52 protein-coding genes, 5 tRNA genes and 1 other annotated feature are annotated in these 43494 nt (G+C 29.5%); of the genes, 5 read left to right on the top strand and 52 right to left on the bottom strand.

The genetic code is table 11. The features are described from left to right. From RDK80_RS15255 to asnA, 8 genes are all read right to left on the bottom strand, one after another. Positions 1-629: hypothetical protein (locus tag RDK80_RS15255; RefSeq protein WP_308524764.1), on the bottom strand; the 629-nt coding region annotated here is incomplete at its 3' end. 173 nt (positions 630-802) lie between these two features. Continuing rightward, a complete protein-coding gene (locus RDK80_RS15260) occupies positions 803-1294 on the bottom strand; it encodes a hypothetical protein (protein WP_308524765.1) in 492 nt (163 codons plus the stop codon). A 26-nt stretch (positions 1295-1320) separates the two neighbouring features. Beyond that, positions 1321-2418, bottom strand: a complete 1098-nt coding sequence (locus tag RDK80_RS15265; protein WP_308524766.1) for a transglutaminase domain-containing protein — start codon at positions 2416-2418, stop codon at positions 1321-1323. A gap of 138 nt (positions 2419-2556) precedes the next feature. After that, complete coding sequence (locus RDK80_RS15270) at positions 2557-3201, bottom strand: zinc dependent phospholipase C family protein (RefSeq protein ID WP_094904002.1); 645 nt, start codon at positions 3199-3201, stop codon at positions 2557-2559. 69 nt (positions 3202-3270) lie between these two features. Then, a complete protein-coding gene (locus RDK80_RS15275) occupies positions 3271-3807 on the bottom strand; it encodes an O-acetyl-ADP-ribose deacetylase (RefSeq protein WP_308524767.1) in 537 nt (178 codons plus the stop codon). A 49-nt stretch (positions 3808-3856) separates the two neighbouring features. After that, complete coding sequence (locus RDK80_RS15280; RefSeq protein WP_308524768.1) at positions 3857-5518, bottom strand: glycosyl hydrolase family 18 protein; 1662 nt, start codon at positions 5516-5518, stop codon at positions 3857-3859. A gap of 192 nt (positions 5519-5710) precedes the next feature. After that, positions 5711-6163 carry a GNAT family N-acetyltransferase gene (locus RDK80_RS15285; protein WP_308524769.1) on the bottom strand — a complete coding sequence of 151 codons (453 nt, stop codon included), beginning with the start codon at positions 6161-6163 and terminating at the stop codon, positions 5711-5713. 133 nt (positions 6164-6296) lie between these two features. After that, on the bottom strand, positions 6297-7277 hold the full coding sequence (asnA, locus tag RDK80_RS15290) for an aspartate--ammonia ligase (RefSeq protein WP_308524770.1): 981 nt from the start codon (positions 7275-7277) through the stop codon (positions 6297-6299). Positions 7278-7467: 190 nt separating this feature from the next. Further along, positions 7468-7713: a binding site (T-box leader), on the bottom strand. 358 nt (positions 7714-8071) lie between these two features. On the opposite strand from asnA, the gene RDK80_RS15295 reads away from it, so the two are divergent. Further along, positions 8072-8866, top strand: coding sequence for an MBL fold metallo-hydrolase (locus RDK80_RS15295; protein WP_308524771.1), 795 nt, complete (start codon positions 8072-8074; stop codon positions 8864-8866). Between the two features lie 227 nt (positions 8867-9093). Here the strand turns inward: RDK80_RS15295 and RDK80_RS15300 are convergent, their stop codons facing one another. From RDK80_RS15300 to RDK80_RS20135, 4 genes are all read right to left on the bottom strand, one after another. Beyond that, positions 9094-9285 carry a hypothetical protein gene (locus RDK80_RS15300; protein ID WP_308524772.1) on the bottom strand — a complete coding sequence of 64 codons (192 nt, stop codon included), beginning with the start codon at positions 9283-9285 and terminating at the stop codon, positions 9094-9096. After that, positions 9282-9584 carry a flavodoxin family protein gene (locus tag RDK80_RS20130; RefSeq protein WP_374041676.1) on the bottom strand — a complete coding sequence of 101 codons (303 nt, stop codon included), beginning with the start codon at positions 9582-9584 and terminating at the stop codon, positions 9282-9284. Before RDK80_RS20130 ends, RDK80_RS15300 begins: the two co-directional genes overlap by 4 nt. Before the next feature lie 241 nt (positions 9585-9825). Beyond that, positions 9826-10509 (bottom strand): N-acetylmuramoyl-L-alanine amidase, encoded by a 684-nt coding sequence (locus RDK80_RS15305; protein ID WP_308524773.1) that lies wholly within the window; start codon positions 10507-10509, stop codon positions 9826-9828. 64 nt (positions 10510-10573) lie between these two features. Beyond that, entirely contained in the window at positions 10574-10717 is a 144-nt protein-coding gene (locus RDK80_RS20135; protein ID WP_374041677.1) for a phage holin family protein, read from the bottom strand. A 1766-nt stretch (positions 10718-12483) separates the two neighbouring features. On the opposite strand from RDK80_RS20135, the gene RDK80_RS15310 reads away from it, so the two are divergent. Beyond that, on the top strand, positions 12484-13350 hold the full coding sequence (locus RDK80_RS15310; RefSeq protein WP_308524774.1) for a hypothetical protein: 867 nt from the start codon (positions 12484-12486) through the stop codon (positions 13348-13350). A 68-nt stretch (positions 13351-13418) separates the two neighbouring features. Next, positions 13419-14183, top strand: coding sequence for a hypothetical protein (locus tag RDK80_RS15315; protein WP_308524775.1), 765 nt, complete (start codon positions 13419-13421; stop codon positions 14181-14183). A gap of 179 nt (positions 14184-14362) precedes the next feature. Here RDK80_RS15315 and RDK80_RS15320 read toward each other — a convergent pair whose 3' ends face one another. The 35 genes from RDK80_RS15320 to RDK80_RS15475 all read right to left on the bottom strand — a co-directional run bounded on the left by RDK80_RS15320 (position 14363) and on the right by RDK80_RS15475 (position 40484). Then, positions 14363-14545 carry a hypothetical protein gene (locus RDK80_RS15320; protein ID WP_308524776.1) on the bottom strand — a complete coding sequence of 61 codons (183 nt, stop codon included), beginning with the start codon at positions 14543-14545 and terminating at the stop codon, positions 14363-14365. A gap of 187 nt (positions 14546-14732) precedes the next feature. Beyond that, positions 14733-14879 carry a hypothetical protein gene (locus RDK80_RS15325; protein WP_308524777.1) on the bottom strand — a complete coding sequence of 49 codons (147 nt, stop codon included), beginning with the start codon at positions 14877-14879 and terminating at the stop codon, positions 14733-14735. A gap of 146 nt (positions 14880-15025) precedes the next feature. Next, on the bottom strand, positions 15026-15193 hold the full coding sequence (locus tag RDK80_RS20140) for a hypothetical protein (RefSeq protein ID WP_374041678.1): 168 nt from the start codon (positions 15191-15193) through the stop codon (positions 15026-15028). Between the two features lie 10 nt (positions 15194-15203). Continuing rightward, complete coding sequence (locus RDK80_RS15330) at positions 15204-15458, bottom strand: hypothetical protein (RefSeq protein WP_308524778.1); 255 nt, start codon at positions 15456-15458, stop codon at positions 15204-15206. A 1-nt stretch (position 15459) separates the two neighbouring features. Then, on the bottom strand, positions 15460-15705 hold the full coding sequence (locus RDK80_RS15335) for a hypothetical protein (RefSeq protein WP_308524779.1): 246 nt from the start codon (positions 15703-15705) through the stop codon (positions 15460-15462). 212 nt (positions 15706-15917) lie between these two features. Beyond that, positions 15918-16133, bottom strand: coding sequence for a helix-turn-helix domain-containing protein (locus tag RDK80_RS20145; RefSeq protein ID WP_374041679.1), 216 nt, complete (start codon positions 16131-16133; stop codon positions 15918-15920). A gap of 116 nt (positions 16134-16249) precedes the next feature. Further along, positions 16250-16444, bottom strand: a complete 195-nt coding sequence (locus tag RDK80_RS20150) for an antA/AntB antirepressor family protein (protein ID WP_374041680.1) — start codon at positions 16442-16444, stop codon at positions 16250-16252. Between the two features lie 64 nt (positions 16445-16508). Continuing rightward, positions 16509-16715 (bottom strand): helix-turn-helix transcriptional regulator, encoded by a 207-nt coding sequence (locus RDK80_RS15340; protein WP_308524780.1) that lies wholly within the window; start codon positions 16713-16715, stop codon positions 16509-16511. A 201-nt stretch (positions 16716-16916) separates the two neighbouring features. Then, positions 16917-17333 (bottom strand): hypothetical protein, encoded by a 417-nt coding sequence (locus RDK80_RS15345; protein WP_308524781.1) that lies wholly within the window; start codon positions 17331-17333, stop codon positions 16917-16919. A 167-nt stretch (positions 17334-17500) separates the two neighbouring features. Next, positions 17501-18292, bottom strand: a complete 792-nt coding sequence (locus RDK80_RS15350) for a hypothetical protein (RefSeq protein ID WP_308524782.1) — start codon at positions 18290-18292, stop codon at positions 17501-17503. Between the two features lie 180 nt (positions 18293-18472). Next, positions 18473-19354, bottom strand: coding sequence for an AbiJ-NTD4 domain-containing protein (locus RDK80_RS15355; RefSeq protein ID WP_308524783.1), 882 nt, complete (start codon positions 19352-19354; stop codon positions 18473-18475). A gap of 13 nt (positions 19355-19367) precedes the next feature. Then, positions 19368-19748: a hypothetical protein gene (locus tag RDK80_RS15360; RefSeq protein ID WP_308524784.1), complete on the bottom strand. Its 381-nt coding sequence runs from the start codon at positions 19746-19748 to the stop codon at positions 19368-19370. Between the two features lie 44 nt (positions 19749-19792). Beyond that, a complete protein-coding gene (locus RDK80_RS15365) occupies positions 19793-20614 on the bottom strand; it encodes a hypothetical protein (protein ID WP_308524785.1) in 822 nt (273 codons plus the stop codon). Between the two features lie 122 nt (positions 20615-20736). After that, on the bottom strand, positions 20737-20961 hold the full coding sequence (locus RDK80_RS15370) for a hypothetical protein (RefSeq protein WP_308524786.1): 225 nt from the start codon (positions 20959-20961) through the stop codon (positions 20737-20739). 48 nt (positions 20962-21009) lie between these two features. Beyond that, positions 21010-21462, bottom strand: a complete 453-nt coding sequence (locus RDK80_RS15375) for a hypothetical protein (protein ID WP_308524787.1) — start codon at positions 21460-21462, stop codon at positions 21010-21012. Positions 21463-21544: 82 nt separating this feature from the next. Then, complete coding sequence (locus RDK80_RS15380; RefSeq protein ID WP_308524788.1) at positions 21545-23077, bottom strand: FRG domain-containing protein; 1533 nt, start codon at positions 23075-23077, stop codon at positions 21545-21547. A 31-nt stretch (positions 23078-23108) separates the two neighbouring features. Next, positions 23109-24035: a hypothetical protein gene (locus RDK80_RS15385; RefSeq protein WP_308524789.1), complete on the bottom strand. Its 927-nt coding sequence runs from the start codon at positions 24033-24035 to the stop codon at positions 23109-23111. Positions 24036-24046: 11 nt separating this feature from the next. Continuing rightward, entirely contained in the window at positions 24047-24874 is an 828-nt protein-coding gene (locus tag RDK80_RS15390; RefSeq protein ID WP_308524790.1) for a hypothetical protein, read from the bottom strand. 141 nt (positions 24875-25015) lie between these two features. After that, positions 25016-25855, bottom strand: a complete 840-nt coding sequence (locus RDK80_RS15395) for a hypothetical protein (RefSeq protein WP_308524791.1) — start codon at positions 25853-25855, stop codon at positions 25016-25018. A gap of 53 nt (positions 25856-25908) precedes the next feature. Then, positions 25909-27069, bottom strand: a complete 1161-nt coding sequence (locus tag RDK80_RS15400) for an SH3 domain-containing protein (protein WP_308524792.1) — start codon at positions 27067-27069, stop codon at positions 25909-25911. A 191-nt stretch (positions 27070-27260) separates the two neighbouring features. After that, positions 27261-27878, bottom strand: coding sequence for a hypothetical protein (locus tag RDK80_RS15405; protein WP_308524793.1), 618 nt, complete (start codon positions 27876-27878; stop codon positions 27261-27263). 218 nt (positions 27879-28096) lie between these two features. Next, a complete protein-coding gene (locus tag RDK80_RS15410; RefSeq protein ID WP_308524794.1) occupies positions 28097-32359 on the bottom strand; it encodes a phage tail tape measure protein in 4263 nt (1420 codons plus the stop codon). A gap of 71 nt (positions 32360-32430) precedes the next feature. Continuing rightward, positions 32431-32682, bottom strand: a complete 252-nt coding sequence (locus RDK80_RS15415) for a hypothetical protein (protein WP_308524795.1) — start codon at positions 32680-32682, stop codon at positions 32431-32433. Between the two features lie 13 nt (positions 32683-32695). After that, the gene (locus RDK80_RS15420; RefSeq protein WP_308524796.1) at positions 32696-34618 is read right to left on the bottom strand and encodes a phage tail protein; all 1923 of its coding nucleotides are present in this window, start codon (positions 34616-34618) and stop codon (positions 32696-32698) included. Positions 34619-34658: 40 nt separating this feature from the next. After that, positions 34659-34949: a hypothetical protein gene (locus RDK80_RS15425; RefSeq protein WP_308524797.1), complete on the bottom strand. Its 291-nt coding sequence runs from the start codon at positions 34947-34949 to the stop codon at positions 34659-34661. Between the two features lie 10 nt (positions 34950-34959). Further along, a complete protein-coding gene (locus RDK80_RS15430) occupies positions 34960-35496 on the bottom strand; it encodes a hypothetical protein (protein ID WP_308524798.1) in 537 nt (178 codons plus the stop codon). A gap of 87 nt (positions 35497-35583) precedes the next feature. Next, a complete protein-coding gene (locus RDK80_RS15435) occupies positions 35584-36135 on the bottom strand; it encodes a hypothetical protein (protein ID WP_308524799.1) in 552 nt (183 codons plus the stop codon). 108 nt (positions 36136-36243) lie between these two features. After that, complete coding sequence (locus RDK80_RS15440; RefSeq protein WP_308524800.1) at positions 36244-36378, bottom strand: hypothetical protein; 135 nt, start codon at positions 36376-36378, stop codon at positions 36244-36246. Then, a complete protein-coding gene (locus RDK80_RS15445) occupies positions 36356-36610 on the bottom strand; it encodes a hypothetical protein (protein WP_308524801.1) in 255 nt (84 codons plus the stop codon). Before RDK80_RS15445 ends, RDK80_RS15440 begins: the two co-directional genes overlap by 23 nt. Positions 36611-36905: 295 nt before the next feature. Further along, entirely contained in the window at positions 36906-37097 is a 192-nt protein-coding gene (locus RDK80_RS15450) for a hypothetical protein (protein ID WP_308524802.1), read from the bottom strand. A gap of 13 nt (positions 37098-37110) precedes the next feature. Then, a complete protein-coding gene (locus tag RDK80_RS15455; RefSeq protein ID WP_308524809.1) occupies positions 37111-38994 on the bottom strand; it encodes a DnaB-like helicase C-terminal domain-containing protein in 1884 nt (627 codons plus the stop codon). Further along, positions 38994-39854, bottom strand: coding sequence for a replication protein (locus RDK80_RS15460; protein ID WP_308524803.1), 861 nt, complete (start codon positions 39852-39854; stop codon positions 38994-38996). The genes RDK80_RS15455 and RDK80_RS15460 overlap by 1 nt, the downstream gene beginning before the upstream one ends. A gap of 1 nt (position 39855) precedes the next feature. Further along, on the bottom strand, positions 39856-40071 hold the full coding sequence (locus tag RDK80_RS15465) for a hypothetical protein (protein WP_308524804.1): 216 nt from the start codon (positions 40069-40071) through the stop codon (positions 39856-39858). A 12-nt stretch (positions 40072-40083) separates the two neighbouring features. Continuing rightward, positions 40084-40287 carry an excisionase gene (locus RDK80_RS15470; protein ID WP_308524805.1) on the bottom strand — a complete coding sequence of 68 codons (204 nt, stop codon included), beginning with the start codon at positions 40285-40287 and terminating at the stop codon, positions 40084-40086. 2 nt (positions 40288-40289) lie between these two features. Beyond that, on the bottom strand, positions 40290-40484 hold the full coding sequence (locus RDK80_RS15475; RefSeq protein WP_308524806.1) for a hypothetical protein: 195 nt from the start codon (positions 40482-40484) through the stop codon (positions 40290-40292). 149 nt (positions 40485-40633) lie between these two features. Here RDK80_RS15475 and RDK80_RS15480 point away from each other — a divergent pair, with 149 nt between their 5' ends. Together RDK80_RS15480 and RDK80_RS15485 are read left to right on the top strand one after the other, a co-directional pair. Next, positions 40634-41467, top strand: a complete 834-nt coding sequence (locus RDK80_RS15480; protein WP_308524807.1) for a hypothetical protein — start codon at positions 40634-40636, stop codon at positions 41465-41467. 24 nt (positions 41468-41491) lie between these two features. Beyond that, positions 41492-42664, top strand: coding sequence for a tyrosine-type recombinase/integrase (locus RDK80_RS15485; protein WP_308524808.1), 1173 nt, complete (start codon positions 41492-41494; stop codon positions 42662-42664). Positions 42665-42800: 136 nt separating this feature from the next. On the opposite strand, the gene RDK80_RS15490 is transcribed toward RDK80_RS15485, so the two are convergent. The 5 genes from RDK80_RS15490 to RDK80_RS15510 form a co-directional block, all read right to left on the bottom strand. Next, positions 42801-42877: transfer RNA gene (locus tag RDK80_RS15490), tRNA-Arg, on the bottom strand. 3 nt (positions 42878-42880) lie between these two features. Further along, positions 42881-42954 (bottom strand) — tRNA-Gly (locus RDK80_RS15495). A gap of 67 nt (positions 42955-43021) precedes the next feature. Beyond that, positions 43022-43096, bottom strand: a tRNA-Gly gene (locus tag RDK80_RS15500). A 22-nt stretch (positions 43097-43118) separates the two neighbouring features. Then, positions 43119-43203: transfer RNA gene (locus RDK80_RS15505), tRNA-Tyr, on the bottom strand. A 40-nt stretch (positions 43204-43243) separates the two neighbouring features. Next, positions 43244-43319 (bottom strand) — tRNA-Thr (locus RDK80_RS15510). Between the last annotated feature and the right edge of the window lie 175 nt (positions 43320-43494).

The raw sequence follows: 43494 nt of genomic DNA on the forward strand, positions 1-43494 counted from the left end.
TTATTTAATTCCTCCAAAGTTAATATACCGTCATCTTCCTTAATTCTATACATTCTTGAATTATATTCTATCGTTAACTGTTTATCTAAATGTCTATTTAAATTAAAAACTTTTCCTTTTAACAGCTTATTACAATAGTCCTTAATAATATTATATAGATGTTTATTTAGCCTTTCACTTTCCTGAATCTCTTCACCAATCATAGCTTTAATATCTAACACTTGCTTTGTTGTATTATCAAAATGATACAAATATTTACTTTTATATAATTTATCTAGAGGTATATTGTTTACTGTTGTCTTTTCTAAAATATTTACCCAAGAATTATTAAAATAACCATGTTTGTACCCTTCAAGATAAATAAATAATTCTAACCGATTAATATCTTCATGAATTAGTTGTCCAAGATTTAAAGATATAAAATGATTACCCTTCCTTTGCTTTAAAAATTTGCTAATATGTTTTTTAAGATGATGTATAGATACGTATTTGGGGCAGATATTTGTAATGTTTTCTTCTAAATCGTATAGATTAAGGAGGATATGTATGCAGTTAATATCATTTTTATAAAGAAATTTATATATTAGTCCATCATAGATACTACATATATCATTATTTGCTATTGCCACATCAATACCTCCTTTTTATCAATTGTTGACAATCCTTAGATGTATTAAACATTGTAACTACAAATTTTTAAAGGACAGTAAAGACTATTATACTACATAATTCTTCATAATTGATTAAAAATATATAATAGTTTTTTTACAAAAACTTAATATCTTAGATAAATGTTATATAGCTAATTGGGCCTTTTAGTTAGAATTTCTATTATTTCATCATAGGAACTATTTAATTCAATTTTATATCTCCCAGTAACAATTTTTTTATCTAATTTTTTATCTTTGACAAATAAAATAAATTCATCTATATTATCTATCAAGTTTGCATTGTAAAGTTGCTTTGAAACCCTAGTTAGACTAGAACCGCTCTCCACAACAATTTCTCTCTCTCCTACCTCTACCTTTATTTCTTCTATATCTTTTGGTACTTCCTTCATTTCATCATTTGCTGATTCCATAGTATTTTCTTCATCTGCTAACTCTTCCATATTTATTACATCTATGCTCTCTTTTAAACCAACCATCCCTAGACCTCTTGCTCTTTCCATTATTATATCGTCGGTCAAATCTATATATTCAATCTTAGGATAAAATAAATACAAAGTACTAGCAATAATAATACCTATACCTACTCCTAAAAATAAATATGTAATCTTAATTTTTTTGTCCATAAATCAACTCTCCTTACATATCTTATCTAATAATAAAACTCAAAACTTACTATACCATATTCTTCGTCAACAGAGTATGAATAACTCTTCAAGCTTATTAATTTATAATTTTCATACACAGTATTTTCAATAATTTCATTTAATAATATGTTTTCATTATTGAAATTATTTATCTTTATTAATAAATGTGACTTTCTTTTTAAAAGAATATTTTTTATTTGATCTTTTAATTCATCTTTTCCATTTACAATAAGGTCATTATATTTAAAATAATTATATTTTTCTCCATTTGCAGATGGATAGTCTTCCTTATTCCAAGTATGTGATTTAGATATTTCATCATCATTTAAATTAAAAAAATTATATCTTATTATATCAGAGCCATCACTTGTCACCGGGTCATCCCAAGTAGCATCTATATGGTAATACTCATCTTCTATTTTCACTAGATTCCACGCATGATTTTCTCCCTTGGATTCTCCGATTACTATCACGGATTCAATTCCTATACCATCTAATAAGTATTTCATAGATTTCGCATATCCTTCACATACACCACGCCCCAATGCTAATATTCCATAACTAGAATAGGATTCAGGGGGTACTACTCCACTTGTAAATAGTTTATCATCATACTTACTGTTATTAATAATATAATCATGTATGGTTAATATTTTTTCATAATCAGACATCTCTGGTAATATATAATTTGATATAAACGTCTCTCTTATCTTTCGTATTTCCTTTTGATGATTATTTATATCTTTCTTGGATTTTGAATAAAAAAGACTTAAATTCCCAAACTGATATTCAGCTGCTTTATAATACATTATCTCAGGATTCTCATTAGATATTTCTTCTAAAACATTAAATATCTCTTTAGGGTCTTTGAATAAAGCCATGCTTTTAATATCTATTCGTTCCTTACCCTCCAGCAATCCTTTTTCAAGCTCTAAATAGAGCTTAGATCGTTTATTAACTTCTACTGGATTTTCGTCTGTATTTACTCTTAAACTACCTTGTAAAGAAGTATCGTACATATTATATCTTGAAAAAAAATATACAAAAGCAATTATAATTATAATAATCTCTACTAAAAATATTTTTATTAACTTTTTTCTCATAATTTCACTCCTCAATATCTTCACTAATAGTATATAATAAAAGTTATAATACTCCAACTAGAAAGATGGTCCTAAAATAAAAAACAAACCTTTTAAATTTTTATTTAAAAGGTTTGTTTATAGCAATATATCTAAAAATTAAAATTCTAACGCAAAATGACTATCTATTTCATCTGAATATGCTGTAATAGTATCTAATATGAAGTAGGATATTTTTAGGTTTAGAGAGAGTGCAAAATTCAAATCATTCTTAAAACCTATTTTTAATGAATATTCTTCTACAACTTTATCAATATATTCTTTTATAGTATTTCTTAACTTTGTTGTAGGAATATCATATATATCCAAATCATCAATATTAATTACATTCTTTTTAAAATCATGATTTATCGCAAAATCATTTAATTGCGATTCATATTTTATATGTTTTATCATACTATCCATAAATGTCCATCTATTCGCATGGGGAAGACACACATAATCACTTAAATAATGAGAGATTATTCCTATTTTTTTACTCAATATTTTTATTGCTAATGGATCTAGTATTTTATTGAATTCTAGATATCTACTAATAAATATGACCTTCATGATTTCCTTAGCAATATAATTTAAGCTTTCATCTTTATAATGTCTAATAAATTTATATTGAGGCAGCATATCAGGACATACTGATCCCCACAATAATTTTTCTTTATCTAATTTTAAACCATATATATCAAATACATTATCATATATTTTCGATGCAATAATTTTATGAGAGTCTGAGAATATTTTAAACACCCCTTTGCAAAAACTTACGTCCCACTTATAGTATAATAATTAGAAAATAAAGTCAACATAAAATATATATCAAAATTGTAATAATTTCTCATTTAGATAATTATTATACAGTAAAAAATCATCATTATTGAAAAGAACAAAGGTAATATCTAAATCAGTCTCTTCTTTATCAATGAAATCTATAACTGATTTTATTGCAATTTTCATAGCCTTTTCAATGGGATAACCATATGCCCCGGTCGATATAGATGGAAAGGCAATTGTTTTGATATTATATTCCTTAGCAAGATTTAGAGAACTATAGTAAGCATTATATAATAATTTTTCCTCTCCTGATATTCCATCTTTATATATTGGACCTACTGTATGTATTACATATTTACTTGGAAGATCTCCAGCTGTAGTTATTCTAGCTTCTCCAGTAGGGCACCCCCCAATCTTTTTACATTGCTCTAAGATTCTTTTTCCTCCAACTCTGTGAATAGCACCATCAACACCTCCACCTCCTAATAAAGTGTTGTTAGCAGCATTTACTATAGCATCCGCCTCTATTTTTGTTATATCTCCTAACATAGTCTTGATTTGTGCCTCTTTATATTTAAACATAAAATCACTCCTATAAATTAAATATTAAATCTATTTCTTATTTTACATATTAATTTAGCGCTCTATCCAAGCTATCCCAGACATTAGCAGTTTCAAAACCTTTTCTCCAAGAGGCTATGCCAGCCAATTCATACTTATGGATTAATGAAGCTTTCTTATCTAAGGATTTTGCATCTTCTAACCATATTTTATATATAATATTATCTTTTTCTATTTCCCCATAGTATTGTAAAGAATTATTATCCCAAATTAAATTAATATTATTTTCTAATATAAACTTATTAGCCGTTTCCATTGACAATGCTTGAGAAGATAATTTTCCATCTTTTTCTATCCATAACCTTGTATAAAAAGGTACTCCTAAGATTAGCTTATCGTTGGGAATATATTCCAATACACCTAGTATACTTTTCTCAACCCATGGATATTCTGCCACTGATCCAGCAATAGGACTACTAGCCCAGTGTTGATCATATGCCATTAGAATCATATAATCAACAGCTTCCGAAAGCCTTTTCCTATCAAAACATAAAGACCAATTTTCAGATGTGGACATACCTGTCACATCCATAGATACGCTCATTCCAGCCTCTTTAAATACCGGATATAACTCTCTTAAAAATTGAGTAAGAAAGTCCTTAGTCTTTAGATGCACATTCTCAAAATCAATATTAATCCCTTGAAATCCATATTCTCCATAAAGATTTAATATATCTACTATCAATTTTTCCCTTATGCTGCTTTTAGATAAAAGTTCATGAGTTAAATCTGGATCAAAATTATTATTAATTAATGGCCAAATTTCATAGCCCAACTCATTATATTTTTTCACATACTCTATATTTCCTTTATCTAATATATTTCCATTATTATCTATAATAGAGAACCATGTTGGTGATATTATGTTAATGCCAGGAATTTCATCTATTCCTTCTGCATTTTGTATCTTTCTATAGGTATAATCCCAAGTTAAATTTATAATTTCTCTACCTATATCTTGAGTGTCTTCCTCAATAGATTTTTCTACTTTAAACAAATCTTTAGTATAATTTATTTTTAAATATTTTTTTTCAATAAATCCTGGTATTCCGTCTATGGTCCTTACTTTATACCAAGATTCATATTCTGCATATACATTTAAAATAGTTCCTGCATTGATATCTTTTGCTACAATAGGCGATTTTATATCCAAATTACTTCTTATTACAGCATCTTCTCCAATAATTTCACCCTTTAAATAAAGTATGTCACCGTAATCAAGTACAACAGCATTTGTTTCTTCAAAATAACTAATATCTATACTGTAATTCTTTAAGATTATATCTATAGGAATATATATTTTTTCATTAAATTTTTTTATTACATTTGTAATAAAAAATTCTTTGTTATTAATACTTGCAGTCGTATCATCTAATTTATATCTAAGAACTTTTTCTTTATCAGTAATTATTAATGTTTCTTCTGAATCATCATAAAATATATCATTATCTACAAAATATTCAATAGTTGGAAATGAAAGATACAATATATCCTCATAAAATAGCACTGCATCTTCACTATCTACCTCCTGATCTTCAACAATTAAATATAAATCGTCAGAATATGCAATTACTTTTTGACTAGGACTTATATATTGTTCATAATAAATAAATCCACTAATAGTCCCACCTAAAATTAATATTAAAAGCAGAATTAATACATTTCTTTTCAATTTACTCCCCCCTTGTCTGAGCAAAATAATATTTTATCCTACTTACATAGTATAATGTAAAGTATACGTTTATACAAATGCAATTAATATTAATTTAGTTATAGTATCATATGAACTAAAACAGGTAGTCAAGTTTAAACCTAAATCTAGACTACCTATTAATATATGAAGTAAAAAGATTATGAAGAACTATTATTTTAAAATCCATTCATATACACATTTTTGCCTCTCTCCATCTTGATACATTTCATTATAAGGTGGCAAATCTATTATTTCTTTAAGTTTAAGACCTACTTTCTCACAAGTTGCTCGAGATGGAAAATTATCTGGATTACAGGTTATTATCAATCTATCCATTCCATGAGCAATTGCTACTTGTTTAATAATTTTACAAGCCTTTGTCGCATAATTATTGCCTCTATAAGCTTGTTCAATACTATAGCCAATATTACCACCATAATAAATATTCTCATTATATCCAATACGAATATCAATATTACCTATGCTATCATTTGAATTATGCATGGTAATCCTATATTTATATGCTGGCACATATCCTTTTTCTTCATTAGAAGGTGTTTTATCTTCTATTCTTAAATCTATTTCACCATCTGTTAGAAAATCAAAATCTTTGAACTCAAACATCAGTATCCCCATCCTTTATTTAATCATAAATACTTCTTTCTAAGTATAAACTCCTATAATTTTAACTCTTCAAAAGAACTTGACTCTCAATGGATTTCAAAACAACTTTCTATAATGATTCAATAATATATTTCTATAATAGAAATATATTATTCTCCCTACATTCCTGTAGTATTTCTTCTGTCCAAACTGATGCCTGAACCTCTCCGATATGTTTTTTCTCTAAAAAAAACATACAGATTCTAGACTGACCAATTCCACCTCCAACTGTAGCTGGTAATTCCCCATCTAACAATTGCTTATGATATTCTAAGGATTTTCTTTCTTCAGCATTAGCTATTTTTAATTGTTCTTTTAATGCTTCCTCGTCAACTCTTATTCCCATACTGGACAATTCTAAAGCAGAATTTGTTGTAGGATTCCAAAATATAATATCTCCATTTAAGTTCCAATCATCGTAATCAGGAGATCTTGTTCCATGAGGTTTACCTGAATTCAATTTTCGTCCAATCTTTGATAGAAATACTGCTCCATATTTTTCTGTTATAAGGTGTTCTCTTTTCTCTGGAGTTTCATTAGGATATAGATCCTCCAACTCTTGAGTAGTAATAAACTTTATATCCTCTGGTAATTTGTGGGTAAAAATTTTCGGATATAAATTATCTATATATCTTTCAGTTTCTTTAAAAACATCATATATATCTTTTACTATCTTAATTAAATAGTCTGTCGTTCTATCACTTTTTCCTATTACCTTCTCCCAATCCCATTGGTCAACATAAATAGAGTGTATATTATCTAAAATTTCATCTGGACGTATAGCGTTCATATCTGCATAAAGCCCTTCACCAATATGGAATCCATACCACTTTAATGCTAATCTCTTCCATTTTGCTAGAGACTGTACTATTTCAATCTTCTCATTATATTTTCTCATTTCAAAAGACACTGCTTTTTCTACTCCTGTAAGATTATCATTTAATCCACTCTTTGGTGTTACAAATAATGGAGCTGATACTCTAATTAAATTTAATTTTTCTGATAATTTTCTCTCAAAATAATCTTTTATTTCTTTTATTGCTATTTGAGTTTCTCTTGGGTTTAACTGTCTCATCTTTTTTCCTCCTAATTTAAAATTCATAATAACAAACGAAAAGAACTGTTCCATTTGTTTGCCTTCTTCAGATTATTTTACGCAGTTTCACAACTCAAACCTATTCAATTGCTACTTAGGATATAATTCAGTGGTGTCCGTTATGACCTAACGTTCGTTGTGTTAGGTCATAAAAAAACCTTTCATCCAAATAAAGGACGAAAGGTTAAATTCCGTGGTACCACCTTAGTTAGCAATAAGCTCTCTTAAATAAGTACGGACTTTACAGTCGATACTCTATAGTCGATATCAGGCTATTCCCGTCTAGGCCTACTCTTCTACAATTTCGGTTAGATGCTCAAGAATGTTCTTCGCTTATTGATTTGTATCGGATTTCCACCATCACCGATTCTCTATAACATCTTCAATAAACTACTCTTTCTATCAAAGCGTTATTTTTAAATTATAATTAGTATAGCGTGGTATTTAACTAAAGTCAAGAGAAAATAAAAATATTTTTAAAATTTATTTATGTAAACTAGTTTCTAGATGAAAGTTGTAATCAAATAATTGAATTATTAAATCAGGGAAGATTGTCTATTTTTTCATACTATATAAAGATTATAATCAAATCTACCACTATACATAGTTAACCTATCTCTGGAAGGCTTCTTAGCTCCCCTATCAATGTCACAAATTCGATCTTGAAGCATTCACTTTATTATGGTAAACTTTTCATATATATTACCAAGTAATTTTTTTAAACGGTATACGCTTATAAAGCGAACTTATATAATCTTGCATGGAGGAACAGTATGAAAATTACGGCATTGGTTGAGAATCAAACTAAATGTGAATTAAAAGCTAAACATGGTTTATCATTATACATAGAAACACAAAATCATAAAATTCTATTTGACTTAGGTCCTGACAATACTATTTTTGATAATGCTAAAACAAGAGGTATTGATCTTTCTAAGGTTGACACAGTTATTATCTCACATGGGCATATGGATCACGGTGGAGCTTTAAGTTGCTTTTTGCAAATCAACGCAACTGCTAAAATTTATGTGCAAAAGAAAGCATTTGAGCCACATTATAGCAAGTTCATTTTTCTGAAAATGAATATTGGTATTGACGATAGACTTGAAAACCATCCGCAGGTTGTCTTAGTCGAAGGTGACTACGAAATTGATGATGAGTTAAGCCTGTTTACTGTAAGCCACACAGATAAATGTTATTCTAAAGCGAATGATGCTCTATTTGCAAAAGGTCAAAAAGATGATTTTTTGCACGAACACAACTTAATCATTAAAGAAAACCAAACAGCACTTATAATGGGATGTGGTCATACAGGTATTGTGAATATTATGGAAAAAGCCAAATCATATCATCCACAACTATGTATTGGCGGCTATCATTTATTTAATCCATTGACTAAAAAAACTGTATCTACAGCCTTATTAAATGATATTGCACAAGAGTTGAAAAAGTACCTCCAAACCCAATTCTATACATGTCATTGCACAGGAACAGAAGCATTTCAGTTTCTATCACAACAAATATCCAATCTGTTTTATCTGTCATGTGGAGAAACAATTGAATCCTAATTTATAAAATTATGAGTATTCACTTGATATGAGTGATTTTAGATCCATTAAAGCTAATTCCAATTACATTGCAATAAGGTTGAGGTTGCCTTTCGCTTATCCACAAAGAGGACAACCGAGTTATGACCGTCTGCCTGTCCTTTTTATTGATAATGTTATTTGAAAAACGTTTTAATGCACTATGCGAATCATCTTCCTTAAAATAGGTTGCTGCTTATAATAAAATATTACTCATTAAAATATCTTAAAATACTTTTCACTCCTAATAACGCTGTTTCATCCTCCTTAGCAGGTTTATTATTTGTGTTATGACTAAATACTACTGGTAAAATATCATAGACATTCATATGACGAAGTAAGCAACAAGCAGTATCATAAGCCTTATTAATATTACCATCTCCACCGCCTACAACAATCACTGCACCTTTTTTGCTTTTTTAATCGGTTTTTCTTTTCTAAAGAATCTGGCACAGAAATATGTTTGTAAGCGACTACCTATATTTAACAAAGCTCCTGTTAATTCTGAAAAATAGATTGGTGAAGCAATTAAAATATTATCACACTCTTCTATATATTTATATGTCTCCTGCATTCCATCATTTATGCAACAGCCTTCATTTTCCCAGCAATATCTACAATCAATACATGGATTAATATCATTATCATATACATTGATAATTTTATACTCACCTTTTAAATTTTCTAAGACTATATTTATAGGAGAATCTAACTCTCAGCCTTTTAAGCTAATCGTAACTTATTTACAAAATTAACTTTTATCCTATACATTAGATATTTGTTTCACATAATTTAGTTAAATTAATATAATAATATTAGGCATTATACATGCCTTATCAAAAGTTCGTTATCTTAATTCACCCAAATAGATAAAACACCCCCATATATATAAAGAGACCTTTAAATAGGTCTCTTCTCTATTTAAAACAAAATATCCTAGATTATTCTAGAGTCTTATTATATCTATGGAGAACTGTTATAAATCTTTCTAATGTGATAGGTTCCTTAGGACTTGTTCCATCAGTTAGACCTAATTTTATTGCCCATTCCATAGCTTCCTTTGCCCAAACACTATAGCTTTCTACATCTATAGTTTCTTTGATTCCCAGATTATTTAAAACTCCTTTAGATATTGCTAAAGCTAATTCATCTTGTTTACCTCTTAGAATTTTACAATCTTCTATATTAGTAATAAATCCTAATTCTATTAATGCACTTGGCATAATACTTTGTCTTAATACTGCAAAGTTAGCTATTTTTATTCCTCTGTCTAATGTATATACTTTATTTTGTAGTATGCTGTCTTGAATATATTTTGCTAGTGTAGTACCTTTACTGCTGCTAGGATAACTGTATGTTTCCACACCTTTAGCATTTACACTTTCATCTGCATTACAATGTATAGATATAAATATATCTGCATTAGCTTTATTAGCCATAGTCGCTCTTTCTGAAAGTTCTATAAATATATCTGTAGTCCTTGAATATAGCACATCTATATTGTATCTTTTTAAAATTTCACCTACTTTTAAAGCTACAGATAAATTTATGTCTTTTTCTCGTAAACTATTGCCTAATGCTCCTGGATCTTTACCTCCATGCCCTGCATCTAAAAATACTTTCATTCTTATTCTCCTTTCTCAATATATCAATAGCTTGAGATATTATAGAGAGATATACTCTAATTAACTATGTATTCTCAGCTATAGATAATAATTCATTTACAATACATCCTATTATTACTGTATATTTTATGAAACTTGTCTCAAAATATATGTCTAATTTATAAGATATTAACATTATAATTAGATAATTAGTCCATGTCTTTCTTATATATTTCTGATTATTCCAAACCCTTTGATATTTCTATTTTAAATTCCATTTCTAAATATATGAATTTTTTCTTCATCTTTAATTAATTTTTCATAAATTTTTGATATCATTTATGAGTATATTTATTATGATTATATAGAACCTCATTTCAACTAATTTCCTCATACTCCTAGTAGTGATACTTTTTTCTATATAGGCTTTTATCTGCATTAATTCACTATATCACTCTTTTTAAAATAATAATTAACACTTTAGCATCTTTCGCCATATATTATATTAGGACCTAAAGGATCCTAATATAATAATTAATCATTTCTTATTTTAATCCGGAGGTATTTGTTATGACTGACAATAAAGTGCGTGGCAGTTGGTTTGGTGGAGAATGTGGTATGGACACTTCTTTACTATTCTTCTTTTTAATTCTAGTGATTATTTTCTTTAACTGTGATTTCTTCTAATTTAGAATAATGGAATCGGGGCTTGCCCCCGATTCTTTTTTATACTTCTTTAAGTTCCTTAACAACTATAAATAAAAATCGTTCTATTTTATATTTGCAATATTACTAGAGAGTATAAATGTAGCCAAAAACTTAAAAATGCCCTCAGATTAATCTCCGAAAGCATTGTCTCGACCTTTTATAATCAAATTATACCATAATTAATTCTATTTCATGATACTTTTTCTTTAACTATGGTAAAGTATGGGGAGTAAAATAATAAGGATAGACCATAGAAATCAATCTATAATCTACCCTTCTGAAATTGGAACATATATTGATAGTTAATAAAAAACAGAGCACAGATCATTACAATGTCCCGTCTATTATAACTTTGTCCATAGGCTGTATTTATATATAGAAAAAGACATAACTTCCCATTGATGGAAAGTCATGTCTTTTTGGCGTACCCTGAGGGAGTCGAACCCCCGACCTTCTGGATTGTGCTAATGTTTTTTTAACATTTTACAACTTTTATTATCATGTATTTTGCAATAGCTATAGCATCATATTGCTTTATAACTTATACTAATATTTTGTAACACAAAGGTTAAAAAAGGGTTAAATATTTATTCTGCAAATGGCTAATTTGTCTATTGTAAATTAATAACAATATTCTAAAAAGGATTAAATATTTTAAGTCATAAACTCTCATGCTTTTCCCATGCTATTACCTCCCTTTATTCTGCCTTAGTAGACTTTATTATATGTCTCTTAATGTATTCCGTATGGATTAAATATTAAAATCTCTTAAATCTCCTTTAAAAGGTTATAGCACAATGAATAATAATAATATTTTATTATTAGCACTGTAATATATTTTTCGACCCTATGGGGGGACCCTTGACCCTTGCCCCGGAGAGTTACCTCTCGAAAAAATATTCCCTTCCTATAAGGCCATTCTATATTATAGTCCTATAAATGGTTCATAACTAGCATCAAATATAACAAAATAGCCACTTTTCTATTTGTAGCGAGCGATTGTCTAACGTATTTATTGTCTACGAGTACCTCCTCCTTACTCTAGCATGGAATTATTAAAGGTGTATTTTGGAATATTATAATGTTGAGTTCATTAAGACATATCCTGAATATAGTCCTTGTACTGGAATTAGGGGATTCGTTAAGGAAAATTGGAATTATTATAAGGTTTCATTTTAATTTATACCAATTCCCTCTTTAGTTAATAACTGTGTCAGCTTAGCTTATAATTGATAATTAAATATGTTAATATATAATTATCTAATATTCATTTTAGGGGGAATTTATATGGAATTAAAACTTAATTTAAAAAGCAATTCGTATGATTATCTTATAAATTCTATAGATAATTATGAAAAATCTACAAATCATGGAGACCATCATTTAACAACATATTACGAAAAGCTAAAATTAAAACTATCTTTCATACTACTTTGCCAATCATATGAACTATTACTTAAATCAATATTATTTGATAGGCAAGAAAATCTTATATACACAAATATAGATTTGGAAAACTTTAATAATGCTCATACTGTAAGTTTTTTAAATGCTATAAATAGAGTAAATAATTTTACTGATTATAAGATAGATGAAAATGATAAAATGATATTAAAAAGATGTAATAATCTCCGTAATGATTTTGTGCATTATCAGTTAGAAATTAATTTTGCACATTTAAGACAAGAATATTTAAACTTATTTATATTGTATAAAAACCTTCATTCTCACTTTTATGGTGATTATATAAAAATTCCTTACTTAAAAGATATAAAACTAGAAAAACAATTAAATCTTAAATATAAAGAAATAATAAACGATAATAATTTTACGATATTTAGAGGGAGAGACTTTTCAAAAGAGTATTTACCAGAATTTAAAGAAATGATTGAAAAAAATAAAGAATACGATTATTATATAGCGAATGATGGTCAAAAATATAAAAGGATAATGATGGGATCAGAGAACAAATTTCTTGAAAGCATCGGAGAATATGAGCGTTTATCAGAACTATGTGAAAGAGAATATTGTCATGATTGTCTAGCTAAAAAAGGAGAATATCATTTATTTGAATATATGTGTGATTTAGAAAGATGCCCAGTTTGTGGAAGACAAATATTAACATGTGGTTGTATTAAAGAAATGAGTAAATAGAACAAAATACTAATTGTAATGCAAGACTCCTTCTTTTATGGTAAAATTCCTTAAAAGGGGGAGATTTTATGGAGAATAAACTTATTTCAGTAAATGATGATATAATCAAAGATATCTCTACTAAGCTTATTGAATATCTAGATTTTAAAGATTCTATTTTTGAAAATGAATTTGTTGAAAGTTTTGGTGATTCATTTAAGGTAGTTAAACTTTTAAAAAGTGGACATGATTTAATAGCTCAAAGGAAATTAAAGGCTTTTTTAAATGGTTTTTGTTATGATAATACTCCAACCGAAGAGCAATTATTAAAATTATACAAGTATATTAATAATGAGAAAAAAGCTGAATTTATAGCTGATATGTTTTCAAAAGTACTTATGTCTAACTCTAAATTAGCTTGTATGATAATGGGAATGATGATAAACGATTTAACTGAAAACAACAAAGATATTAATCATAGCCAGCTAATTTGTGCTAATGCGTTAGTAAGCTTCTTTGATGATGATGTAAAAAACTATTATAAAATTATTGATTTTATGTATGAAAATATGAAGGAAAAGCTTATCGAGGAGTATAAGGGATTCTATCAAGGACATAGATTTTATTCGTATTGTAAAAATAATAAAATGGATACTAATAGCATGAATATGACTCTATATAAATCAATTTCCTATCAACTATTTTTAACTAATTATGAAGTTGATGTTGATGTTGATGTTGACGAAGATTTTTATGCATCAACAGATGTAAATCCTTCAACCTATATTTCACTAACAACAGCTGGAGAATTATTTTTTGAATATATCAATAAAATATCTTCTTGCCTAGAATAACTGAATATCACAACATAGCACTCTTACAAGAGTGCTTTTTCATGTATAAGAATATGTAATTCTTTCTTTGAAGGCTTATTCATGAAATCTATTAACCTTTATAATAACAGCAAAGGGCACTAAACATTATTATCTGGTACCTCTAATCAGTATATTATAAAACTATCCTTCTATTCTACCTACTCATTATCTAATAACTCTTGTTTTTTCTCTGGACTTAATTTTCTCCAAATTTCAAAACCTGCTTGATGAAATTCATCAAGTATCTTTTCCTTTTCTTCTTCTGACATTGGTGGTGGAGCTACCACATGAACAATTGCATCTCCAAGTTTATACGTTGCATCATATTTTTCTTTTTTCATACCAATTACCTCGATATATTTTAGTTATAATCAGAGTTTCTCCATTTATATGTTTATTCTTCATAATACCTTTATAAAAAATTAAAAAACAAAATAATTTCTTCCTAATGCATATGTGCAAAAAGATTCTAAGGGTTTACCCTAAAGTATTTTTGTTAGAAATATTTCTTCATATTATTCATTTACCTTAATCTTTATATAATTCTACAACTTCATTTTTAAAAAAATTTAAATCAAACTCTACATTTCCAAGGTCATCAAAATAAATATATTTTTTCTCTAAACAATAACTTTCAACTTCTTTTTTAAAATCTTTCATTTCTTCTATAGTCATTATTAACCTCCATCAAAATTTGATATATTGATTCTGTCCAATTTCATGCCATTAAATTTTAAATGAATCATATAAAAAACCCTCTTTTATTTTGCTATATATTAATTATACCAATAAAAAAGAAAAAGGGGACAAATTCCCCTAATCTATTTCATAATACTCTTTCTATTCTTGAGTTCCTCTGACAAGTCCTCTAATACCACACTTGTATAAACTTGCATAGTAGATACACTACTATGACCTAATAATTCCTGCATCCCTCTTATATTAAACTCATCATTCCTAAAACCCCTGATGCAAAATCCATGTCTCAGCTTATGAGGACTAACTTTTTTCTTTTCTCACCTTTCTTCTAGCACGTTCTTTCCTTATTCCTTCAATTTTGCCTGCTTGATAAATATGACCCAACATCCAAACAAAATTATCGTATGTGCAAGCTGTGTATCCCTCTAATTCTTTTGGTCGATACTCAAATATTCGTATTGCAATTTGAGAGTTCTCGTAAATTTCATCTGCTAAATGATTACCTGTTATTCGTCTTAATTCTATAGCCTTTTCTTTATATTCCATCTTAGTCATATTAGCAAGCCCCCTTAGTAATAGGTGAGCTATTAATAGATTTCTTAGAGTTTCTTCGCTTGCGTTCTTGTCTTATACCTTCAACTTTACCAGCTTGGAAGATAGCACCTAGCATCCAACTAAACTCACTAGTTTTTTCTATTTCTATTAAATATATTGCATATGATATATCCATACTAAGACCATATTCACCAATAAGAGTGTGTCCTATTATTTCTATTAATTCTTCTGCTTTATTTTTAAACATAAAAATACCTCCTTCAAATTTTAAGTTGAAAGAGATATCTCTCTATGATAAAATATTCATAGAAAGATACGTCTTTCAAGGAAGATAGTCCCAGTGGTCGCCAAACTACATACGAGACTATCTTTGTTCTTTTATCCAACCATCTACTGTTACTCTTTCAATTCTAATATTTATACATACTTTAAATGACTTCAATTCTTCTGTTCTTCCTCCTATATACTTGCATTTTCTTCTGATAGTCTATCCAACCATTCTTCAAAAGTTTTTGTATTAATCTTTTTCATTTTGTTACCTGATAGTGTTTGTATTTCAATGTATGGTACTTGTTTATTTGCTACCAGTCTATATAACTCTTGTTGTGGAAATCCATATAGTTTAGCAGCTTGTTTTACTGATATAAGTCTAGTTTCTATGATTGCACCTCCTATGCTATTAACTTTTTAGCTTTTATCCTAGGTTAGTAAATATCCTTTATACCGTTGCCTATTTTACTCATTTTTATAAGTAGATTTTATAAAATTTGATTCTCCAAATTTGGATTGTCCTATTTCTTTTCTAGTTCAATAAAATATTTTCTTGCCATTTTCCCTTTTTCCGACTTCTGTAACATAGCTAGTTCTTTGCCCATATCCACTGTTATTTCATAATCTGTTGCCTCATAGTCTCTTCCGTTAGCATGTTTAGTTTTTATTACATATGCTCTAAGGTCTTGATTTTCAATAAATCCATACCTAAATATCTAGAAAACCACTTCATAAATTGGTCCTTCTAGAAAATCTCATAAATCCTATTGCATATCCTCCTTACTCGTCTTTAACATGTTCCACTATATCCGATATTTCACAATTTAAGTAAGTGCATATTCTGTCTAAAACTTCCATCGCAACATATTCATTTTTCCCCATCTTTGCGAGGGTAGATGCCGATATACCTACAACTTTAATTAAATCTGTTCTTTTCATACCTTTGTCTATTAGAAGTTTCCATAATGAATTAAAATTAAAAGACAAATTATACCACCACCTTTCTTTATTTAACATTATATATTATATTATTTGATATGTCAAATATTTTTTGTTATTTATTGTATTTTAAATTTGATATATAATATTTTTTACTTTTAAATCGGTACTATTTTTATTTTATTTAGCGTAAGAACCTAGTTTTACAATAAAAAAAGAAGTGCCATAAGACACTTCTAATTATAAATTTCAGTCTACATAAAAAGATTCTAATGATTGTCCAGAGGTGCTAAAAAACTGAACATATCCACTTGAATTAACAAGAATTTTATTTTGCTTTAATACCTCTTCCAATGCATAAATCATATCCTTTCTTAAACTTTCGTCAAGAACTAACCATTCACCATTGACTTCAATAATTAAATCATTATCAGAGTTAAAATATACCTTTTCGGACATTATAGGTAATTCTGGAACATTTAATGCCTCTCCTATTATCTTAACAAACTCATTTCTTCGTTCATTTATGCTTTCAACAGCTTCTTTTATTTCTTGCAATTCTTCTTCAGTGTATTCGTTTGCAATATCAAATGTAAACTCATCATTCTCGGATGAACATGAAGTCAGTAAAATTAATAGAGCAAGTAAAGCAATGACCGTTTTCACTTAATCCCTCCCCCTTGCCATAATTTTACCCTAAGAATAAAGTTTTATCAATAAAATATTCCAAATATTTCCATATGCATAGGTAAAGAAAAAACCAGTATGAAACTGGCTTCTATTCTGACCATATAGGATATCTACTTGGAGCAATCTTTCTATATCTCTAGAATTTAGTCGTTATAATAATATTCAATTCTGAGTAAATCTTTTGTTTGTATTATTTTTTTACTTTTTTTAGTATCTGAATAGAAAGATATATAATTTTTATCAATATCGAAATCTTCAAATCTAATATTTAAATCTGTTACAACTTTGCCATTCTGACTATAAAAGATTCCTACAGATTTTATTTCTTTCTTTAATCTCTCTTCGTGAGAAAATATAATCGCCCAAATTATATAAGGACCATAAATATACAATGCAATAGTAGCAGTAATAAATTCTGTAAATTCTTCTTTGACATATGCATAATCAGTTATAAGCAATGTTAAAATTACAATTAATAATAGATTGAAAATAATTGATATTATTATCAATACTACGACCAAAAAATATCGAAAGACAAATCTTATAAATTTTTTCCACTTCTTATTCACCATGTTAATTCCATATCTTTTTCTTGTAGTCCGTATATAAAAATAAATCATTAATATACCCAAAACAATAACCAAAATTAAAATAAAATTTAATGCAGTAATATTTACCTTAGAATTTGATACTATCCATAGAAAAGAAAAAGCTATTACAGGTACAGCTAGTGTAACTTTTATGAAAGAACGAAGTAATTTTGCAACATCATCTGATACTATTACTTGTCTATGTTTCCACTTTACATTTGATTTATAAAAAAAATGCGTTACTAGAGATAATATAATTCCAGAAGTAAATAAATAGTTTATTAAATTGATTGGCGATTCTTTTATAGAACTAGATATCTTATAAAAATCAATAATCTTATCCAATTACATTGCCCCCTTTTCTTACTTACTTCTACATAAAACCTCAAAATCCTCTATTTATTTATCGCAAATTTCGACAAGCTTTTTATCCCATGCAAAAAAGCCAGCATGAGCTGACCTTTATTTTAGTTTGTGTGGAATTTTAAGTAGGAGATATATTCTACAAATGTTTTTAATCTTTCTTTATTTTGAATTACTTAATAAATAATTATTAAAAGCTGAACATGCAACTAACATAAATTTAGCTTCTTCAAATGTAGAGTCTACTCCACCTATATCTAAAGAATGCCTTATTCCAGATTCATCACTAGTATATCCATATAAATTTGAAAAAGCCTTCTTAAGTGCTGGATGGATATTTACTCCTTTTTCTTCTAATTTTTTCAAAGCATCTCCAAGAGTTGCCTTATTATTAGTAGTTATTATTTTAGCCATAGCTTCTACAGAACTTATGCTTTCTTTTATTGAGTTTTCATAGTCTGGACTTTCCCTATCTGATAATTTTTCTAGTGCTTTACTTATGTGCTTTTTCACTTCATTATAAGGAATATTTGAACTTTTCTCTATTGACTCTATTTCAATTTTATCTGATATTGGAATAATATAATTATCAATTAATCTATAACCTACAAATTCTATTTCCAATATCGCATTTATAGTATTCTTAAAATCATCATAGTTAAATTTCATTTCACACAGAGTTATTTTAGCCCAGAACTCAATAAGTGTAAAAACATTAGACCAATGATCTTTATATATTGTATCTTCTATAGCGTCAAAGAAAGTTGTTTCTGCTTTACTCCCATAATAATTTGAATCATAAACATAATCTGTTAAATAAAACTCTTGTAAAAAAAGGTTAATAAATCCTTCTCTGCGACTAGAACTATTCTCAATTTTTGTTCTATAATTCTCCATAAAATAATTATATATTCTCGTCCTTACCCTATCATCAAGGGATTCTATCTGAATATCTGCACTGATTGGAAAATAATCATTTCTATCCGAAAATCCTCCTCTCCATTTTACTTCTAAAGCTACACTTTCTAAATCTGGATTTCTCAAAAATACTCCCCCTTTAACTATTTTCGTCAGCGTTTAATCTTCTCTCTAGACCACTTCTAGCATATTTCATATAGTCAGATACATCGTATAGAAAAGAAAAAAGATTGCTATATGTCAACCTGCCTACAATAGAGGCAACCGCTTCATGCACTGCTCCAGAATAATCATAAAAGTAGCTATTTGTTTCGTATATATCTTCTATTCGCTTTAAATTATTGTTCTTATATTCCTTTTCTAAACTTTGCCGTATGTCTTTTGCCATTTCTAGTGCTTTCTTTTTATCTTTTTCATAAACAGTTTGTCCTTCTTCTGATAGATTTAAGTAATAATTTATCTTTTCTAATACTTCTTCTATAGTCACTTGATGTTTACCATCATATAAGATTTCTCTCAATCTAATCCCCCTTTATTTCTAGGTGAAATTTCCATTTAAAACGGTTACTTTATATCCCAATCTTTTCTATAATGAATAGAATTAATTAACCCTACAGATTCTTCTGACTGTCCTATTAATAGATGAGCTTTACCATCTCGAAATATAAGGCTTCCATATTCTTGTTTCTTCTCTTCTTCTGTAAGTTCTATTTCTGGTGCATATTTTATTTCTATATCATTGAACCGATAAAGCTTTTTCCATTGGTCTATATTTATACAACCCGTGTTTACTATAGACTCAAGAATTTGTTCTGCATCTTGTAATACAATCTCATAATTATAATCATACAAAAGTCTTATACTATCTACTATCTTATTAGAAATAACATTAGTAAATGTTTTGTTGAAAAAAATCGTGACCTGAAAGGTTTTATTTTCTATTATATGATAAATTTTCAATGCTATGATCGGCAATGCTTCTTTACTTTCCTTGTCAAAATGCCATCCCTTGTATGTATTTTTAACTTTTTTTAAAACAAATAAATTTGAAATATCACAGTTAAATCCATCGTTATCTAAGTGCTCAATAATATATCCTTGTTCATTAAGTTTTCTGCTTATATATTCACCAAAATAATAATCAAATACCATATGATGAAGGTATTTTTTATACTCATTTGAATAAAGATATTTATAATCTTCAATAGCTTTTGGAGTTTTAGGGATTCGAAATCTAGCTTTTTTCACCATTTCAAGTAGTTCTTTAGTATAATTGACAAAGGCTAACTTACGTAAACCTTTTATATTTATTGAAATGCTTTCATTATAAACACTTAAAGACACATTTTCATCAATTTCTAGTCTATCAATTTTAATTTCAGACATATAACCCCCCCTATTTCTTTTACCCAAATTATACCATACTTGTCCATGATATGTAATATAAAAAGGCTCACCTATATCCTAGGTGAACTTTGTTCTTAAAATATTAGTAAAAATATATGCCTTTATTTAGCAACAACATACTTTGATAATTTTATTCCTTTATTTATTTCCGCTTGATATGACTCAGGCATACCAGCACTTTTAAGAATATTTTTTGGTGTATAGTTATTTTCCTTTATTTCATTTGCATATTCTATACCAAATAGATGTATCATTACTGATTGCTCTCCTCTTGGAGCATTATCATACATAGATTTTAAAATATTACCAAGTTCATTTACTGTCATTTATCCTACCTCCCTAAACATAGAAATATCCAATCTATAATACTTATTTTAAGTTTCCTCAACTAAATTAATTTTATTTGCTATAAAATCTAATAGCATTTCTCTCCAATTCATATCATTAATCCAAAATTCCATGCCTTTTTTCCTATTGTTATAATGCAATACACCTATATCACACCAAATTGATACTAGTTGGCTAGAAGTTTGTTGAAATGTAGTATCTTGTTTAATATTATTGTATAGATAACTTCCTATACCATCTTTCTCAGTTCCATCTTTAACCTTACTAACACTATTGCCTAATGGTACTCTACCTTTCTTCTTAATATATAATAGCAACCCATCAATTTGAGCATTAGTAAAATCAAACGTATGCTCTTTTCCATTCTTATCATTTTTTGAAATAAAAATTTTAGAAATAAAAATCTTCTCTCCATCATAATCCCATAGAAAAGGCTTTTCTTCACTCAAAGTATATCCTTTTAATAATTTATCTTCCATCTGCGATACACCCCCTTTAGAGATATATTCTATAAATGTCTTGGAAATCCTTCTTTAAGTTATCTAGTTCTTGGATAAAAGATTAATCTATATTATTTATTCTCTCTGTCATCCCTTTTAACTTATAAGAATCTTCATTAATTCTACTTATCAAATCTTGCCTTGATTCTATATATTTTTCTAATGCATATTCTTTTCTTGGCAATAATGCATTGTCTAAAAACTGTTGTATAAAGTAACTTATATAATCTGCTAATTCCCCACTTAAATTATAATACTCATCTATATCACTAGAACCATAAGCTATTTCAGCAAGCCCTCCGCTTATAATTTTATCTATCTTTGCTTTATATTCTTTTATCTCATGAATATCATACTCATTTTTGACACTACATATATATTTATCAAAATCCTTATAAATCTCTATTATTTTATTTATTAATGGTTCAGTTTTACTTATTATTAAATCAGCTGAAATTTCTGCACTTTTATTTTTAATTCTCCAAGAATCTGTATCAAATTTCCACTTTATTAATATATCGTCTATTCTATCATTATATTCCCTTGTCATGTTCTTATCTTTAAACCAATATACTTGGCAATTAAAATTTGTTCTTCTCAAATCAATTTCATTGACATATACATAACCATATATATGCTGAGCTTCTTTATATTTCCTTAAAATATTATCGTATTCCTTTTTAATGATTAACCTGATTTCAGACTTTGTGCGAACTCTTTTTAAGTCAATATCTATGAAAATTTTCCTCGTTTTATAATTGTACTTCTCCTCATCCACCTTCACCTTATAATCAGTAACTATTTTGTCTTCTGCTAAATATTCATTATCTATTTTTATCATTTCTGCTTTCTTTTCTAAACTTACTAATATCGTTCTATCATTAACCCCTAAGCGTTCATATAATTCTAATTTTATTAATCCTTTATATTCAACAGGAATAGAGATGGTTTTTTCTATATATTTTGATTCTAATGTTCTTTTATTATTTCTAATAATATTATTACCTTCAACATCATATCCAAATAATACACTTATACCATCCTGTATAAATGCACGTTCATTGCTTATAGCATAAGAATCATTGATTACTATATTTTTTTCTAAAGCACTTTTTAGTTCATCCGATGTTAAATCAGTTTCATATTTTTCATTATATTTTATAAGAAATTCATCTAATTTATTTACATCTATAGTAGAAAGATAAGAAATTGCCTGAGTTGATATATCTTCTATCCCCACTTTTTCTAATCCATTAATAATAAATACATTAGTATCTTCATTGTTGATTTTGGAAACAGCAAAAAATAAAGCTATTATTGGACTTGAAGTAATATCTAATATTCTTGTAGGAAGTCCATAATGTTGCATTTTAAACAAATTAACCATATCATTTTTATCAAACTCACTTCGATATTGACTTTTTAATTCTTGTATCATTAAATATTCATATTTCATTAATCCCTCATCTCTAAATAAGCTGGGGATAATTTTCTTGTACTTAGCTAACTGACCTCTAAAATAACTAGTCCCTTTGAATGGCTCAATAATTTTTAAGTACTCATTTAACGATTTTACTTCTATTGATTTATTCATTTGCTCTCTCCTTAATTATTTAACTCTAACACTAATCTATTTTTAATACTATACCATGGGCATCCGAAATAATCTCTAGATGCATTAATTTCCAGCAAATCTCCACAATATTTGCTAACTCTTCATAATCTTCAATCTTCTTTAATGGGTATTTACTATATAGAAATTTTAACTCAGAACCTAACTGAGAAAACACTGTATAAAACTTTTGTAGCTTACATACCTCATCAACCATAGTCATTAATAATTCAAGACTTTTTAAATCTTCTGTTTGGTTTAATAATGAACAAATATCAGTCATTACTCTTAGTAATTCAAAAGAGTGTATTTGAATGTTTTTAAAATATTCTATAGCATTATTATCATTACGATACTGGTAAAGATATTTATCAATATAACTTTTATTACTTTTTATCATCCTATTCAATAGATTAAGACTATCATTTAAAGATTTAGCATAATCTTTTGTAGCTGCAGATAAACATTCTGCTACATATTCACTAAACAGGACATGAGCATGACTTGTAGATACTTCTGAGATATCTCCTATGTATTTCCCTAAAAATCTATTTTCAAAATATTTGTAATTTATATGATTATCATGTATATGACATAATTCGTGATGTATTATATTAATAGAACTCTTAGATAGCTCCTGATCGAATAAGCTGTTTATAATATTTTTATGAACAAATATAACATTCTTTAATTGATTGTTAGCAAAGAAAGCTATAGTTTTAGCACAAGCTACTGCATGCTCATTATTCGTTATTTCTACTTTTAGTCCTTTAGAATTTTGAAATTCCATTACTTCTTTTACTAAATCATCTGGAATTATCATCTCTTTTAATGTTGAAATATCTAAGTTACTGCTAAGTTTCTCAACTAAACTATGCAAGGCTTTATTTATCTTATCTCGTTTGTCACCTTCATGCACATTATTTTTAATTTCAAACATATTATTTCTCCTTAGCTTTCCCAAATAACGAATGAATCTAGTTTTAATCTTAATTCAGGAAATTTATCTTTTATATTTTCAAAATTAGAATGATTATATAAAAAATTACACATATCAATAATTCTATGTTCAAAAGCATTTATTAATTCTCTTGGTAGCGTTTCTGTATTAAACTCATCTGGAAATAAATCTTGCCAAACCGAATATCTGCCTAAAAATTGCATAATACTATATAAAAATTGTATTGGATTATTTTGATTATTTATTAATTCTTCTTTTAAATTTTTAAAATGATGTGGGCACTCTATATCCATTATATATTGGGCTTCTTCCTCTTTAGTTTTGCTATCTTGAATAAATCCTTTTATTATTTTTCTATAAAAGTAATATCCTTTTCTTCTAGCATGAAATTCGGTCCAAAAATATAGATCCCTAAAGTCATTAACTTCTTCCATTTGACTTAAATGTTCGATATTATGATACTTTGCGAAATCATAAAAATCATGTATATGAGTTAATTCATGGATTAAAGTACTAATAAACAGCATACTATCATCTATTGTACTATTTGAAATAAGGATATAAGGTTTCTCATTTAAAGTAGCGGGTAAAACTAATGTCCCATTAAGCCCTGATATAAAACTTTTTCCTTTTTCAACATCGGCTATATCTTTTTCATTGATGGCTAACTCTAATCTCCTTTTATATAAATCATCTGTAAATTCTACTTCTACATCTATAGGTTTAATATTTAATTCATCATAATAAGTATTGATTGCATAATATGCCATCTTTTTAATAAAAGCACTATCATAATTGCTCATCTTCGTATCTTCCATTCCCGTACCCTCCTCAGCCCTTTACCCAAATTATACCATAACTATGACTTATATAAACAATAATAAATTGAAAAAGAAGGGATTATCCCTTCTTTTTCAATGTTTACTTTATATTTTCCATCATATAATATATCTATCAATTTATTTTATCCCTTCCTCATTCTTAGAACTCCAATTTTTACGTTGAACAGATCCAATTAATCTTTCATATACAGAATCAAAGAATAAAATTAACTTTATATAATTCTGTTGAGTTCCATAGTCAACATCCCTACCATGCATAATTGCATGTCTCCCAAAATTTGAATTTAATTCTTCTTTATGCTTAAATCCTACCATTATTTCTTCTTCATACATTTTTCTTAAAAAATCTTCAAAAGAAATATCTCCAGATAAATCCGTATTGAATGCACTATTTATATAGCCTTTTAAATCTCTACCAGTCATTTTTCCTTTAGTATGCTTTACATCAGCTATCATTCCTTCTAATTGAGAAAATAAAAGTGGAATAGCGGCAGCATAAAACCCTTTTTCGAAACATTGAATCGATTCATCTAAAATTTTAAGTCGTTTGCTCAATTTATTTCCATTTTTCCACTTCAAGTACAACTTGTCTCTAATATAAGCTACATCACATTTTTCAAGAAAAAAATTGTCCACCCTTTCTTCAATACTTAGTTTATCCTTTTCAAAATCCGAATACATATCTGAGATCTGCTTCATTTGTTCCAATGTAATAGTATAGTATGGCGGGTAATTAAAATGTGCACATATTTTTATAAAGTTTGCTAAGGATTCCAATTCTAATATAATTTTTTTATTTTCAATCTTTGCTTTCTCCAATAATTCTAAAACTTTATTATAGGCAAGTTCAAATTCTTGCAATTCATCTACATCTATACACTGCCTTGCTTTTATTAAACTCATTGCTAAATCATCTTTTATAGAATATATATCCTTCTTAAATTCATTTAATATCATCCTTAATCCTCCTTCTAGTTTTAATGTGGATAATTATTTACTTTCATTTATTTTTAATCAAGTCTCTTAGTATATCTTGTAAGCACCCATCCTATTTCTCTTTCATCCGTATATAAATTAGTATAGCTTATTTTAGTCCAATTCCTATTTTTATGCTCAATTTTAACTAAATCTCCGAATCCTAGATAATACTTTATTTCACTTTTCATACTGCTTGTTCTCCTTACTTCTAATCCATCTTTCACAACAATTCTAATTACATTGTAAAAACTATTATCAACCTCCATAGTTCTAACTATCTGTTTAGTAGATTCTACCATGTATTTAATATCTATGTTAGCTGGAGTATAAGGACTAACAGAATTAAATATAAATGTTATAAACATCATAACAATGCTTGATAATACTCCACTAACGACACTTTCCATTAAACCACCTTTAGTACTATTTTCCTTGATTACCGCTATTAATTTATTTATAATAAAAACAATATCACCATTTTGTTTTTGAATGGTTAACTTTATATCCTCTATTTTAGAATCAATTATGACTTGTACTTCTTGTAAATCTATTTCATCTTCCAATCCTTCATGAAATTCAAATGTACCTACATTGGGTAGTTCAGGAATCAGTTCATTTATATTAAAGGATATAATTGAAGAAAGATTTACCATGTTTTTATTAATCTCTGTAATTACTGAAGAAAGGCTCTTCATAGACTCTGTAACTATACTATTATAACTTTTCAAAAAATCATTTGACATTAGTTCCATATTAGATTGCCAAACTTTCATTGGAGCTACAAGTTGTTCTATCTGTCTTTTGTATGTATTTTGCAACCCTCTCATCATATTATTAATGTTGCCTTGATAACTATCTTGAATGCCTTTAAAAGTTTGAATAGATAATCTATTGATGCTATCCTGATAATAATTTTGAATATTTTTTGTCATTTCAATAGATGTTCGAGTAAAATCTAAAATCTCACTATCAAATATCCTAGCGTATCTTTTCCCAATATTTTCAACCATCATAGCATTTTTAATTGCCTTATTAATTCCAGTATTAAACACCTTATCATATCTCAACCCCATATTTTCAATCGCCAAAAAATTTTTCTTCATCTTATCAATTTCACTTATGCATAATTTAGATTGTATGCCTAATGCTTTATCTAAATTTGGACTTTTCCCAAGTTCTTTCTTATCTTCCATAGCATTTCCCCCTATTTTCTACTTCCCAATCTTTTACCCAAATTATACCATATTAATTTATAATATATCATATAAAAACAAAACTCACTTAATTTCTTGCCATATATCACAAAGTGCCTAAACTACGAAATAGAAAACACCGTAAAATCCATTTCTGAATAATACGGTATTTGAGACATATACTTTTAAATTTAATTATTTATATTATTTTTTACTAATTTACCAACTACCTTTTTTTCTATTAGTCCTTCTTTTAAAGAAGATTCATACTTGGGAATTTCCTCAGCATCAATTATATTATGAACAACTTCAATACACTTTTTAATTTTCTCTAGAGTTTGCCTATTAGCAATCACCTGTTCTTTCCAATCACTACTTACCGTTATATTATCCATACTATCTACATGAAGAAATACTTTATCTCCACCAAGTAAATCTTTTTCATTGTGAGCTATATATTGATTTCTTAATTGCATAATATAATCATGTGTTTCTAATAAATATTCTGTATCACCTTTGAAAAATTTACTTTTTTGCAATGAGGATTTACCTTTTGTTGCATTAAACCACCTTGCATATAATACAATTAAATAATGAAAGCTTATTTTTGCTGAAATAATTTCGGCCTGATATTCTGATAACATATATTCCTTTGAAATATTATTCTCTAATTCTATAATAGAGTCTATCAGATCATATGCTTCTCTTAGATTTCGTCTTATTGTATTGTAATCCCTATATCTCCGAAAGTTTACAAGTACATTTTTATCTTCTTCTGATAAGATATTTTCATTTAATTCAATTTTCAATATACTTCCCCCTTTTCACCTTTTCACCTTTTCAATACTACTATATCATATTTCCCCAAAATTAGGCATATAAAAACAAGGCTCACACATATCAGCGATGAACCCTGTTAATTAATTATCTTATCAAGTTAAAAATATTTTACATCTTTCTAAGCAATTTGTTTTAGTAAAGGTAGAAAACTAAATCTTTTATGATTTTACACCTTTATTGATTTCATTTACATAATAGAAGATAATTGTCTTTGTAATTCTCTCGCTAATATACTACTGTCAACATCATCTTCCATATAATTTCTTTCAATATTCAATAACTTGTCAATTTTAATTTCTTTTCTATTATTAGCAAATGATTTAGAAGAAGATTGACTTATAGGTCTTGCATAAAGTACTTCAATTAAAGACTCAAGTTTAGTCGATAAATCAGGAGGGAAGGCTAACTCCCCAGGCATCATTTCAACGGCACCATAAGATAGTGATTTGCCACCTTTGTGCATTTTAGGAAGGTTTTTAACGTATTCTTGTGCTTGCATATAATTCATTCTATGGAGGCTATCAGCAACATTAGGTTTAAATCTAGTAAGTTCATCATAGAGTGATACAGCTCTTTGAGCTGCACTTTTATCGCCACCATATTCATACTGTTTTTTTAAGTCTACAATAGAACTTGCAAGCCTATATATTTGGGCATTATTTGAATTATAAGTCTTGTCATAAGCATCTTTGGCAAAGTCATCGACTCCACCTAAAATATTGTCAACAGATCCATAATCAGCATTTCTCAAAGCATTTTCCAAAGGAATAAGATAATTCTTTTGAAATTCCTCAAACATACCTTTTGACATAGTAGAAGCTAAGGCAATAAGATTAATACTATGTTCATCAAAAGCTATCTCTATTTGTTTATAGGATTTATCAAGTTTTTCTCGTTCCTCTCTAGCAGTATCCTCAACAGACTTAACCTCATCTTGTAGTACCTTTTTCTTATCTTCAAGAGATTGCTTTTTAAGGTCAACTTCTCTTTTGTGTTCAGCTTCATCAATCTGTTTTAAGAGTTCAGAAACTTTCTTTCTAGCATCTTCAGATGTTCTAACTTGCCAGTAGGCTAATTGTTCTTTAAGGTCAGCCATTTTTTTATCGTGGTCATATTCATCTTCCTGTCTATTAAGAAGTTCTAACTCTTTTTCAATGGCTTTAATTTCATCTTCATGTATAGATTTCTTCTTTTTAGCTTCTTCCTCGATTTGTTCAATCCTCTTGTCGTGAGCTTCTTTGATGGTTCTTTGTTGGTCTGAAATTTGCTTTTTATATAAATCAAATAAATTCTCGACCCTAGATTGTTCCTCGGCCAGAGTGGGAGCTTTAACCTCATATAATTCACGATACTTTTTAATCTGTTCCTCGACACTTAAGATGCCTAATTTAGTTAGATGTTTAATTGAGTTTTCTTCCCTAGAAAACGAGTCTGTAATAACTTGATTTCTTAACTTATATAGATTAAGAGTAGCTTGTTTTACGGCTTCAATATTATTACTTTGATTTTTTCTAACCCTTTCCCAAGCTGCAATTTCTTCTTCAGCTGAAAGTTCATTGAGATTTTTCTTCTCATTAATCCAGTTAATTGAATTTTTTAGTCGCTCATTTATTAGAGATTTTTCGGCAGAATAAATCCTTTTATTAATATCAATGAGCTCATCTGATGTTATGACATACTTAGATTTAATTTGATTTAGAGTAGCTATTTCATCTTCTATTGTTAATTCATTAATATATTTTTTGTAATCAAGTATCTTTAATGCATTAGCCAGAGCTTCATTTTCATATTTCTTCGATTTGGTCGACTTGGTTGAAGTAGGTTTAGCCTCTCTAACATTCGGAACATACTTATTACTATCCGACAGATTGGATGAAGTTTCAATAGCTTTATCAGCCCAATCAGATAATTCTGCATCTAATTCACTTAATAATTTTTCTTGTTCACTTGCCAATCCATATAGTGCATTAATTTGTTTTTCACGTTCTTTAATTTGTTGTTCTATATTAGTAAGACCGTATTTTTTATTTATTCCAACTATAGTTCTACCTAAAGTATCGTTACTCCAACTATTTTTACTTGCGTTTGCTCTAGTTTGCTCAATTTCACGTAATGCTTGATTGCTCTCCAACTTTAATGAATTTAATTCAGCTTTCGCGATATCTAATTCATTTCTTGTCTGCCCTAATAACGACTCTTGGTCTACATAGGCAGATGCAGTAGCTTGCATTTTAGTTTGATATCCTTGTGCAATAGCTTGTTGTTTTAAAGCTGAAATATTATCAAATATAGCTTGAGTATTGCCTATAACCTTGCCAGTATTAGCATCTATTTCTAACCCTAAATTAGAGAAAGATGTATTCAATTTATCGGCTATATCTTTTAACTGTGCCTTTTCAGACATATTGATATTTTCTTTTTCATTTAATTCAACCAATTTATTTGCTAAAGTTTCGGAAGTTTTAGCTTGTTCCAACAAGCTTTTTTCAGTTTCCCTAGCCGCTTCAATTTGAGAATTGAAAGATTTTGTTAATTCTTCTTGTTTATCTCTAAGCCCATTAGTTACATCTGTAGCACTGTTTAAGTTGTATGCATATAAACCTATTGCACCAGCTACAGCAGGGATTATAGCTAGTAACTTAGTCCAACCAGGTAAAACACTAATAGCGGCACCTAGAGTAGCATCTACACCAAACATACCACCAACAGATTTAATTGCTTTTACAGCAGCTAACAATTCTAATGCAGTAATAATTAAAGCTCTTCCTTCTTCATCTATATCCGTTAGTCCTTGAGTAACATCTATAGCTTTATCTGTTATATCTTTTAATATGTCAAGAAGCCCCGCATCACCTAAAGCAACAGCTAATTGTTCGGCAGAAGTTTTTAATGATTGGTATTTCTTTTCTAGAGTATCCATGGTACGAGCATTTTCAGATTGGGAATATCCAGCTGCATCCATCATATTATTTAAAACACCTTGTGCATCGGCTAATCTTTTTATTAAAGAAATAAAGTAGTTCCTCCTGTAAGCACCAGCTGCACCTTGTGCGATATCTCTTTTCTGAACATCTGTCCAAGTTTCACCCATTCCGATTAACTCGGTAATCTCACCGCTTAAAAGTCCAGCGTCATCAGCGGCCTTTACAAACCCATCTTGGATATCTTTACTAGCAGAATCCCATTTAGAAGATATATCTTGGAATATCTCCCATGCCGGTCTAAAGTTGGTTTCCAATTCATCTGTAAAAGATGAAATACCAAGACTTTTTAAAACATCTATAGATTTATCTCTTTGTGTAAATACAAGTATTGATTTTAAAGCATTCCCTATCTCTTTTCCAGTTGCTCCACTAGCTTCACGCATAACAGTTAAGAGAGCAATATTTTGGTCTAACGTCAAACCAAAATCTCTTGATACCTCAGAAGATTTTAATAACCCATCAATTAAATCTTGTGATGAAACAGTGTAGTCATCAGCAATTTTATTAATTTTATCAAGTAAAAGGGGTAAATCGGCAGATGTCAATTTCCATTGATCCATAATGCCTATTAACGATTCTGTAGAGTTCTTAGCATCTAATTCAGCAGTATTTAATGCCAATAGGGAAGTTTTAGTATTATCTAAGCTATCTCTGACTCCATATCCAGCCTGTGCCCACCTTAAAGCTATATCTTGAACGGTTTCAAAAGTCTGTCCATAATCTACACCTAACTGTAAAAGTTCATCTCTATAATCCTTAAATACAAAGGTTGCATCTTCCATAACTCTTGAGATTTCAACCATGCCCATTTCGACTTCGGATATAGTAGATATAGCCTCTTTTGCACCTTTCATAGCACCATAGAATAATGAGCCAGAAAGGAACCAAGATGATCTTCTTTGATATTCTGAGTCAAGTATATTAGGTCCTTGATCTGCAATTTCTGTTCTAGTTTGGGCCTTTAATATATCTAGTTGTTCTTTTAACTGTTGTGTTTGCTTAACTTCCTCAGCAGATAATTTACCTTCGGCTTGTAGTCTTGATTGAATTACGGATAATTGTTCTCTTAGAGTACCAGCTTGCTTAGAGTATTCTTCGCTTAATCCTTTTGCAGATGCTCTATGTTGAATAGATGCAGCTTGAGCCTTCATCTGTTCAAGAGTACTTTGTTTCATTATTTCTATATTGTCTTTTAGGGTGTACTTCATTTTATTAGCTTCAGCTTGAGCAGTTTTAAAAGCATTACCATATTGGTCAACTATGCTTTTATTACCTAGCACCTGACCTAATTGAGAAGAAAAAACATTATTAATATCCTTTGCAGACTTCATGGCATTAGCTTTAAATTGGGCTAATTCTTTATTCAAATCTACTACAACTTTTTCAAATTTCACTGTTGAAGTAATAGCAGGGTTATAATCTAAACCAAGGGATTGCATTATTTTTATTGCATTTTCATCATTCATATAATCACATCCTTACTTATAAATTCAATAGTTTTAAATTTTACCTAATTCTTTTTTAGGGGCCATGGCCCCTAAATTTCTTTTATGCCTTCTTCAGAATTAAGTTGCACAATCAGATCATTAATTTCAGCTTCTTCTGTAACTAATTGATTATATTCAGTCACCAATCTTAAGTTTTGCTCTTGTAACCTCATCTTTTGCATTTGAATATCTCTTAATTTTGATTCAAGCTGATTTCTATCCATAGTAGTTTTAATATTTTCAGTAATTACCACTAAGTTGTTTTCTATCACAACATTTTTATTTAATATCTCTTTATTCATCTGTAGTCCTCCTCTAAGAATACATAATACTTCCCATAACATCTCCATATCTATCTCTAACAACAATACCACTTCTTGTGATATCTATATATCCCCATCCAGATCCCCATGATTGGAAATATCCTTCAAGGTTCATCCCTTTTACAGTAGCCCCCATAAAATCAACTACACTAGCACTAATATCTAAATAAGCACCAGCATTGCCGCTAGTTGTAAAGTATCCTGAAATTGTAGGACCTCCACCAAATCGTATATAAGTATCTCTGTCAAAGTTATTTCCAATATCTAAATATCTATTAACTTGAGATATATTTGTGGTAATTTGATCTGCCGAGAGAACCCCTCTAATGTTAGCAGCTCCAACTTCCAAGTATCTAGCATATATATTTGTAGTTCTTATGGTATCTTCAGTAATAGTAGTGATATAATAATCGTCTGGTATGAAAGGTTTGCTACTGACTTGACCCCATGATATAACAGCATTAGATCCCATAGTAACATTGCCACCAACTACTAAGTTTTCAATTTGAGCAGTTTTTATCTTGCCATATAAAGTACTAATATTAGTCGCATATATATTAGGAGTCCAAACACCATTCGAATCGATATAAGTAGCTTTGATTTTATCTAGAGCCACTTGACCAATGTTAGGTTGATTGGTGACATTACCCCAGCTGATGTAAGCATTAGGACCCATCCTAATATTATCGCCGACCACCAATTCATTAACTTTTATCTTGTCAGCACTAATACTGTCATATTCCAAACTATGCCCACTAAGCTTACCATTACCATTAAACTTGCCATCAATAAATTGAGTAGTTCCAAAAGATGCTTTTAGTTGTTCAATTAATCTTTCCTCTGGGTCGCCTATATCTAATTCACATTGCCAAGGTTGGAACAAATTATATTTATGCCTAATAATTCTTGGCCGTGGACTATCAGGAGCAATATCAGGGTCAATTATATCAGCCATATCACCTAAAGAAAAATCTTCATGTTCATATTCAGGAAGAACACGAACATCAACTAACTTTACTTTATATAAATATCTAGGCCTACAAATTAATTCTAATTCGGCCCTAGCCTTTTCCAACAATTCTTGTTGGTCATAAATATCTTGATTTTTATAAACGCCAGTAAGCACACTAAGAGTATAGCTATTGTTAGTAATATACTTTTTACCACCATTCACTATAGCAATATCTAAATCATCATGGCCGAAGGGATAAAGTTTAGTAACAATCTTATTGGATTGAGTTCTAGTAATATGTTTTAAGTTTTTTCTATACCTAACTTGGAATCCATTATAAGTTTGCCATTTTCCAGCATCCCTTAAGTGAATAATCTTATTGATACTATCGAATACAAGATAGCCACCCCAAATGTCTTGAATCATTTTAATTAATTCAAGCCTGCTAACTTTTTCAGCTTCTAAATCACGAATACCAGTTACATCAACAGTACCTAAAGTCCAGCCAGAATCTTGTAAGATAGCATATAGAGCATGGCCAGCAGTACCAGTAGCATATCTACCACCAGTTAGATTACTTCCACCACCAACAATAATTACTGCAAGGTCGGCAGGAGGACGGGCAGTGGCATCGTTAGATATAGAAGGCTCAACATAACTTGTATCTAGTTCGTACCATTTTTCAACAGCCATAATCTTAGTCCAGAGTGCATTTTTATCATCTCTAACAGTGTCTATAGCTTCATCTTTTCTAAGAATGTAAACTCTACCATCAGCCCATATTTCACATTCAGGAGTTAGTTCTGCAATCTTTTCAGAAGTAGCAGGAAGGAGGAACTCGAGCGTAGATTCTCCGTTAAGTCTTGTGTCTATATAGGAATCTTTAAGCCCATCAGCTTTAGGGGATATATGAGCGGTAGTTTTGCCATTTGCTTTTATTTGTATGTTTTTAGGTATTTGCATAAAATCACCTCTTTAAATCCATTTATTACGCCATTTTATCCTATTCTATACCATTAAGTCCTTTATCAAGTTTATCTATTAGTTGGTCCTTTGCTAAATTGCTTAGTAAGGAATTCCTTATAACAAATTCCTTTAAGTACATTATTTCTTTCTTATCAACGTCTATTTCTCCATAATTAATTAAACTCATGGCCCACGAAATCATCTTCTGAGGATCTCCTTCTGATGATAATGCTAGTATATTTGCAAGTGTATCATCCATTTTAGCATTAAGTGGACATCCTTCAAGATCAGTAAATTGATTATCAAAATTTAATTTCACATTTATCATTCCTTTCTCTCTACTGTAATTTCAATAGTTTCATTATTTCTTCATATTGCTTTATGGTAATCCTGCATATAGCACACAATCTCTCTATACCTTTTTTTCTTATATTGGTACCTCTGTGCTTAGTTATATATAACTTGTGTTCAATATCACCCCAAGTCAAATCCTCAAAATATTTATACATAATCACCTCTCTAGCTTCACCTGGTAAGGCTCGAAATCCTATGTTAATTTTGTCTAGGACCATCTGAAGTATAAATAATTCTTCCCGTAACTTATATAATAATTGGTTATTCTCTTGTTCTAATTTCTTACGATAGTTCAAAGCTGTACTTGCTGTTTTATCACTAATATGGCCTTCTACACGCACCTTCACGCCATCAAAAGCTACACGCTTTAATGCTAAGCTTTCAATAAAATCATCTACATCAGTATCATCAATCCCCCTTTCTAATTCACATAGCTCATGCTTTATGCATTCAATAGCACCTTCTATATCCCTGTATGAGCCTAGCAATTTTTCCATCTCATAATACCTAATAATTTGCATTTATACCACTCCCCTACTATAATAGTATTATGGGTAGTAGTAAGAGTGGCTTGAGCTGCTTCTTTTTTTATGTTCATATATTTATTTTTAGGATATCTTAGACTTAACTTTTATGATTTCTTTCGTGGCATTGCTTAATAGGTACTCATATCCACTATTCATTTTATAGTGAGTGTAGGTAGCAACTTCATGCACTTGTTCAGCTAGATTTTCCATGCTATTCATTATAAAATTGAATATTTCTCTATTATGATAATTAAAAAGAAAATCAATTATCTTAGCACCTATAGGTTCGTCCAAATTTATGGTATCAAAGTACCTTTTAGTATGAAAATAATCCTTCACATCTGGTGAATTCCCATAATCTTTATCAATCGGAAACACATGCATAAATTCTCTAGGAGTAAGCATAGCAATTATTGATTGTATTGAATCAAAAAACTCAAAATCTTTTTCTAACTGAGCTTCATCTAATGTTGAAGGCATAGACCTGCTATTAGCTATTTTTACACCATATAATGCTGCCTTTTTAGCAAATCCATTTGTTTTATGCCCTGGATTGCTACAGTACTCTTGTGCCATCCTCTGAAATGCATTGATATATAAAATATGTTTCTCTAATAAGCTTTTATTCGACACATTAATTCCTTCCTTTCGTGTGACCTAAAAGGTTCAATTTAACATTGCAAATGCACCTAAAAAGGTCATTATTAATTATTTGTTACATGAAATGTTTATAATCATTACTTATGGTATTTTTAGATATCCAAATTGTTTCAATCTGTTTAAGCTATTTTCTACATCTTCATAGGTCAATACAGATATTGGCAGACTCTCCCAATCCTTAACAGTCATATCATCAATGGATTTTCCCGTTATCATCTAAAGCCTTTTCATCTTCATCAGGATTTGTCTTTATATCTTCAATTATCTCTTCAACACTTTCGTACTTTCTCTTGTCCAATTGCTCCTTAGTACATAGATATAAATATATCTGTCTATCTAAATAGATTAGCCTTGTATCTTCTATATGTGCTTGGGGAACGTAAAGTGCTCCTGATTCTATTTCTTCTTCGGATGGCATATATGGTTTTACCCAGATGCTATAGTTCATTCTATCAACTCCTCTCTTATTTAATATCTATTTACATAATGTGGTGATTGTTTATAGTTGGTATAGCTAAAATGATTTACATAATACAGTATCCCCGCTCGATAATAAACCTTTATATATAGAGAGAGAATAATATTTATGGTGAGAAAAATTTTTCCTACATTATATACCGTATAAGAGTATATAGCTTTATTTAAGCTAATCCTTTAACGTGTTACGCATAATGTTACATGAAATGTTTTTATCAATAAACTTATTGAAAATGATTTATTTTATAGTTTAACTTATCCTTATGTTAATTCTTGAATCCTCCTAAGATTTCACTTTCGTTTGGCTTTAATTCTATAACCCCTATATTTAATCGCTTTAGCAACTCTACATAATCCCCTAAGTATTTCTCTTGCTGTTCCATAGGCGGATTAGAGTTATACCACTCCTCGGCTTTATGAAATCTTTTTAATAGCTCGTTGTACTCTTCCTTGGTCATTAAGCTCCCTCCTTTAATCCCAAGGTGCCCTTTCAGCCGTTGGGCTGAACCCTTCAATGATTTGTTCTTTATAAGCTATTTCAGACATTATTTTTTCCCATCCATACACCTTAGATTCGCTAGTTACACTGTTATAAAACCTTAATGTATTCGGACTGAAGAAAAACTTCATTTGTTTTCTTTGACCTGTTTCTCTATCCTTTAAACTAGTTACAATAGCATCACATTCCCTGTTATCTCCCCATACTCTTTCAACTGCTATTATGTTATCCGCCTTGTTTGGTATATTGTTACTACCTGAAATATCGGTCTTTTCTAAATTACCTGTTTGGCCCTCTACAATCTCTCTTTTTTCTTTATTTGGATGAGCTAATAGTACACAGTGAACTTTATTATTTATAACAAAATTTTTACATCGCTGAATGAAATTTGCTTGATCTGAAAATAAACTATCTGCGTTTTCTTCTAAGATTGCCATTAAGTTATCTATTACGAATAATTTAACTCCATATCTTTTGGCTGCTAATTCCATAACCTCAAAGAATTTGTCTAGATTACCTGTAATCTCTTGTTCGTTTCTATCATAAAGAAACAGCTTACCTTTATGCCATTCTTTAATCTTTTTTATTACCTCTGGCTTAGGCTCAACTTTATCTCGATATTTGGTGACTATAGTTCTCAAATACTCCTTTTTATTGCCTATCATCTGCCTATATAACCAGTCTTGTATCTTTATATCTGACATTTCCCCACTGTATAAGAAGGTTTTTACACCTTTTTCTATACAATGGCTAATAATTTGGCTTATGAATGTTGTTTTTCCTTCTCCATTTCTCCCAAAGATTACTGTCAATTCTTCCATTTTCCAATCTTCTATATGGCTGTCATATTCATAAAACCCAGTTTCTATTGTGTCCCCTTGAACCTTTATAGCAGATTCATACTCTAAATCTGCTAAATCTATTAAACCTAAGGGCATTTGATTTAACGCTTGCTTTATTAATTCTTTTATCTTTTCAGGTCCATCAAAATATAGGACTTCATTTGCATCTTTTCTGTCTGCCTGTATTATTTTTACATTGTGCAATTTTCTCTTAATGTTATTTGCCATTTCAATTCCAGGAGCATCATTATCAGCAAATATTATAAATTCGGGTATATCTTGCAACCATTCCCAACAATGATCTATCCATTTTAAGTTACTTGAACCACCAGGTACGGATACTACATTCTTATATCCACTTTGCCAGACCGCCATTGCATCTGGTTGCCCTTCAGTAATAACTAATGGTTTGGTCTTATCTATATGCCACATTCCCCAAAGGATTGATTTTGTATTAGGTTCACATCCACCTTTTATCCCATCCTTACCTAATCCCCTATAAGATACGTATATGAGGTCACCTTTATCATCAAAGTATTGAAATGAATAAACTTCTGATTTCTTAATTACCTTGCCACTCTTCTTGTCGTTAATTTCCCATATATGTTGTTTAACTCTCCAATAATCTAATGTTTCTTTAGTTATTTTCCTTTTGGCCATATAGTCAATAAAAGGTTGTTGCAATTCTTTAACTTTTATATTAGGGAGTACAAATTCTTGTTTATTTGTTTTTAATAATTCCACTGGCTTTCCTAATAATTCTCTTACCTTATCCATTGCTTCTATAAAGGTCATGTGTTCAAATTCCACATAGTATCTGTAAACATCAATTTGTCCACCACACCCAAAACATTTCCACATAAACCCTTTATCATACCAGCTCATACTAGGGGTTTTCTCTTTGTGTAATGGGCAAGATATTTTCTTTTCTCTATTTTCTCTTAATCCTAAACCTTGCAATATTATATCTTTTGCTCCGTTTCCCAATTCTTGCTTTAGTTCTTGTGCATCCATTACATCCAAGGCTCCTCTCTTTCACCTAGAATACTTTCACTTGGAGGTATACCTATTCGCGAATCTTCTTTTTCATTTTGAAAATATTGTTCATAATATTTACCACCTTCCTCATATTCACTACAAATAAGATGAGTTCCTCCATATACCTTTTGTCCGAAAAATTCTGCAAACCCTCTTGATTTTACTGGGTACTGTGAACTTTTAGTCTTTTCAACTACTATTGCATGTCTTCTTAACAATTCCTTGCAATACTTAATGTCATACCCATTGTCTTTTATTGCCTTTTTAATTGCTTTAGCCATATCATTTGTGTAGGATCTGTGCTTTATCAGATTAAGTGTAAAGTAAAAGTCGAAAATAGATTTATAATCATTTACTGTTTCTTTAGATTTTTCTTTCTTTCTTTCTTGGTTGTCCATTTCGCCAATAGTTTCATTGTCTATTTCGCCAATAGCAATATTGTCTGTTTCACCAATAGCAATATTGTCTGTTTCACCGTTGTCTAAATTGCCATTGTCTATTTCGCCAATGGTGTTTTGGACAATATCTATCCGCCAATCTTTTAGATCTTTATTAAATCCAATTTCTCTTGTTTTCCCTTTGGTTTGGTTTGATAACAAAATTTTCATATCAATTAATTTTTTAACTTCTCTCTGTATAAGTCTAAAATCACATCCGGTTGCTTCTGTTAAAAAAGTAAGTGACAACTGATGTGATTTTCTTTGAAATCCATAAGTGTATCTCCATACTGTAAAGATAATTCTATATTGTGTGGGTGAAAGTTTTACTCTTGCCATGGCCTCAAGTATTTCATTTGCTATTCTAGTAAATCCATTCTCAAGTTGAGGACTGCTCATTTCACCACCTTCTTTTTTTACGCCATTTTCTTTTATTTATTTCCCTAGCCATGTGATGGATATATTCGTTCTTATCTTTTGAAGCATAAAGTCTATCTATATCTGAATTATTTACTACTATTGGATTATGAGTCATATCATCGTATAATGCAGCAAGCTCCTTGGCTATTATAAACTCTTCTTTATTTAGCATTGATTTATAATATTCATATTTCATATTCTCACCTGCCTATAAACTTCTACCTTCTAAAACTGCTTTTTCCAGCCATTCACTAAATAGTTTAGCGTGAATTTTCTTGTGAGTTCCAATGGTTACAACTGGGAATGTATTATCACTTCTAATTAAACCATATATGGTATTTATTCCTAATCCTGATAACCCAGATAATTCCTTTGGGCTTAATAATTGTTTTTGTGTATTAGCCTTTTCCATTCCTATACCTCCTTTGAGTTATTTTGAGTTTTTACTTCTTCAATAGCTTTGAATATTCTCTCTTTTTCGCTTCGTGGAAGCTCTCTCCTGAGTCTACGAGAAAAATTCCCGTCTTGAATTCCTAATCGCTCAGCTACTTGCCAATATTTTATATTGGAATCTTCAATCGCTTTTCTCACATCTAAGTTTTTTTTCATTGTTTTTCACTCCTTATTTTGTTTTAATATTGTCATTAATGTTGTTGTTTGATATAATGATAATACAAATAAGTCAGTTATACAAATCGCTTAATAACTGACATTTTGAAAGAAAACTCTATTTTTCAATACTTTAAGGAGTGAATTATATGACTAATAAACCATTAAATAAAATAATTTTTTTCCCCGAAAATAGGTTGCATTCAAGTAAATTCAAGTGGTATAAGGGTAATTGCAAGATTGATAAAATCGAAAACTTGTCAGTTATTAGCCCTAAAAAAATAGAATTTTATACTCCTGATATTGAACGGGTAATAATTAATGCCGCAAATCTGGATTTATCAGATGATGGCAACGTTTTAGAATTTGTAAATAAATACGGATTATTAGGATTGGCCAGTTATTATAAAAAATTTTTCAATGCGGATTCGGGATATCCATATCCCACACATTCTAAAACATATGGAATTGATGAGGATTGGAAAATCGAAAGTATGCTAGATGGCAATCCTAATAATCCTTTCTTTAAAGAATATTATGAGCCTTTAACGCACTTTAAAGAAGCCATATCAAACTTTCAAGATGTTTGTCGAGTAATCTCTAACAATTTTCATGAAGCTACAGATATCTGGGATAGAGAGGTTTTTATTCAGCCTAATAGCATTGGGGATAAAGATCTCATCTCCATGCTTTGGCAAAATGAGTTACGATGGATTGAAAAATACAATAGTACAAAATTAGTCGTTGTAAATAACCTTGGAAAGCCTACTTTCGCTATCCCTGTAAATTCTTTACTTGATTATGCTTACTCTGCATTAGCTTGGAATATAGGTAATAAAAAAATTTTAAAGGAATGTAAAGCCTATTACAAAAAGGATTCAAAGATATGCAATAAGTTTTATTGGGATAACGGAAAGCAAAAGTTTTGTTCAAAAACTTGTACTGATAGAATGGCTAAATATTATAAAAGGTACGGAAAATAAAGAATTTAAGAAGGAGGAATGACAATGGCAAGAAAACCTAAGACTAACACCAGTATTGGAGAATATGATTATTATAGGACCAAACTTACTATAGGTTATGATAGTAAAGGGAAACCAATTATTAAGCAATTTTATGGTAAAAGCAAAGGAGAGGCAGAAGCTAAAAAATCGGAATATATAAAAGCTCTAGAAAGTGGAATAAACCCAGATTTAGCATCTTACTCTTTAGAAAGGGCTATGTACTCATGGTTATGGGATATAGAAAGATATTCAGGCCTTAAATCATCTAGTTTTGAAAGATACGAATCCATTTATAGAAATTATGTTGAAGGGTCATCACTTGGTAGACTTATCATGGCAGATATTAAGAAATTACCAATACAGAAATATTATAATGAATTACTAGAAAATGGTAAAAGCTATTCGGTTATCACCAACTTAAATAAACTACTTAAAAAATTCTTCTCTTATGCTGAAACTGAGGGTTATGTAGTAAAGAATCCTGTAAAGGGTCTAAAGTTACCTAAAGAGAATGAGGAATATATAGATGATGACCTGGATAAAAAGATAGAGACTTTCACCGTGGAAGAAGTAAATAAGATTACGGATTACTTAGGTCATACTAAATTAAAATATATAGTTCTATTTGCTCTTCTTACTGGTGCAAGGCAAGGAGAAATATTGGCATTAGAGAAAGACGATATACAAGACGGATTTGCAAGGATTAACAAGATTATAAGAAAGGTAAAAGTATTCAATGATGATGGTACATCTCAATATGAATTAAAAACCACTAAACCAAAGACTAAAACCTCTAATAGAGAGATCCCATTACCAGAAGTCTTACAAAATGAATTAAAGAAATTAGATTTATTGTTAAAAGAGGAACGATTAAAACTTGGTATGGCTTATACTGAAAACAATCTTTTATTCCCTTCAGCAACTGGCACTCATATGGATGATAAAAACCTTAGAAGGTCTTGGGAAAGAGCTTTAAAAGCTGCTGGTGTTGAGTATAAGAACTTCCACTGTCTTAGACATACCTATGCAACTAAGTTATTTGAAAATGGTACTTCAATATTAACTGTGAGTAGACTCTTAGGTCACAGCTCCATAAAAACCACTGAAATATATACTCATGTACTTGGAGATATTAAAGCTAAAGAAGTTGAATGCCTAAATGAAATGTTTAATTAAATAGTAAATCTTTAAAATAAAAAACCCTCTGGATATTTTTCCAAAGGGTTAATTTTATGGATTAATTTTTACACAAGGGTTAAAAAAAGGTTAAATTCAACATTTTTCCTTTCCTCAACCCTTGTAAATATCGGTATGGCGTACCCTGAGGGAGTCGAACCCCCGACCTTCTGGTTCGTAGCCAGACACTCTATCCAGCTGAGCTAAGGGTACAAATGGAGCGGGTGAAGGGGATCGAACCCTCGCAACCAGCTTGGAAGGCTGGGGCTCTACCACTGAGCTACACCCGCACAATTGATTATAAAGCTATTATATTAGTTAAAAAAATGAAGAATATATACTCTTCATAAGAATCTGTGGAGCGGAAGACGAGATTCGAACTCGCGACCCTCGCCTTGGCAAGGCGATGCTCTACCACTGAGCCACTTCCGCATGTATTTTCTTTGATTAAAATTGGTGGAGGAGACTGGATTCGAACCAGTGAAAGCTTAGCTAACGGATTTACAGTCCGTCCCCTTTAGCCTCTTGGGTACTCCTCCTCATCACTTAAGTGCCCTAAAGGACTACATTTTAGATTAATGGAGCTGGCGAGAGGAATTGAACCCCCAACCTACTGATTACAAGTCAGTTGCTCTGCCGATTGAGCTACGCCAGCACTTATTCAATTCACAATTGTCAGTTCACATTTCACAATTGAAAAATCAAACTTTCAAACCAAGATTTCTCATTTTGCTCAGAATGTTTCTTAATTGTGCATTGTGCATCGTGAATTACTAATTGATTAATGGCGACCTGGAAGGGACTCGAACCCTCGACCTCCAGCGTGACAG

It is taken from the genome of uncultured Tissierella sp. (assembly GCF_902479755.1).
In the GTDB taxonomy this organism is placed as follows: Bacteria; Bacillota; Clostridia; order Tissierellales; family Tissierellaceae; genus Tissierella; species Tissierella carlieri.

What these genes read in the sequence shown, in the direction of transcription:
- RDK80_RS15260 (WP_308524765.1), bottom strand. Translation starts at nt 1,294, where the DNA reads ATGGACAAAAAAATTAAGATTACATATTTATTTTTAGGAGTAGGTATA.
- RDK80_RS15265 (WP_308524766.1), bottom strand. Translation starts at nt 2,418, where the DNA reads ATGAGAAAAAAGTTAATAAAAATATTTTTAGTAGAGATTATTATAATT.
- RDK80_RS15275 (WP_308524767.1), bottom strand. Translation starts at nt 3,807, where the DNA reads ATGTTTAAATATAAAGAGGCACAAATCAAGACTATGTTAGGAGATATA.
- RDK80_RS15285 (WP_308524769.1), bottom strand. Translation starts at nt 6,163, where the DNA reads ATGTTTGAGTTCAAAGATTTTGATTTTCTAACAGATGGTGAAATAGAT.
- asnA (WP_308524770.1), bottom strand. Translation starts at nt 7,277, where the DNA reads ATGAGACAGTTAAACCCAAGAGAAACTCAAATAGCAATAAAAGAAATA.
- RDK80_RS15295 (WP_308524771.1), top strand. Translation starts at nt 8,072, where the DNA reads ATGAAAATTACGGCATTGGTTGAGAATCAAACTAAATGTGAATTAAAA.
- RDK80_RS15305 (WP_308524773.1), bottom strand. Translation starts at nt 10,509, where the DNA reads ATGAAAGTATTTTTAGATGCAGGGCATGGAGGTAAAGATCCAGGAGCA.
- RDK80_RS15310 (WP_308524774.1), top strand. Translation starts at nt 12,484, where the DNA reads ATGGAATTAAAACTTAATTTAAAAAGCAATTCGTATGATTATCTTATA.
- RDK80_RS15315 (WP_308524775.1), top strand. Translation starts at nt 13,419, where the DNA reads ATGGAGAATAAACTTATTTCAGTAAATGATGATATAATCAAAGATATC.
- RDK80_RS15320 (WP_308524776.1), bottom strand. Translation starts at nt 14,545, where the DNA reads ATGAAAAAAGAAAAATATGATGCAACGTATAAACTTGGAGATGCAATT.
- RDK80_RS15325 (WP_308524777.1), bottom strand. Translation starts at nt 14,879, where the DNA reads ATGACTATAGAAGAAATGAAAGATTTTAAAAAAGAAGTTGAAAGTTAT.
- RDK80_RS15330 (WP_308524778.1), bottom strand. Translation starts at nt 15,458, where the DNA reads ATGACTAAGATGGAATATAAAGAAAAGGCTATAGAATTAAGACGAATA.
- RDK80_RS15335 (WP_308524779.1), bottom strand. Translation starts at nt 15,705, where the DNA reads ATGTTTAAAAATAAAGCAGAAGAATTAATAGAAATAATAGGACACACT.
- RDK80_RS15365 (WP_308524785.1), bottom strand. Translation starts at nt 20,614, where the DNA reads ATGTCTGAAATTAAAATTGATAGACTAGAAATTGATGAAAATGTGTCT.
- RDK80_RS15370 (WP_308524786.1), bottom strand. Translation starts at nt 20,961, where the DNA reads ATGACAGTAAATGAACTTGGTAATATTTTAAAATCTATGTATGATAAT.
- RDK80_RS15375 (WP_308524787.1), bottom strand. Translation starts at nt 21,462, where the DNA reads ATGGAAGATAAATTATTAAAAGGATATACTTTGAGTGAAGAAAAGCCT.
- RDK80_RS15380 (WP_308524788.1), bottom strand. Translation starts at nt 23,077, where the DNA reads ATGAATAAATCAATAGAAGTAAAATCGTTAAATGAGTACTTAAAAATT.
- RDK80_RS15385 (WP_308524789.1), bottom strand. Translation starts at nt 24,035, where the DNA reads ATGTTTGAAATTAAAAATAATGTGCATGAAGGTGACAAACGAGATAAG.
- RDK80_RS15390 (WP_308524790.1), bottom strand. Translation starts at nt 24,874, where the DNA reads ATGGAAGATACGAAGATGAGCAATTATGATAGTGCTTTTATTAAAAAG.
- RDK80_RS15395 (WP_308524791.1), bottom strand. Translation starts at nt 25,855, where the DNA reads ATGATATTAAATGAATTTAAGAAGGATATATATTCTATAAAAGATGAT.
- RDK80_RS15400 (WP_308524792.1), bottom strand. Translation starts at nt 27,069, where the DNA reads ATGGAAGATAAGAAAGAACTTGGGAAAAGTCCAAATTTAGATAAAGCA.
- RDK80_RS15410 (WP_308524794.1), bottom strand. Translation starts at nt 32,359, where the DNA reads ATGAATGATGAAAATGCAATAAAAATAATGCAATCCCTTGGTTTAGAT.
- RDK80_RS15415 (WP_308524795.1), bottom strand. Translation starts at nt 32,682, where the DNA reads ATGAATAAAGAGATATTAAATAAAAATGTTGTGATAGAAAACAACTTA.
- RDK80_RS15420 (WP_308524796.1), bottom strand. Translation starts at nt 34,618, where the DNA reads ATGCAAATACCTAAAAACATACAAATAAAAGCAAATGGCAAAACTACC.
- RDK80_RS15425 (WP_308524797.1), bottom strand. Translation starts at nt 34,949, where the DNA reads ATGATAAATGTGAAATTAAATTTTGATAATCAATTTACTGATCTTGAA.
- RDK80_RS15430 (WP_308524798.1), bottom strand. Translation starts at nt 35,496, where the DNA reads ATGCAAATTATTAGGTATTATGAGATGGAAAAATTGCTAGGCTCATAC.
- RDK80_RS15440 (WP_308524800.1), bottom strand. Translation starts at nt 36,378, where the DNA reads ATGATAACGGGAAAATCCATTGATGATATGACTGTTAAGGATTGGGAG.
- RDK80_RS15445 (WP_308524801.1), bottom strand. Translation starts at nt 36,610, where the DNA reads ATGAACTATAGCATCTGGGTAAAACCATATATGCCATCCGAAGAAGAA.
- RDK80_RS15450 (WP_308524802.1), bottom strand. Translation starts at nt 37,097, where the DNA reads ATGACCAAGGAAGAGTACAACGAGCTATTAAAAAGATTTCATAAAGCC.
- RDK80_RS15455 (WP_308524809.1), bottom strand. Translation starts at nt 38,994, where the DNA reads ATGGATGCACAAGAACTAAAGCAAGAATTGGGAAACGGAGCAAAAGAT.
- RDK80_RS15460 (WP_308524803.1), bottom strand. Translation starts at nt 39,854, where the DNA reads ATGAGCAGTCCTCAACTTGAGAATGGATTTACTAGAATAGCAAATGAA.
- RDK80_RS15465 (WP_308524804.1), bottom strand. Translation starts at nt 40,071, where the DNA reads ATGAAATATGAATATTATAAATCAATGCTAAATAAAGAAGAGTTTATA.
- RDK80_RS15470 (WP_308524805.1), bottom strand. Translation starts at nt 40,287, where the DNA reads ATGGAAAAGGCTAATACACAAAAACAATTATTAAGCCCAAAGGAATTA.
- RDK80_RS15475 (WP_308524806.1), bottom strand. Translation starts at nt 40,484, where the DNA reads ATGAAAAAAAACTTAGATGTGAGAAAAGCGATTGAAGATTCCAATATA.
- RDK80_RS15480 (WP_308524807.1), top strand. Translation starts at nt 40,634, where the DNA reads ATGACTAATAAACCATTAAATAAAATAATTTTTTTCCCCGAAAATAGG.
- RDK80_RS15485 (WP_308524808.1), top strand. Translation starts at nt 41,492, where the DNA reads ATGGCAAGAAAACCTAAGACTAACACCAGTATTGGAGAATATGATTAT.